Origin of the sequence: Actinomadura sp. NTSP31, assembly GCF_041951385.1 — a bacterium.
Classification (GTDB): Bacteria; Actinomycetota; Actinomycetes; order Streptosporangiales; family Streptosporangiaceae; genus Spirillospora; species Spirillospora napierensis.
On record NZ_JBGNUT010000021.1, the window covers coordinates 1 to 55,401 of the forward strand.

The 55,401-nt window shown below is 70.5% G+C and carries 57 protein-coding genes and 1 pseudogene; 21 read left to right on the top strand and 37 right to left on the bottom strand.

Annotated features, from left to right (window positions below; all coding sequences use genetic code 11):
- Positions 1–65 precede the first annotated feature (65 nt).
- Together ACA514_RS30510 and ACA514_RS30515 are read right to left on the bottom strand one after the other, a co-directional pair.
- Complete coding sequence (locus ACA514_RS30510; protein ID WP_375044717.1) at positions 66–542, bottom strand: carboxymuconolactone decarboxylase family protein; 477 nt, start codon at positions 540–542, stop codon at positions 66–68.
- Positions 543–700: 158 nt separating this feature from the next.
- Positions 701–1,543 (bottom strand): NmrA/HSCARG family protein, encoded by an 843-nt coding sequence (locus ACA514_RS30515; protein ID WP_375044718.1) that lies wholly within the window; start codon positions 1,541–1,543, stop codon positions 701–703.
- Between the two features lie 150 nt (positions 1,544–1,693).
- On the opposite strand from ACA514_RS30515, the gene ACA514_RS30520 reads away from it, so the two are divergent.
- Positions 1,694–2,278, top strand: coding sequence for a TetR/AcrR family transcriptional regulator (locus ACA514_RS30520; protein ID WP_375044719.1), 585 nt, complete (start codon positions 1,694–1,696; stop codon positions 2,276–2,278).
- Between the two features lie 253 nt (positions 2,279–2,531).
- Here the strand turns inward: ACA514_RS30520 and ACA514_RS30525 are convergent, their stop codons facing one another.
- Positions 2,532–3,140, bottom strand: a complete 609-nt coding sequence (locus ACA514_RS30525) for a TetR/AcrR family transcriptional regulator (protein ID WP_375044720.1) — start codon at positions 3,138–3,140, stop codon at positions 2,532–2,534.
- Between the two features lie 144 nt (positions 3,141–3,284).
- Between ACA514_RS30525 and ACA514_RS30530 the strand changes: the two genes are divergently transcribed.
- Both ACA514_RS30530 and ACA514_RS30535 read left to right on the top strand, forming a co-directional pair.
- Positions 3,285–3,590 carry a hypothetical protein gene (locus tag ACA514_RS30530; protein WP_375044721.1) on the top strand — a complete coding sequence of 102 codons (306 nt, stop codon included), beginning with the start codon at positions 3,285–3,287 and terminating at the stop codon, positions 3,588–3,590.
- Positions 3,591–3,607: 17 nt separating this feature from the next.
- Complete coding sequence (locus ACA514_RS30535; RefSeq protein WP_375044722.1) at positions 3,608–4,021, top strand: hypothetical protein; 414 nt, start codon at positions 3,608–3,610, stop codon at positions 4,019–4,021.
- Positions 4,022–4,041: 20 nt separating this feature from the next.
- On the opposite strand, the gene ACA514_RS30540 is transcribed toward ACA514_RS30535, so the two are convergent.
- Genes ACA514_RS30540 through ACA514_RS30550 form a run of 3 tightly spaced genes read right to left on the bottom strand, consistent with a single transcriptional unit; the run spans position 4,042 to position 5,508 of the window.
- The gene (locus ACA514_RS30540; protein ID WP_375044723.1) at positions 4,042–4,623 is read right to left on the bottom strand and encodes a dihydrofolate reductase family protein; all 582 of its coding nucleotides are present in this window, start codon (positions 4,621–4,623) and stop codon (positions 4,042–4,044) included.
- A 33-nt stretch (positions 4,624–4,656) separates the two neighbouring features.
- Positions 4,657–5,163, bottom strand: coding sequence for an SRPBCC family protein (locus ACA514_RS30545; protein WP_375044724.1), 507 nt, complete (start codon positions 5,161–5,163; stop codon positions 4,657–4,659).
- Between the two features lie 3 nt (positions 5,164–5,166).
- Positions 5,167–5,508 (bottom strand): ArsR/SmtB family transcription factor, encoded by a 342-nt coding sequence (locus ACA514_RS30550; RefSeq protein WP_375044725.1) that lies wholly within the window; start codon positions 5,506–5,508, stop codon positions 5,167–5,169.
- Between the two features lie 176 nt (positions 5,509–5,684).
- Between ACA514_RS30550 and ACA514_RS30555 the strand changes: the two genes are divergently transcribed.
- The gene (locus ACA514_RS30555; RefSeq protein WP_375044726.1) at positions 5,685–6,470 is read left to right on the top strand and encodes an IclR family transcriptional regulator; all 786 of its coding nucleotides are present in this window, start codon (positions 5,685–5,687) and stop codon (positions 6,468–6,470) included.
- A gap of 2 nt (positions 6,471–6,472) precedes the next feature.
- On the opposite strand, the gene ACA514_RS30560 is transcribed toward ACA514_RS30555, so the two are convergent.
- From ACA514_RS30560 to ACA514_RS30615, 12 genes are all read right to left on the bottom strand, one after another.
- The gene (locus ACA514_RS30560) at positions 6,473–7,201 is read right to left on the bottom strand and encodes an SDR family oxidoreductase (RefSeq protein WP_375044874.1); all 729 of its coding nucleotides are present in this window, start codon (positions 7,199–7,201) and stop codon (positions 6,473–6,475) included.
- A 7-nt stretch (positions 7,202–7,208) separates the two neighbouring features.
- Entirely contained in the window at positions 7,209–8,936 is a 1,728-nt protein-coding gene (locus ACA514_RS30565) for an IlvD/Edd family dehydratase (RefSeq protein WP_375044727.1), read from the bottom strand.
- On the bottom strand, positions 8,926–9,852 hold the full coding sequence (locus ACA514_RS30570) for a 3-keto-5-aminohexanoate cleavage protein (RefSeq protein ID WP_375044728.1): 927 nt from the start codon (positions 9,850–9,852) through the stop codon (positions 8,926–8,928). Before ACA514_RS30570 ends, ACA514_RS30565 begins: the two co-directional genes overlap by 11 nt.
- The gene (locus ACA514_RS30575) at positions 9,849–10,490 is read right to left on the bottom strand and encodes a DAK2 domain-containing protein (protein WP_375044729.1); all 642 of its coding nucleotides are present in this window, start codon (positions 10,488–10,490) and stop codon (positions 9,849–9,851) included. Before ACA514_RS30575 ends, ACA514_RS30570 begins: the two co-directional genes overlap by 4 nt.
- Positions 10,491–10,496: 6 nt before the next feature.
- Positions 10,497–11,492, bottom strand: a complete 996-nt coding sequence (locus ACA514_RS30580; protein WP_375044730.1) for a dihydroxyacetone kinase subunit DhaK — start codon at positions 11,490–11,492, stop codon at positions 10,497–10,499.
- A complete protein-coding gene (locus ACA514_RS30585; protein ID WP_375044731.1) occupies positions 11,489–11,920 on the bottom strand; it encodes a hypothetical protein in 432 nt (143 codons plus the stop codon). The genes ACA514_RS30580 and ACA514_RS30585 overlap by 4 nt, the downstream gene beginning before the upstream one ends.
- Positions 11,921–11,922: 2 nt before the next feature.
- On the bottom strand, positions 11,923–12,351 hold the full coding sequence (locus ACA514_RS30590; RefSeq protein ID WP_375044732.1) for a hypothetical protein: 429 nt from the start codon (positions 12,349–12,351) through the stop codon (positions 11,923–11,925).
- Complete coding sequence (locus tag ACA514_RS30595) at positions 12,338–13,228, bottom strand: 3-keto-5-aminohexanoate cleavage protein (protein WP_375044733.1); 891 nt, start codon at positions 13,226–13,228, stop codon at positions 12,338–12,340. The genes ACA514_RS30590 and ACA514_RS30595 overlap by 14 nt, the downstream gene beginning before the upstream one ends.
- On the bottom strand, positions 13,225–13,983 hold the full coding sequence (locus ACA514_RS30600) for an SDR family NAD(P)-dependent oxidoreductase (protein ID WP_375044734.1): 759 nt from the start codon (positions 13,981–13,983) through the stop codon (positions 13,225–13,227). Before ACA514_RS30600 ends, ACA514_RS30595 begins: the two co-directional genes overlap by 4 nt.
- Positions 13,980–14,531 carry a VOC family protein gene (locus tag ACA514_RS30605; RefSeq protein ID WP_375044735.1) on the bottom strand — a complete coding sequence of 184 codons (552 nt, stop codon included), beginning with the start codon at positions 14,529–14,531 and terminating at the stop codon, positions 13,980–13,982. The genes ACA514_RS30600 and ACA514_RS30605 overlap by 4 nt, the downstream gene beginning before the upstream one ends.
- Before the next feature lie 175 nt (positions 14,532–14,706).
- Positions 14,707–16,065 carry an MFS transporter gene (locus tag ACA514_RS30610; RefSeq protein ID WP_375044736.1) on the bottom strand — a complete coding sequence of 453 codons (1,359 nt, stop codon included), beginning with the start codon at positions 16,063–16,065 and terminating at the stop codon, positions 14,707–14,709.
- 112 nt (positions 16,066–16,177) lie between these two features.
- Positions 16,178–16,984 (bottom strand): IclR family transcriptional regulator, encoded by an 807-nt coding sequence (locus ACA514_RS30615; RefSeq protein WP_375044737.1) that lies wholly within the window; start codon positions 16,982–16,984, stop codon positions 16,178–16,180.
- Between the two features lie 160 nt (positions 16,985–17,144).
- Between ACA514_RS30615 and ACA514_RS30620 the strand changes: the two genes are divergently transcribed.
- The 3 genes and pseudogenes from ACA514_RS30620 to ACA514_RS30630 all read left to right on the top strand — a co-directional run bounded on the left by ACA514_RS30620 (position 17,145) and on the right by ACA514_RS30630 (position 18,870).
- Entirely contained in the window at positions 17,145–18,029 is an 885-nt protein-coding gene (locus ACA514_RS30620; RefSeq protein WP_375044738.1) for an acetaldehyde dehydrogenase (acetylating), read from the top strand.
- A gap of 53 nt (positions 18,030–18,082) precedes the next feature.
- Positions 18,083–18,325: pseudogene (locus ACA514_RS30625) on the top strand (4-hydroxy-2-oxovalerate aldolase); the annotation flags it as partial.
- A gap of 113 nt (positions 18,326–18,438) precedes the next feature.
- Entirely contained in the window at positions 18,439–18,870 is a 432-nt protein-coding gene (locus ACA514_RS30630) for a hypothetical protein (RefSeq protein ID WP_375044739.1), read from the top strand.
- 92 nt (positions 18,871–18,962) lie between these two features.
- Here the strand turns inward: ACA514_RS30630 and ACA514_RS30635 are convergent, their stop codons facing one another.
- Both ACA514_RS30635 and ACA514_RS30640 read right to left on the bottom strand, forming a co-directional pair.
- Positions 18,963–19,880 (bottom strand): MBL fold metallo-hydrolase, encoded by a 918-nt coding sequence (locus tag ACA514_RS30635; protein ID WP_375044740.1) that lies wholly within the window; start codon positions 19,878–19,880, stop codon positions 18,963–18,965.
- A 176-nt stretch (positions 19,881–20,056) separates the two neighbouring features.
- The gene (locus ACA514_RS30640) at positions 20,057–21,253 is read right to left on the bottom strand and encodes an MFS transporter (RefSeq protein ID WP_375044741.1); all 1,197 of its coding nucleotides are present in this window, start codon (positions 21,251–21,253) and stop codon (positions 20,057–20,059) included.
- A 102-nt stretch (positions 21,254–21,355) separates the two neighbouring features.
- Between ACA514_RS30640 and ACA514_RS30645 the strand changes: the two genes are divergently transcribed.
- Both ACA514_RS30645 and ACA514_RS30650 read left to right on the top strand, forming a co-directional pair.
- Entirely contained in the window at positions 21,356–21,973 is a 618-nt protein-coding gene (locus ACA514_RS30645) for a TetR/AcrR family transcriptional regulator (protein WP_375044742.1), read from the top strand.
- A 323-nt stretch (positions 21,974–22,296) separates the two neighbouring features.
- Positions 22,297–23,085: a VOC family protein gene (locus ACA514_RS30650; protein WP_375044743.1), complete on the top strand. Its 789-nt coding sequence runs from the start codon at positions 22,297–22,299 to the stop codon at positions 23,083–23,085.
- A 287-nt stretch (positions 23,086–23,372) separates the two neighbouring features.
- Here ACA514_RS30650 and ACA514_RS30655 read toward each other — a convergent pair whose 3' ends face one another.
- Genes ACA514_RS30655 through ACA514_RS30695 form a run of 9 tightly spaced genes read right to left on the bottom strand, consistent with a single transcriptional unit; the run spans position 23,373 to position 33,064 of the window.
- Positions 23,373–24,116: an SDR family NAD(P)-dependent oxidoreductase gene (locus ACA514_RS30655; RefSeq protein ID WP_375044744.1), complete on the bottom strand. Its 744-nt coding sequence runs from the start codon at positions 24,114–24,116 to the stop codon at positions 23,373–23,375.
- Positions 24,113–25,090: an amidohydrolase family protein gene (locus tag ACA514_RS30660; RefSeq protein WP_375044745.1), complete on the bottom strand. Its 978-nt coding sequence runs from the start codon at positions 25,088–25,090 to the stop codon at positions 24,113–24,115. The genes ACA514_RS30655 and ACA514_RS30660 overlap by 4 nt, the downstream gene beginning before the upstream one ends.
- Positions 25,091–25,114: 24 nt before the next feature.
- Positions 25,115–26,131, bottom strand: coding sequence for an ABC transporter permease (locus ACA514_RS30665; RefSeq protein WP_375044746.1), 1,017 nt, complete (start codon positions 26,129–26,131; stop codon positions 25,115–25,117).
- 2 nt (positions 26,132–26,133) lie between these two features.
- Positions 26,134–27,684 carry a sugar ABC transporter ATP-binding protein gene (locus tag ACA514_RS30670; protein WP_375044747.1) on the bottom strand — a complete coding sequence of 517 codons (1,551 nt, stop codon included), beginning with the start codon at positions 27,682–27,684 and terminating at the stop codon, positions 26,134–26,136.
- Positions 27,681–28,859, bottom strand: coding sequence for a sugar ABC transporter substrate-binding protein (locus tag ACA514_RS30675; protein WP_375044748.1), 1,179 nt, complete (start codon positions 28,857–28,859; stop codon positions 27,681–27,683). Before ACA514_RS30675 ends, ACA514_RS30670 begins: the two co-directional genes overlap by 4 nt.
- On the bottom strand, positions 28,856–29,713 hold the full coding sequence (locus ACA514_RS30680) for an SMP-30/gluconolactonase/LRE family protein (RefSeq protein WP_375044875.1): 858 nt from the start codon (positions 29,711–29,713) through the stop codon (positions 28,856–28,858). Before ACA514_RS30680 ends, ACA514_RS30675 begins: the two co-directional genes overlap by 4 nt.
- Positions 29,714–29,739: 26 nt before the next feature.
- Positions 29,740–31,389, bottom strand: a complete 1,650-nt coding sequence (locus tag ACA514_RS30685; RefSeq protein ID WP_375044749.1) for a bifunctional 3-(3-hydroxy-phenyl)propionate/3-hydroxycinnamic acid hydroxylase — start codon at positions 31,387–31,389, stop codon at positions 29,740–29,742.
- The gene (locus tag ACA514_RS30690; RefSeq protein WP_375044750.1) at positions 31,281–32,204 is read right to left on the bottom strand and encodes a VOC family protein; all 924 of its coding nucleotides are present in this window, start codon (positions 32,202–32,204) and stop codon (positions 31,281–31,283) included. Before ACA514_RS30690 ends, ACA514_RS30685 begins: the two co-directional genes overlap by 109 nt.
- Positions 32,204–33,064 carry a fumarylacetoacetate hydrolase family protein gene (locus ACA514_RS30695; RefSeq protein ID WP_375044751.1) on the bottom strand — a complete coding sequence of 287 codons (861 nt, stop codon included), beginning with the start codon at positions 33,062–33,064 and terminating at the stop codon, positions 32,204–32,206. The genes ACA514_RS30690 and ACA514_RS30695 overlap by 1 nt, the downstream gene beginning before the upstream one ends.
- 118 nt (positions 33,065–33,182) lie before the next feature.
- Here ACA514_RS30695 and ACA514_RS30700 point away from each other — a divergent pair, with 118 nt between their 5' ends.
- Positions 33,183–33,875, top strand: a complete 693-nt coding sequence (locus ACA514_RS30700) for an FCD domain-containing protein (RefSeq protein ID WP_375044752.1) — start codon at positions 33,183–33,185, stop codon at positions 33,873–33,875.
- Positions 33,872–35,851 (top strand): acetoacetate--CoA ligase, encoded by a 1,980-nt coding sequence (locus tag ACA514_RS30705; protein ID WP_375044753.1) that lies wholly within the window; start codon positions 33,872–33,874, stop codon positions 35,849–35,851. Before ACA514_RS30700 ends, ACA514_RS30705 begins: the two co-directional genes overlap by 4 nt.
- A gap of 87 nt (positions 35,852–35,938) precedes the next feature.
- On the opposite strand, the gene ACA514_RS30710 is transcribed toward ACA514_RS30705, so the two are convergent.
- Entirely contained in the window at positions 35,939–36,658 is a 720-nt protein-coding gene (locus ACA514_RS30710) for a TetR/AcrR family transcriptional regulator (protein WP_375044754.1), read from the bottom strand.
- A gap of 129 nt (positions 36,659–36,787) precedes the next feature.
- Here ACA514_RS30710 and ACA514_RS30715 point away from each other — a divergent pair, with 129 nt between their 5' ends.
- The gene (locus ACA514_RS30715) at positions 36,788–37,408 is read left to right on the top strand and encodes an NAD(P)-dependent oxidoreductase (protein WP_375044755.1); all 621 of its coding nucleotides are present in this window, start codon (positions 36,788–36,790) and stop codon (positions 37,406–37,408) included.
- 597 nt (positions 37,409–38,005) lie between these two features.
- Here the strand turns inward: ACA514_RS30715 and ACA514_RS30720 are convergent.
- The 5 genes from ACA514_RS30720 to ACA514_RS30740 all read right to left on the bottom strand — a co-directional run bounded on the left by ACA514_RS30720 (position 38,006) and on the right by ACA514_RS30740 (position 42,465).
- Positions 38,006–38,497: an AAA family ATPase gene (locus ACA514_RS30720; RefSeq protein ID WP_375044756.1), complete on the bottom strand. Its 492-nt coding sequence runs from the start codon at positions 38,495–38,497 to the stop codon at positions 38,006–38,008.
- A gap of 77 nt (positions 38,498–38,574) precedes the next feature.
- Positions 38,575–39,480: an alpha/beta hydrolase gene (locus tag ACA514_RS30725; RefSeq protein ID WP_375044757.1), complete on the bottom strand. Its 906-nt coding sequence runs from the start codon at positions 39,478–39,480 to the stop codon at positions 38,575–38,577.
- A gap of 380 nt (positions 39,481–39,860) precedes the next feature.
- Positions 39,861–40,439: an MFS transporter gene (locus ACA514_RS30730; RefSeq protein ID WP_375044758.1), complete on the bottom strand. Its 579-nt coding sequence runs from the start codon at positions 40,437–40,439 to the stop codon at positions 39,861–39,863.
- A 153-nt stretch (positions 40,440–40,592) separates the two neighbouring features.
- Positions 40,593–41,843, bottom strand: coding sequence for an MFS transporter (locus tag ACA514_RS30735; RefSeq protein WP_375044759.1), 1,251 nt, complete (start codon positions 41,841–41,843; stop codon positions 40,593–40,595).
- Between the two features lie 43 nt (positions 41,844–41,886).
- The gene (locus ACA514_RS30740) at positions 41,887–42,465 is read right to left on the bottom strand and encodes an NADPH-dependent FMN reductase (protein ID WP_375044760.1); all 579 of its coding nucleotides are present in this window, start codon (positions 42,463–42,465) and stop codon (positions 41,887–41,889) included.
- Between the two features lie 113 nt (positions 42,466–42,578).
- On the opposite strand from ACA514_RS30740, the gene ACA514_RS30745 reads away from it, so the two are divergent.
- The 7 genes from ACA514_RS30745 (at position 42,579) to ACA514_RS30775 (ending at position 51,060) form a co-directional block, all read left to right on the top strand.
- Positions 42,579–43,082 carry a MarR family winged helix-turn-helix transcriptional regulator gene (locus ACA514_RS30745; RefSeq protein WP_375044761.1) on the top strand — a complete coding sequence of 168 codons (504 nt, stop codon included), beginning with the start codon at positions 42,579–42,581 and terminating at the stop codon, positions 43,080–43,082.
- Positions 43,083–43,507: 425 nt separating this feature from the next.
- Complete coding sequence (locus ACA514_RS30750) at positions 43,508–44,200, top strand: PadR family transcriptional regulator (protein ID WP_375044876.1); 693 nt, start codon at positions 43,508–43,510, stop codon at positions 44,198–44,200.
- 312 nt (positions 44,201–44,512) lie between these two features.
- Positions 44,513–45,961, top strand: coding sequence for a DHA2 family efflux MFS transporter permease subunit (locus ACA514_RS30755; RefSeq protein ID WP_375044762.1), 1,449 nt, complete (start codon positions 44,513–44,515; stop codon positions 45,959–45,961).
- 117 nt (positions 45,962–46,078) lie between these two features.
- Entirely contained in the window at positions 46,079–46,552 is a 474-nt protein-coding gene (locus ACA514_RS30760; RefSeq protein WP_375044763.1) for a hypothetical protein, read from the top strand.
- Between the two features lie 333 nt (positions 46,553–46,885).
- Entirely contained in the window at positions 46,886–47,425 is a 540-nt protein-coding gene (locus ACA514_RS30765) for a nitroreductase family protein (RefSeq protein WP_375044764.1), read from the top strand.
- A gap of 403 nt (positions 47,426–47,828) precedes the next feature.
- Positions 47,829–48,620: an ABC transporter ATP-binding protein gene (locus ACA514_RS30770; RefSeq protein ID WP_375044765.1), complete on the top strand. Its 792-nt coding sequence runs from the start codon at positions 47,829–47,831 to the stop codon at positions 48,618–48,620.
- A complete protein-coding gene (locus ACA514_RS30775) occupies positions 48,607–51,060 on the top strand; it encodes an FtsX-like permease family protein (RefSeq protein ID WP_375044766.1) in 2,454 nt (817 codons plus the stop codon). The genes ACA514_RS30770 and ACA514_RS30775 overlap by 14 nt, the downstream gene beginning before the upstream one ends.
- A 56-nt stretch (positions 51,061–51,116) precedes the next feature.
- Here ACA514_RS30775 and ACA514_RS30780 read toward each other — a convergent pair whose 3' ends face one another.
- A complete protein-coding gene (locus tag ACA514_RS30780) occupies positions 51,117–51,284 on the bottom strand; it encodes a hypothetical protein (RefSeq protein ID WP_375044767.1) in 168 nt (55 codons plus the stop codon).
- Between the two features lie 149 nt (positions 51,285–51,433).
- Positions 51,434–52,555, bottom strand: coding sequence for a helix-turn-helix domain-containing protein (locus ACA514_RS30785; RefSeq protein WP_375044877.1), 1,122 nt, complete (start codon positions 52,553–52,555; stop codon positions 51,434–51,436).
- A 157-nt stretch (positions 52,556–52,712) separates the two neighbouring features.
- On the opposite strand from ACA514_RS30785, the gene ACA514_RS30790 reads away from it, so the two are divergent.
- Positions 52,713–52,892, top strand: a complete 180-nt coding sequence (locus tag ACA514_RS30790) for a hypothetical protein (RefSeq protein ID WP_375044768.1) — start codon at positions 52,713–52,715, stop codon at positions 52,890–52,892.
- A gap of 1,427 nt (positions 52,893–54,319) precedes the next feature.
- On the top strand, positions 54,320–55,339 hold the full coding sequence (locus tag ACA514_RS30795) for a hypothetical protein (protein WP_375044769.1): 1,020 nt from the start codon (positions 54,320–54,322) through the stop codon (positions 55,337–55,339).
- Positions 55,340–55,401 lie beyond the last annotated feature (62 nt).

Here is a 55,401-nt window from a genome sequence, read left to right on the forward strand (position 1 = left end):
CGACTACACGCCCGGCCCGCACCCCGCGGCATCGTGGTACGAGTTCACGCGGTCCGGCGGTCGGCTCAGCCGAACTGGCCGGGCGTGTAGTCGCCCCCCTGCACGGCGGCGATGACACCGAGCCGGTTACTGGCGTTGATCAGCGCGATCAGGCAGGTCAGCGCGACCATCTGCTCCTCGTTGTAGTACTTGGCGGCGTTCGCCCACACCTCGTCCGGCACGCCACCGGCGGCGTCGGCGATCCGGGTGCCCTGCTCGGCCAGTTCGAGGGCGGCCCGCTCCTCATCAGAGAAGACCGTGGTCTCGCGCCAGACCGCGACCAGATTCACCCGGGCGGCGCCCTCCCCGGCGTGCGCCAGGTCCTTGCTGTGGATGTCGGTGCAGTAACCGCAGCCGTTGATCTGGCTCGCGCGCAGCAGCACCAGGTCGATCGTGGTCTTGGGCAGCAGCCCGCTGTTGATCACGGCCATGCTCGCCGTGTTGATGCCCTTCATGGCCTTGCCGGCGAGCTGGTCGCCCATGAGGTTCACACGCGCAGACATAAGAGACTCCTCGTAGTGTGGTGATCGCTGTGATGCGCGTCGCCGCGCGGAATGGTGGTGGATCGGCGGACCGGGCGGACCCGGCGTTCAGGCTGACCTCGCTTTCTGATCCGGGGGTCGGTGTCGGGGTGCGGCCGGTGCGGTCGCCGGCCGCACGGTCAGCGGGGGGAGCCGGCGGGGACGAGCGCGTCGCGCAGAAAGGCCTCGAAGCGCTGGAGCCAGGGGAAGTCGTCGCGCAGGGCGGGGATGTCGGCCTGGTAGCCGTCCTCGGCGAACCACTCGAACATCCGCTCGTCGATCGGCTTGGGCGCCAGCCGCGTGGGCACGCCCGTCACCCGCTGGTAGGTCGCGGCCACCTCCTCGAAAGTGGGGGCGTCCGCGGCGATCGCGAGCCGGGCGCCGAGGTAGTCGCCGGGCTCGGCGAACGCGGCGGCGGCGATCCGGCCGATGTCCGAGGTCGCGATCATCTGCATCGGCCGGTCGGGGATCACCGGCAGGTCCAGGACGCGTTCGCCGGTGGCGTCGGCGTACCACAGCAGGTTGTCCATGAAGAACACCGGCCGCAGGATCGTCGCCGACGGGAAGACGGCGGCGATGTGCTCCTCGATGCGGGCCTTGGACTCGAAGTGGTCGATGCCGGTGGCGCGTTCGGCGCCGTCGACGGAGCTGTAGACGAGGTGCGCGACCCCCGCGGCCCGGGCGGCGTCCGCCAGGGCCGTCCCGCGGCGGACCTCCGTGGCCAGTTCCTCCTCGGTGACGGCCAGTGGCTGGACGCTGAAAACGCCGTGGGCGCCGGCGGCCGCCTGGGCGAGCGACCCGGCGTCATCGAGGTCGCCGTGCACCAGGGTCGCACCGGCGCGGGCCAGGGCTCGGGCGGGAGCCGCGTCCGTGTCGCGCACCAGGGCCCGCACGTCCCAGCCATCGGCGAGCAGCGCTCGGGCGGCACCGCCGCCCTGCTTTCCGGTCGCCCCGGCGACGAGCACGGTCTTGTTCGAGCGCATCGGGTTCTCATCTCCTCCTACTGCGAAGCGATCTGCTCCGCACACCGCGGCGGACCGCGTTGGACGATACGTACCGTATCGCTTATGAGCATGGCGGTACGCCCCGGCTTTTGTCAATACGGTACGTTCCGTATCCCTTAGGATGCGCAGATGGTCAAGGCATCGAACGCGCCACGTCGCAACGAGCGCAGCCGGGTGGCGGTCCTCACCGCCACCCGGGAACTCTGCGAGGAGAACGGCTACGGCCGGCTGACCATCGAGGCCATCGCCGCCCGCGCCAAAGTCAGCAAAATGACCATCTACCGGTGGTGGCCCTCCAAAGGCGCCATCGTCCTGGACCTCATCGACGAGGCCGCCGCCATCACCGCCGACCCGCCCGACACCGGCGACCTGGCCGCCGACCTGCACACCCAACTCACCGAAGTCATCACCCTGCTCACCCCCCAACCCACCTCACCGGTCACCGGAGTCATCACCGAAGCCCAATACGACCCCGACCTCGCCCGCGACCTACGCCAACGCCTGATCGAACCCCGCATCACCAAATTCAACAACCGACTACGCCAAGCACAACAACAAGGACAACTACCCCCCGACACCGACTTCGACGTCGCCCTCGACCTCACCTTCGGCCCCATCTACCACCGCCTCGCCCTCCACCTCGGCATGCCCGACCCCCACTACCTCCACAAACTCATCGACCACGTCCTCCGCGCACTGCGCCCACCCGAGTGACGGCCCGGTCCGCCGGCATGGTGACGGAACCTCCTCCGCGCCAGATCCGCAGGCGTCCCCTGGGCACAGGCCGCACGGCGAGCCCTGGGATCCGACGTCCCCGCGTCACAGAAGACCGGCCTCTGTAACAGCACAGAGGCCTGGCGGGGTGCCAGGTTCGGCTTCCCGTCAGGAGCACCGCGTACGCCGACGGCAGCCGCCCAGGCGTAGTCGAGAGTGGACGCGGCGAACCGCCCCTGCGGACCCGGCCAGGTCAGGGGGTGAGCGCGTCCTCCAGTGCCGCCCGCGCGCCGCGCAGAGCGAGGCGGAGCTGGTCCGGTGCACGGCGGACCTGGGCGAGCAGGAGGCCGCCCTGGATCGCCGCCATGGTGAGGTCGGCCAGCTCGGTCACGTCCACGTCCGGGCACAGCTCGCCCGCCTCCTGCATCCGGCGCAGGCCCGAGATGAGGGGGGCCTCCCAGCGCGCGAAGGCGTCCACGAACGCCTGCCGGGTGAGGTCGTCGTGGTCGCTGAGCTGGCTCGCCAGCGAACCGATCGCACAGCCGCCGACCGCGTCCTGCCGCGTCCCGTTGGCCACGATCGCGTCGAACCAGCGGTCGATGCCGGCGAGCGAGTCGACCTGCAGGAGGAGCGGTTCCTGTGCGGCCAGCACCTTGTCCACGGTGTGGTGCACCACAGAGCGGACGAGGTCTTCACGGTCGTCGAAGTAGTGGTAGAGCTGGCTGCGGCCGACCCCCGCGGCGCCTTCCACGTCCTCCAGCGTCACCGCCGCGACGCCGCGCCGCTCGATGAGGTCCGCCGCCGCATCGAGGATGCGCTTTCGGGTCGCGCGACCCCGCGGGGTGGTCGGTGTGCGCCCCATGGACCGCCTCCGTGTTCTGTACTCCGCAGTACAGCGTCTCTGTATTGCCTGATACAGTCTGCCGCAGAACTTCTGTACTGAGCGATACAGTCGAGCGGGCGCCATCGGCGCCCTTCCGCGTCCCGCACGACAGAAAGGAAAGCCATGTCCCCCGACCGACTCGCCCGGTTGCGGCGGCGCGCCGCCGCGCTCGGTCTCGCCGGCCTGTTCGGCGCCTTCGCCGCGGCCCCGGCGGCCCTCGCCGCCCCGGTCCCGGCCACCGTCCCGACGGATCCCGATCCAGCGGCCGGCACCCGCCTGGCCGACGTGCGCGTCCTCGCCCACTTCGACCGGGCCGCAGGCCAGGTCGCCGAGAGCATCGCCCTGGAGCCCGGCGGCAGCGCGGTCATCGGCATGATTCCCGCCCGCCAGGTGGTGCGGGTCGCGGGCGCATCTGGCAGGCTCCGCTGAGCGGCGGCGAGGCCTCCGTGTGGTCGGCCGACCCCGCCCTGGCGCCCGCCGGCTTCTTCGGCGCCAACGGCATGAAGATCCACGATGGCGCCGTGTGGGCGGCCAACTCCGACCACGGCACCATCGTCCGCATCCCGGTGACCGAGGACGGCGGCTCCGGCCGCGCCGAGGTCCGGGCCACCGGACTGGAGGGCATCGACGACTTCGACTTCACCGGTCGGGGCGACGAGATCCTCGCCGCGATCAACCAGAGCAGCAAGCTCGTGCGCGTGGGCGCGGACGGCGAACACGAGACCCTGCTGGACGCCGATGACGGGATGCAGGGGACCACGGCCGTCATCGTTCGTGGAAACCGGGTCTATGTGACGAACGGTGCGAACCTCGCTGGAAACGACCCGACCTTGATGCTCGCAAGGCTGCAGCGGCGCTGACGCACCCGCGCGGGAGAGGGTCAGCTCTTACGGCGGTAGCGGATGTGGGTGGTCAGCGGGGAGTGGAGCACCTCGGCGGGCTCGAAGTCGAAGTCGACCCCGTCGAAGATCCGCTCGCCCGAACCGAGCAGAACGGGCGCGATGTCGAGGGTGAGTTCGTCGATCACCCCGGCCGCCAGTGCCTGCCGGACGGTCGACGCACCGCCGGCGATGTCCACGCCCTTGCCGCCTGCGGCCTGGCACGCCGCGGAGTATGCCGCGTCGAAGCCGTCGGTGACGAAGTGGAACGTCGTCCCCCCGTCCATCGGGATCGGATCATGGGGGTGGTGGGTCAGGACGAACACCGGCGCGTGATAGGGCGGTTCGGGGCCCCACCAGCCCGACCAGTCCTCCTCCCAGTCCCCGCGGATCGGGCCGAACATGTTGCGGCCCATGACGTATGCGCCCCTCGGGCGCATCAGCCACTCGTTCGCGATCTTGTCCGCGTCGTTGGCCCGCGGGTCGCCGATGTGCCAGCCGTGCAACTCCCGCCCCCGCTTTCCCAGGGGGGCCTCACGGCTCTGGTCCGGTCCGGCGACGAAACCGTCCAGTGAGATCGACATATGGCAGGTGGTATTCGACACCATGACCTCCATCTAGCCCTTCGCTCCCTTTCGGACGATCTCGGTGACGTAGGCGGCCAGGTTGCTCAGGGTCTGCCGTCCGCCCTCGATCGCGTGGTACTTCTCGACCGCCTCGTCGCGCAGTTCCTTGGTGGGGAAGACCGTGCGCATCTCGATCCGGGTCGCCGTGCCGTCGGGCGCGAACGTCAGGACCGATTCGAAGGCGTTCGGGTCACCGCGGGACTCACCGTGCAGCAGCGCGATCCGCTCCGGCGGGGCGATCTCCTGCCATGTGATCCACTCCTGGTAATCCGTCCCGTCCGGTCCGTGCATCACGAAGTCCCACTCCCCGCCGACGCGGAACTCGAACGCGCGCGTGGTGGTGGTGAACCCCGCCGGTCCCCACCACCGCGACAGGTGCCGGACTTCGGTGAACGCCTCGAACACCAGCTCTCGCGGGGCCTCGATGACCCGGGAGATCACAACCTCGCGGTCGGCCGTCGCGGACCGCGCGGGCGCTCCTCGTCCCATCTCGCTCATCGGCTATTCCCCCTGCCCTGTTTGCTTCAGGTCCTGCACGTACGCGTCCAGCCGGTCGAAGCTCTCGTTCCAGAACCGCTCGAACCCGCCGGTCCACTCGTGGACCGGCCGCAGCCCGCGGGCGTCCAGGCCGTACAGGCGCTGCTTGCCCGCCTTGCGGTCCCGCACCAGCCCGACCTCCCGGAGCACGCGCAGGTGTTTGGACGCCCCCGGCTGGGTCATCCCCAGTTTCCGGGCGACCTCGGTCACCGGCCGCTCACCCGTCCGCAGGAGCACCAGGATCTCCCGGCGCTGCGGCTCGGCGATCGCGTTGAAGACGTCCGACGTCGTCGCTGCTCGTGCCATGGCCGCCATCGTATGCCCATATCGGCATGCGTCAAGCGAGGGAATCACGCGGGTCCGTCTCGTGTCGGTCGGTGGTCGGGTGCCCGTGCCGGCGCGGGGCCGGCAGCCGGTTGCCGAGGCGGTGGTGCGGGGTCTGTGACGTGGACATTTGTGGGGTTCGCGGGGAGAATTTCGGGGTGAGTCCCGCCCATCGGGCCACCGGGGAGGTCACCTCGGTCGGCCGTGTCGCCGAGATCTTGAAGCAGTTCGCGCGGAGCCGGGGCGCGTTGAGCGCCGCGGCGCTGGCGCAGCGGACGGGGCTGCCGAAGACGACGGTGTACCGGACGGTGCGGGAGCTGGTCCGGGTCGGTCTGCTGGAGCGGGACGGGCGGGACTACCGTCCCGGCCTGCTGCTCTTCGAGATCGGGGAGAAGCTGCCGCAGCAGCGGGACCTGCGCGAGGCGTCGAAGAGGCATCTGATGACCCTGCACGAGGCGACCCGGCAGAATGTCGGGCTCGCGGTGCTGGACGGCTTCGACGTCGTGCACCTGGACGTCTTCCGCAGTGTCGAGGGGCCGCGGCTGCCGCAGCATTCGGGTGGGCGGTCCCCCGCGCACGCGAGCGCGTCCGGCAAGGCGATCCTGGCGTTCATGCCTCCGGAGAGCGTGGTCATCCCCGGCGACCTGCCGCGTTTCACGCCGTACACGTCGGTGGAGAGCGGGGAGCTGCGGGCCGAACTGCGGCGCGTGCGGCGGCGGGGTGCGGCGTTCGACCGGCAGGAGGCGATCGAGGGGATCGTCGGCGTCGCCGCTCCGGTCATCGGCCCGGACGAGGAGGTCCTCGCGGCCGTGTCGATGTCCGGTGTCGTCGGACGGATCGACACGGCCCGGATGGAGACCGCCGTGCGGACGACGGCCATGACGATCTCGCGCGACCTGGAGCGGGCGCGCTCGATCGTCCGGCCGGTCCTGCGGCGGCGCTGACGTCAGCCGCGGCCCGCGTAGGGCATCGTCCGGGCCATCACCGTGATGGACGGGACGTTCACTTCCAGCGGCAGCGACACGATGTGGACGACCGAACGCGCGATATGCGAGGGGTCGATCACGGCTTCGGCGCGGCTGGTGCCGTCGGGCTGGAGCGCCCGCACGCCGACGCCGGCGGTCATCGCCGTCGCGGCGTTGCCGACGTCCAGTTGCGTGCAGGCGATCCCTTGGTCGCGCAGGTCGAGGTTCATCGACGCGGTGAGGCCGCTGATCGCGTGCTTGCTCACGGTGTAGGCGACGCTGCGGGGCCGGGGGACGTGCGCCGACAGCGACCCGTTGTTGATGATCCGGCCGCCCGAGGGCCGCTGGCGCTTCATGACGCGCACGGCCTCGCGGGCGCAGAGGAACGAGCCGGTGACATTGGCGGCGAGCACGTCGTGCCACGTCTCGTCCTCGACCTCGTCGACGGCGCCCTGCCCTCCGAAGATCCCCGCGTTGTTGATCAGGACGTCGACGCGGCCCCGCGGTTCGCGCGCCGACGAGAACAGCGCGCGGACCGACGCCGGGGAGGTCACGTCGGCGACGACGACGTGGGCGCGCGGGTGGTCCGCGGCCGTCTCGTGCAGGGACGCCCGCGTCCGGCCCGCCAGGACGACGGTGTGGCCGGCGTCGAGCAGCGCGTGGGCGATGGCTCTGCCGAGCCCGCTTCCGGCGCCGGTCACGACGGCCACTTTGGGGTCAGTGGTTGTCACCGTGCACCTCCGCTCCCCGGCGGCCGACCAGGAAGTCGAAGTCGGCGCCCCGGTCGGCCTGCAGGACGTGCTCGACGTAGAGTCGCGCGTACCCGGTCGGCGGAGGGGGCGGCAGGACGCTCGCGGCGAGCCGCCGCCGGATGTCGTCGGCGTCGACGAGCAGGTTCAGCGTGCCGGCGGCGACGTCGAGTTCGACCATGTCGCCGTCGCGTACGGCACCGAGCGGGCCGCCGGCGGCGGACTCCGGCGCGACGTGCAGCACGACCGTGCCGAACGCCGTGCCGCTCATGCGGGCGTCGGAGATCCGGACCATGTCGGTGACGCCCGCCTCCAGCAGCTTCTTCGGGAGCGGCAGGTTGCCGACCTCGGGCATCCCCGGATATCCGCGGGGCCCCGCGTGGCGCAGGACCAGGACGGTGTTCTCGTCGGCCGGGAGGTCCGGGTCGTCGATGCGGGCCCTGAGGTCGTCCATGCCGTCGAACACCAGCGCCGGGCCGGTGTGGCGGAGCAGGTGGGGCGAGGCCGCCGCCGGTTTGACGACGGCGCCCGACGGCGCGAGGTTGCCGCGCAGGACGGTGATGCGGGCATCGGGCAGCAGCGGTTCACCGATCGGGCGGATGACCTCGCGGTCCCAGGCGGTGGCGTCCGCCGCGTTCTCGCCGAGGGTGCGGCCGTCGACCGTCGGCGCGTCGGTGTGCAGGAGGTCGCCCAGTTCCTTGAGCACGACGCCGAGGCCGCCGGCCGCGTGGAAGTCCTCCATCAGGAACCGGCCGGCCGGCATCAGGTCGACCAGCAGCGGGACACCCTCGGCGACGCGGTCGAAGTCGTCGAGTTCCAGTTCGACCTCCAGCCGTCCGGCGAGGGCCAGCAGGTGCAGCACCGCGTTGGTCGACCCGCCGATCGCCGCGTTGACCTTGATGGCGTTCTCGAAGGACGCGCGGGTGACGATCCGCGACATCCGCAGGTCCTCGCGCACCATCGCGACCGCGCGGGCGCCCGAGTCGCGGGCGAGCAGGCGCCGCCGCGCGTCGACCGCGGGGATCGCGGCGTTCCCGGGAAGGGCGAGGCCGAGCGCCTCGACCATCGACGCCATCGTGGAGGCGGTGCCCATGGTGTTGCAGGAGCCGGCCGAGCGCGCCATGGCGCCCTCGGCGGTGCGGAACTCGCACTCGGTGAGGCGGCCCGCGCGCAACTCGTCGACCATCTCGAAGAGGGACGTGCCGCTCCCGACCGCCCTGCCCTTCCACCGCCCGCTCAGCATCGGGCCGCCGGACACCACGATGGTGGGCAGGTCGCAGCTCGCGGCGCCCATCAGCAGCGAGGGCGTCGTCTTGTCGCAGCCGCACAGCAGGACGACGCCGTCGACGGGGTTGGCGCGGATGGACTCCTCGACCTCCATCGACACCAGGTTGCGGTAGAGCATGGTCGTCGGCCGGACGATGGTCTCGCCCAGCGACATCGCGGGGAACTCGACGGGGAACCCGCCGGCTTCCAGCACGCCCCGCTTGACGTGCTCGGCGAGCTCGCGGAAGTGCCCGTTGCAGGGGGTGAGGTCGGAGAAGGTGTTGCAGATCCCGATGACGGGGCGGCCGTCGAACATCCGGTCGGGGACGCCCTGGTTCTTCATCCACGAGCGGTGGATGAACCCGTTGATGTCGGACCCGCCGAACCATTCCCGCGAGCGGAGCGGTGCGCGGTCCTGTTCAGAGCTCACGGGCGGGTTCCTTTCGTGCGGGGAGGCCGAGGATCGCGCGGGCCTCGTCCGGGGTGGCGGGTTCGAGGCCGATGCTCTGGACCAGCGCGACGGCGCGCTCGACGAGGCGGGCGTTCTCCGCCGGCTCGCCGGGGACGAGGCACGGGTTGTCCTCGATGCCGACCCGGATGTGCGCGCCGAGCGCCAGTGCGTGCGCGAGGCCCCGGAACTGCTGCGGGCCGTTGATCGTGACCGTGCACAGCGAACCGTCCGGCAGCGCGTCCACCATGTGGTGCAGGTTGGACGGTGTGTAGGGCAGCGCGTTCTGGAAGTTCTCGTGGAGGCCGAGCACCACGTTCACGTGGTACGGCTCTGTGTCGAAGCCGAGGGACGTCAGGCGGGCGACCTCGCGGACCAGGTGGGACGGGTTGAACGCCTCCCATTCGGGCTTGATCCCGCGCTCGGACATCGCCGCCGCCAGTTCGGTGGCGCGTTCCATCGGGGTGTCCATGAGGATCTCGTGCCCGCCGGGCGCGCTGACGTAGGCGGTGATGGCGTCCAGCGTGCAGGTGTCGGCGCCGCCTTCGAGGCCCTCCATCCGGGCGTCCCAGTCGACGACGCGGGAGCCGTCGGGGCGGATCCGCAGCAGGTCGCCGTCGGCTCCCCCGCCGGTCGAGTTGTTGATCACGACGTCGCACGCCGCGCGGACCCGGGCGTTGATGTCGCGGTAGACCGCGCCGGAGCACGTGGCCTGGTCGTCCGGGCGCCGCGCGTGCAGCGCCGCCATGCTGGCGCCCGCGGCGGCGCAGCGCGCGACGTCGGCGGCGATCTCCGCCGGCTGGGTCGGGACGTACGGGTGCTCGGCGCGGGTGAGGAACCCGCCGGTCGGCGCGACGGTGACGATGACCTTGCCGGTGTGGCCGGCCGCGGGCGTCATGCCGGAGCCCGGTCGTGCGCCGCGGCCTGGAAGAACCAGGCGACGGCCAGCGCGCCGGGGTCGACCACGCCGCGCGCGTGCTCGCCGACGTAGCTGGCCCGCCCTCGGCGGGCGAGCATGTCCCGGGTCGACTCGGCGCCCTCGGCGGCGGCGCGGGCCGCGTCGGCGGCCGCGGCGCGCCAGGACGCGCGCGGGGAGGCGGCCTCCAGCGCCTCGGCGGCGGGGACCATCGCGTCCACCATCGTCTTCTGCCCGACGCCGGCGCCGCCCAGCCGGCGGACGGCGTCCACCGCGCTCCGGACGGCCCCGGCCAGGTCCTGTGCCGTCCACGGGGCGGCCGGTCCCTGCGCGAGCGTTCCGAACCACAGTCCGAACAGCGGGCTGCTCGTCCCGCCCGCGCCGAGGTGGGCGTCCGAGGCGGCCCGGAAGGCGTCCGGCGGGTCGTGCGCGTCGGGCGGCGCCGATCGGACGCGCTCGAGCGCGGCGGCGGTGTTCCAGCCGAAGTCGCCGTCTCCGGCCCTGCGGTCCAGGTCGGTCAGCTCGGCGGCGTCCCGCAGCACCCGGTCCGCGTACGCCAGGAGCCAGGCGCGCGCGTCCGCGCCGGTCAGCCGGATGTCCTCGACGGTCATCTCGTTCATCCCCTCCTACCAGGTCAGGGCCGGTGTGCGGACCGGTGCGTCCCACAGCTCGGCGAGTTCCGCGGTCAGCGCCGTCAGGGTGACCGAGAAGCCCCGCATGTCCAGCGAGGTCACGTACGAGCCGGCGAGGGCGCGGGCGACGACGACACCGTCCCCGGCCAGGGACCGGCGCACCTCGCGCAGCGCGACCCCGAGTTCCAGCGGATGGGTCGCGCCGAACCCGTTCACGATCGCCAGGACCTCGTCTCCGCGCGCCAGGCCGAGGTGCTCCACCAGCGGACGGACCAGGGCCTCGGCCAGTTCGGCGGCGGTTCCGGCGGCGCGGGTGCCGGTGCCGCGCTCGCCGTGGATGCCCACCCCGAACTCGATCTCGTCCCGCTCCAGCTCGAACGAGCGCACCCCGGTCATCGGGTTGGTGCACGCCTCCAGGGCGAGTCCGAGGGTCGCCGACCGGGACACCACCTCGCGTCCGAGGTCGCGCACCCGGACGGCCGGGGCGCCCGCCTCGGCCGCCGCGCCGCAGACCTTCTCCACGGCCAGGACGGCGGCGGTGCCACGCCGGCCCGGACCGTCCTCGTCTCCGGTCGCCGTCGCGAGGTCGTCGTCGACGACGACCATGTGGACGTCGTTCCGGTCGCCGAGCAGTTCGGCGGCGATCCGGAAGTTCAGGACGTCGCCGGTGTAGTTCTTCACGAGCAGGACGACGCCCGCGCCGGTGTCGACCGTCCGCGCGGCCTCCCGCACCTGCAGCGCCGTCGGGCTGGTGAAGACCGCGCCGGGGACGGCGGCGTCCAGCATGCCCGTGCCGACCAGACCGGTGTGCAGCGGCTCGTGTCCGGAGCCGCCGCCGGACACCAGCGCCACCTTGCCCCGCGCGGGCGTCCGGCGGGTCACGAACAGCGGGTCGTCGTGCACCCGGACGAGGTCCGGGTGGGCCGCTTCCAGCCCCTCCACCGCCTGCCTGACGAACGTGTCCCGCTCGTTGCGGATGTACCTGCTCACGCGTCCTCCTCGGCCGTCCGGGTCCGCGCGGCGAGGTCCCGCGCGAAGGCGATCAGGGACGCGGCGGCCGGGGCGCCCGCCGCGAGACCGGCCGCTTCGGCGGCCGTGTTGACGTGGGAGAGGACGCCGTTCTCCCACATGTCGGGGCCGTTGGATATCTCGGCGGAGTCGTGGCCGACCGCCGCCGCGGGGACGCCGGCCGCGTCGAGGATGGCGAGCCCGGCGACGCCCGCCCGGTCCTTGCCGACGCCGGCGTCGTTGAGCAGGACGAACGCGCAGCGCACCGCGGCGCCGATGTTCCCCGACTCCCGGCCTCCGTTGGACGCCGCGACGACGACCGCGCCCGCGTCACCGTCCTCGACCTGGGACATGCTGTCCATCACGACGATGCGCACGCCGTCCCGCGACCAGACCGTCGCTCGGTACACGGCTAGAACCCTCCTCGGTCGACGAGCGCCACGATCTGCTCCCGCAGTGGCAGTCCGGGGCGGAGTCCGAGCGCGCGGGCGCGCTCGTTGACGAAGCTGACCACGCCGTTCTCCCAGGTGTCGGGGCCGTCGCCGATCCGCGCCGACGTGTGGCCCACCCCCGCCGCGGCGATGCCGGCCTCGTCCAGGGCGCGCAGCCCGGCGACGCCGGCGGCGTTCTTGCCCATGCCCGCGTCGTTGCAGGCGACCACGGCGACGCGGTACGACGCGGCGTACTCGCCGGCGCTGTGCCCGCCGTGGGAGCCGGTGACGATGACGTCGCCGGCCAGCGCCGGCGACCCGAACGCGATGGAGCCCATCACCCAGACCGTCCGGCCCGCGGACCGGTGCACCGGGACCGGCTCGGTTCCGTGGCTGTCAACGATCCGCATGCGCGGGCACCCCCAGCATCCGCCGGGTCTCGTCCGGCGTGGCGGGACGGCGGCCGTGCCTGCGGCCGAGGTCGGCGGCGCGCGCGACCAGTTCGGCGGTCGTCGGCCGTCCCAGCGCGGTGTGCGGGTGGTCCCCGACGCCGACGGCCAGATGGCCGCCCGCCGCGATGACCTCCTCGGCGACCTCGAACACGTCGCCGCGGTGGCTGGAGACCAGCCATTCGATCTCCAGGTCCGCGGGCAGCGCGTCGAGGTGCACGCGCACTCCCGCCGGCGTCGTCGGATGGGCGGCGACGAACTCCTCGCCGCCCAGCACGAATGCCGCGATCACCGGCCCGGGAAGCCGTCCGGCGCGCGCGTGCGCGACGATCGCCCGCGTCCAGCTCACGTTGAACGACGCCGCGTAGGGGCGCAGGCCGAGCCGCGGCGCCCGTTCCAGGAACGCCTTCTGGGTGCGGACGTCGTTGACGAAGACCCGGTCGTCGGTGGCGTAGTCGCCGGCGTCCGGGTCGAACAGGTCCATGTTGGCGCAGCCCATGTCGACCGGGAGCAGGTCCGCCGCGGTATCGGGGTCGCCCTGGTTGGGTGCGATGTTGGACAGCCGCTGCTCGACGTCGTGGCCGGCGACGTTGGCCATCGACGGCGCGAGCAGCAGCGAGCTGACCCGGTGCGTCTCGCGCGCGATCTCGGCGTACGCGGCGGCGGTGTGGTCGGCTCCGCCGTCCGCGGTCCGCGCGTGGTAATGCATGAGCGAGGCCCCGGCGCGCTCGCAGTCCCGGGCGACCTCCGCGATCTCGGCGGGCGTGTACGGCACGTGCGGGTTGGCGTCCCGGCCGGTGCCCTCGTTGGGGTTGATCCCGATGATCAGGGGCTTCACCGGGCGGCCTCCGGGTGCTTCCAGCCGGCGTCGGCGAGCTGCCCCCCGTCGACGCCCCACACCTGCCCGGTGACGAACGCCGCGCCGTCCCCGGCGAGGAAGGCGATGACCTCGGCGATCTCCCGCGGTTCGGCGTAGCGCCCGAGCGGGATGGCGTCGAGGATCGCCCGCCGGGTCCGTTCGTCCCCCTGCGCGCTCGCGACCAGCGGCGTCAGGGTCGAGCCCGGTGCGACGCAGTTGACGCGGACCGGTTCGGCGGCGAGTTCGACGGCGAGCTGGCGGGTCAGGGCGACGACCCCGCCCTTGGACGCCGCGTACGCCGCGCGGTCGGGGCTGCCGCGCAGGCCGGAGACCGAGGACACGGTGACGATCGACCCGCGGGCGGCGGCGAGGTCGTCGACGAACAGGCGGCACAGCGCGAACGTGCCGACCAGGTTGAGCGCCAGCGTGCGGGAGAAGCGGGCGGGCGTGACCTCGCGGACGGGCGCGTTGTCCGCGGTTCCGGCGCACGTCACGACCGCGTCGACGCGGCCGAAGCGGTCGCGCGTCCGCCGGGCCAGCCGGTCCAGGTCCGCCTCGTCGGTGACGTCCGCCCGCACCGGCAGCCGCACGGCCCCGGACGGCTCGCGCGTCTCGGCGCCGGCGTCCCGGAGGTCGGCGGTCACCACGTTCCAGCCGCGGTCCAGCAGCAGCGCCGCCGTCGCCGCGCCGATGCCCGAGGCGCCGCCCGAGACGACGGCGGTCCGCCCGGTCACCGGGTCACCAGCGTGGTCATGTCGCGCACCGGGTCGGTGCCGTCCCAGCCGGCGGCAGCGGCGGCGACGGCGTCGAACAGGGCCGCTTTGCGGCCGGCCACCTCGGAGAACTCCACGACGGTGCCGGTGTGCCCGCCCGCGGTGAAGTAGCCGAACCGCTCGTCCGGCCTCCCGCTGCCGGAACGGCCGCTCTGAAGCTCGGTGTAGCCGAGTTCCCCCGCCCGGCCGACGAGGGCGTCGAAGGCGTCCGTCCAGTACGCGACGTGCTGGAGTCCCTCGTGTCCCGCGTCGGTGAACTCGCGGAACGCCGACGGGACGTCGTTGCGCTGCTGGATGAGCTCCACCTGGACGGGCCCGGCCTGGGCCAGGGCGACGCTGATCTGCGGCGGGGCGCTCGGCGCGCCGCGGAAGACGAAGTGGTTCACGGGCTGGCGCTCGATGTAGAAGAACGGCCCGACCTGCAGCCGCTCCACCCAGTGGGTGATGGCGGAGGTGATGTCGGGGACCACGTAGCCCAGTTGTCGGATCACGCCGAAGACGCGGCTCATGTTTCCTCCTCGGTTGCGGACGCGGGGTTCGCTGCGGGTGCCGATCGTGTCGCGGAGCCGGTTCACCGGCACATGCCTCAGTGCCGTTCATCGGGAATTCCCGCGGCCGGAGCGCCGCCGTCGTCCGCGGCCAGGGCGCAGCGAAAAGGGATGGAAGGGGTGGGAAGGCGGAGGTTCAGGAAACGGCGGCCTTGTCGGCGCCTGCCGCCGGGGCGGGGGAGGCGGTGCCGCGGCGCGTGGCGGCCTCGAGGACGAGGACGATGCCCGCGCCGAGGGCCATGACGACGCCGTACACGCCGATGGCGGCGGTGAAGCCGTGGGTCGTGTCCCTCAGCCAGCCGGTGACCTGCGGCCCCCAGTAGCCTCCGAGGTTGCCGAAGCCGTTGATGACCCCGAACCCGGCCGCCAGCGCCGCTCCGGTCAGGAAGGACGACGGGATGGTGACGAAGACGGCCATCGCGCCGTACAGGCCGACGCCGGCCACGCAGAAACCGGCGATCGCGACGGCGGGGACGGAGAAGAACAGGGCCGCGATCCCGAAGCCGGCCGCCGCGACGGCGGCGGCCGCGGCGAAGTGGACGCCGCGCTCCTCCCGCCGGTCCGAGTGCCGCATCCACCACAGCACGGGCCCGATCGCGAGGAGTCCGGGGAGCGTGGCCACCCAGCCCACCTGGACCCTCGACAGGCCGAACTGCGCGAGGATCTGCGGTATCCAGACCTGGAAGCCGTTGAGGCTGAAGGTGACGCAGAGGAACACCGACACCAGGACCAGCACGCGCGGATGCACCAGTGCCCGCGCGAAGCCGAGCCCGCCGTGCGCGTCCGTCGTCTCGCGCTCCTCCGCCTCCAGCTCGGCGATGAGCCACTCCCGCTCGGCGGGGGCGAGGAAGTCCGCGTCCCGGGGGTCGTCCCGCAGGACCGCGACGACGACGCACCCCAGCGCGACCGCCGGGATTCCGGTGATGACGAACACCCAGCGCCAGCCGGACAGGCCGAGCAGGCCGTCCAGGTCGAGGATGTAGGTCATCACGGGCGTGCCGACCGACGACAGGCAGATGAACGCGACGATCCACGCCATCGCCCGCCCCCGGTCCCGCCGCGGGAACCAGCGCGAGACGAAGTACATCATCCCGGGCGAGAAGCCGGCCTCCGCGACGCCCAGCAGGATGCGGGCGCAGGCGAGGCCGGTCGTGCCCTGGACGGCCGCGGTGCCGATGGTGACCAGGCCCCAGGTCACCATGATCCGGCCGATCCACCGCCGGGCGCCGATCCTGGTGAGGATGTAGTTGCTCGGAGGCTCCAGGACCGTGTAGCTCCAGAAGTAGATGCCGGCCGTGAACCCGAAGGCCGACGCCGAGATCCCCAGTTCGTCGTTCATGGTGAGTGCCGCGACGCCGATGTTCAGGCGGTCGAGGTAGACCACGATGTAGCAGAGTCCGATCAGCGGCAGGAACCGCGCCGTCACCTTGCGGACGGCGCGGTTCCCCACTTCCGGCCGTTCTCGCACCTCGGTCCGTTCTGGCACCTCAGGCATGCCGCCTCCTTGTTCCTCCTGGTCAGCGCCATGTGACGCCGGCCACACAGGATGCGGCGGCGATGAGACCTGCACCACAGCCGGGTGCCGTTCATCGGGAAATCACTGCGAACTACTTGGCGGAGGGCCGCCGGGGCGGCGGATCGTCTCGGTTCACGGGGCGGTGGACGGGAGCGCTGTCGACGACCGCCCGCGACACCTCCGCCGCCGCAGCCCTGATCGCCCGCGTGTACCGATCGCGGTTCTTGGTGAAACGGTTGACCGGCGCGCTGAGGCTGACCGCCGCGACGACGTGGCCGAGCTCGTCCCGGACCGGAGCCGCGACGCAGAAGACGTCCTCGACCGCCTCGCCGAGATCGAAACCCGCTCCCCGCGACCGGATCTCCGCCAGCTCCGCGCGGAAGGCGCGCTCGTCGGTGACCGTCGCCGGCGTGTGCCGCCGCAGGGGCACCGCCCCGAGGTAGCGGGCGAGGTCGCCGGCATGGGCCAGCAGGACCTTGCCGACCCCGGTGCAGTGCAGGTCGAGCCGCGCCCCCACCGGGGCGCCCTGTGCCGTGATGTTGTGGTTGCCGAGCAGCTTGTCGACGTACAGCACCTGGTCCCGGTCGCGCACCCCGAGATGGCACGTCTCGCCGTACGTCCGCACCAGCCGTTCCAGGACCGGCGCGGCCGCGGCGCGGATGTCGATGGTGCCCCGGCGCACCTCCGCCAACTCCAGGACGCGCCACCCCACCCGGTACCGGCCGCCGTCGCGCCACTGCAGGATGCCGACGTCGGCGAGGCTGGAGAGCAGGGCGTGGGCGCTCGACCTCGGCACCCCGAGTTCTCCGGCGACCTCGCTGACCCCCCACTCGGCGCGTTCGGGGCGGAACAGGTCCAGCACCCGGCCGGCCTTGGCCAGCGTGTTGAGCGTCGCCATGCCACCGCCTCTCCCACGGTCCGTTCGGCATAGCCGAACCGAGCCGGCGGCCGGCGCCCGTCGCGGCCCGGTTCGCCGAACGACCCGCCGGGGCCGGGACCGGGATGCCTAGCGTGCCGCTCGCAGCCGGACGACGTCCGGCAGACGGAAGGGAAGAACCATGACCCTGCGAGCCGCCATCGTCGGTTCGGGCAACATCGGAACGGACCTGTTGTTCAAGCTCCTGCGGTCCGAGTATGTCGAACCCGTCGCCATGGTCGGGATCGACCCCGCCAGCGAGGGGCTCGCCCGAGCCGCGGAACTCGGCCTGGAGACGTCGGCGGAGGGCATCGACTGGCTGCTCGCCCGTCCCGACCTTCCGGACCTGGTCTTCGAGGCCACCTCGGCGCGGGTCCACGCGGCCGCCGCGCCCCGCTACCGCGAGGCCGGCATCACCGCCATCGACCTGACCCCCGCCTCCGTCGGCCCGTACGTCGTCCCCGCGGTCAACCTCACCCAGCACATCGGGGCGCCCAACCTCAACATGGTGAGCTGCGCCGGCCAGGCGACGATCCCGATCCTCTGGGCCATCGACCAGGCCGCCGACGTCTCCTACGGCGAGATCGTCGCCGCCATCGCGGCCAAGAGCGCCGGGCCCGGCACCCGCATGAACCTCAGCGAGTTCAGCGAGAAGACCTCCCGCGCCCTCGCGCTGGTCTCGGGGGCCGACCAGGCGAAGGCCATCTCCATCATCAACCCGGCGGAACCCCCGATGAACATGCGCGACACGATCTACGCACGCGTCCGCCGCCCGGACGCCGCGGCGATCGAGCGCGCCGTGATCGAGATGGTGTCCACCGTGCAGGGCTACGTGCCCGGTTACTCGCTGCGCCTGGTCACCGTGGAAGGCGACCTCGTCACCGTCATGGTCGAGGTGGTCGGGGCCGGGGACTACCTGCCGCCCTATGCGGGCAACCTCGACATCATCACCGCGGCCGCCGCGCGTGTGGCGGCCGCGATGGCCGAAGAGAACGGCGCCGACCTCACGAAGGAGACCGTGGCGTGAGCGAGAACGTGAAGGGCCGCGTCACCATCGTCGACACCACCCTCCGCGACGGGATGTCGAGCGTGTCGCACCAGTTCACCGCCCAGAACGTCGCGGACATCGCCCGCGGCCTGGACCGGGGCGGCATACCGACGATCGAGGTGGCCCACGGCATCGGCCTGGGAGCGTCGTCCGTCCAGTACGGGTTCGCCGCGGCGTCCGACGGCGACTACGTGCGCGCGGCGGTGGACTCCGTGGAGAACGCGGACATCGCGGTGCTCTACGTCCCGGGCATCGCGACCCTGCCCGAGTTGCAGGCCGCGGCCGACGCCGGGGCCGCGACCGTGCGCGTCGCCGTCCACTGCACGGAGGCCGACTGCGCGCGGCACTCGACGTCCCGGTCGGCTTCCACTCCCACAACAACCTGGGCGTGGCGATCGGGAACGCGCTCGCCGCGGCCGAGCAGGGCGCCACCTACATCGACGGATCCCTGCGCGGACTCGGCGCGAGCGCCGGCAACGCCCAGACCGAGGTGCTCGTCGCGGCGTTCGAACGGGCCGGCTGGGACACCGGTACCGATCTCTGGCCGCTGGCCGACACCGCGGAGCGGGTCCTCGCCCCGCTGATGAGGGAGCCGCAGATCATCGACGAGACCGCGCTGGTCCTCGGCTATGCGGGCGTCTACTCGACGTTCTTCCACCCGACCAAGCGGGCCGCCGCCAAGTTCGGCCTCGCCGGCCGCGACATCCTGCTGGAGCTCGGCCGGCGAGGGATCATCGGCGGCCAGGAGGACATGATCATCGACGTGGCCGCCGAGATGGCCGGGGTCTCCTTCTCCTCCGGCGGCGCCCCTCAGCCGTGACCCGTCCCCGGCAGCGCCGCCCGTCGAAGTGCCGCCGGGCGGCGCACGCCGGACGCACCCGACCGGTGAGGATGCCGCCCCCCCGCGCGGCGTCAGGAGCGCGCTCCGGCGGCCGGTGACAGCCGGAAGGCGTCGCCGTCGCGGTCCACGGTGAACGCATGGTCGGCGGGGAAGTGCGAGGGGAGCATGAGCAGTCCCTCGCGGGCGCAGCGCTCCAGCAGGGCGTCGCGCGTCCGTCGCGCCAGCGCCGGATCGGCGTCCCCGGACTGGCTCAGCTCCGGGTTCAGCAGTTGGACCGGATGGTGGACGACGTCGCCGGAGAGCACCGCGCCGCCGTCCGGCGACTGGATCTCGACCACGACGTGCCCGCCGGTGTGGCCGGGAGCCGCCCGCACCACGAGCCTGGTGTCCCCGTGCTCGGCCAGCTGGTGGCCGTCGTCGGCCACCTCCCACCGGCTGCTCTCCAGCACCGGGCGGACGCTGTCGTCGTACGTGCGCACGAGATCCGCGACGGCTCCCTCGGCCGGAGCCGACGCGGCCAGCGCCTGCGTGCTCTCCAGCTCCGCGCGTCCGAACACGTACGTCGCCTCGGTGAACGTCGGCCGCCAGCGGTCTCCGTCGAGCCGGGTGTTCCAGCCGCAGTGATCGGGGTGCAGGTGCGTGCTGACGACGACGTCGACATCCTCGACGGAGGTACCGGTCAGCGCGAAGCGGTCCAGGAAGTCGGTGTCGAACCGGTGGTGCGGAAGCAGGTTGGGCCGCTCCTTGTGGTTGCCGTTGCCCGCGTCCACGACGACCGTCGTGCCGCCGAGCCGCACGAGATAGGTGTGGATGGCCAGCACGAGATCGCCCGTGGCCGCGTCCACGGACCCCGGCCCGAACTCCGCCGCCGTCCGGGCGACGTCCTCGTCGGTGACGGCGGGGAACAAGTCCCGCGGGGGAAAGGGCCAGCGCGCCACCTCGGTGATCTGTGTGATGGTCGCCCCGCCCACTGTGATCGTGAAAGTCATCGGCCCGTCCTCGGTAGTCGCCGCATCGTCGGCCCAACAGGATGAGGCGGTCCCGCGCCGACCGCCACAGCCCAGTGCCGTTCATCGGTACTTCGTCAGCCGCGCAGGCGCGGTCCCGACCTGGTGCTCGACGACGCTGAACCGGTCTGTGTCGCCGTCTTCAGCGCCACCAGCAGTTACCGCAGGTCGGCGTTGCCTCGTGCGGTCCACACCGCCAGTGCCGCGACCAGAGCGGCGGCGCCGCCGATCCACAGCACACCCGACATGCCCAGCGAGTCGAGGACGACGCCGCCGACCAGCGCGCCCAGGCCGATCGACAGGTTGAACACCGCCACCCACAGCGCGGAGGCCGCCTCCACCGCGCCCGGTGCGGCCTTGATCATCCAGGTCTGCAGTGCGACCGACACCCCGCCGTAGGCCAGGCCCCACCCGATCAGCAGCGCGATGCCGCCGATCATGCCCCGGCCCAGCAGCAGGAACAGCGGCATCGCGACGGCCAGGGTCAGGGTGATCACCTGCACGGTGCGGTGCGTCCGGCGGGCCAGTGCCGCACCGGCGGCGAAGTTGCCGGCCATGCCCGCGATGCCGAACCCGAACAGCAGCGGCCCGACCAGCCGCGCGTCGATCCCCGACAGCCGCTGCAGGGCCGGGCTGACGAAGGTGTAGGCCACGAAATGACCGGTCACCAGAAGGAAGGTGGCCAGGATGCCGACCCGGACGCCGGGGTTGCGCAGCTGCCGGGCCAGCAGGCGCGGGCTCATCACCTGGGAGGCGGCCAGCGGGGGCAGCACGGTCAGCAGTGCGGCCAGCACGACCAGCGCCAGCGCGCTGAGCGTCGTGAACGCGATCCGCCACCCGGTCAGGCCGCCGATCACCGTGCCGATCGGCACGCCGAACACGTTCGCCGCGCCGACCCCACCGAAGATGATCGCGGTGGCGCGCGGCACGTGCGCCTGGTTCACCAGCCGGACCGCCAGCCCGCCGGCGACCGCCCAGAACCCGCCGATCGCCACCCCGACCAGCACCCGGGACGACACCAGCACGGCGAAGTTCGGCGCCAGTGCGGACGCCAGGTTGGCGAGCGTCATCAATCCCATCAGGCCGAGGAGCAGCAGCCGCCGGTCCAGCCCGCCGACCAGTGCCGGGACCACCGGCGCCGCGATCGCCGCGACGAGGCTGGGCACGGTCACCATCAGTCCGGCGGTGCCTTCGGACACCCGCAGCGCCGAGCCCACGTCGGTGAGCAGTCCGATGGGCAGTTGTTCGGCGGTGACCAGCAGGAACGTGCCCAGCGCCACGGCCGCCACGGCCGCCCAGCGGCTTGGTTCCGGCTCCTGCCGGACGGCCCGGGCGGTCTGCTCGGTGGTCGTCACGTCTACCTCCATCGGGAAATCGATTTGGGAGCGATCGATCCCATACGATGACCGGACCCTAGTATGGGAGCGATCGCTCCACAAGTCGGTTAAGGTAGGCGCATGGCACGACCTCGGCAGTTCGACGAGCGGGAGGCGGTCGCCCAGGCGACCGACCTGTTCTGGCGTCGCGGCTACAACGCCACCTCGGTCCGCGACCTGGGCGCCGAACTCCACCTCACGCCCAGCAGCCTGTACCGGACGTTCGAGGACAAGCACACGCTGTTCCTGCGCGCCCTCGACCACTACCGCGCCACCGAGTCCGCCCAGGCCAGGGAGCGGCTGGCGACCGCCGGCCGGCCGGTCCGCGACGCGCTACGGGACTGGCTGCTGTGGCTGGTGGGCTGCACCGCCGACGCCGAGCCCGGCCCAGGCTGCCTGGTGGTGAACACCGCCACCGAACTGGGCACCACCGACACCGAGGTCAGCGCGCGGACCGAGGCGGCCTTCGAGGTCACCCGGTCGGCACTGCGGTCACTGCTGGATCAGGGACGCCGCAACGGCGAACTACCGACCGACCTCGACCTCGACGCCGCCGTGGAACTGCTGTTCACCACGGTGCTCGGACTGCGGGTCCGGGAACGCGCCGGACATGACCCGCAGCGGCTGGCCACCGCGATCGACTTCGCCATCCGCGCCCTGGACCCCGCACCAACGGAACCGGCCCGCCCAGAACGTTGAGCGTGCCAGAAGCGCACACGAAGGCATCGAGCATGGCGGCAACCGCCGCGCCCGCGGCATAGCCGCCCAAACCCTCCTGCTGACCCTTCCCCCGGGCACGTCACCCCACCCGAAGCCTGACCCCCAGCGGCCACAACACCCCTTGGCCGTCCGCTGCGCGATCGATCGTGGGGCACCGCCGCCGCGTCGGCAGGACTCCTCGTCGACGCGGACTTCACTGCCTGGCCATGACTAGAGCCTCGGGGAAGACTTGAAGCGATATTGACGTGCTCGGTTACCGGTGCGGCCGCAGAGCTTGCACGGCCGCTTCTAGCGTGGGTGACATGCCGGAAGTGAAGGAGTACGCCCCGGGGATGCCGACTTGGGCGGAGCTGGCCACACCCGACCTGGCGGCGTCCACGAGGTTCTACCGCGCCCTGTTCGGCTGGTCGTCCTACACGGTGACCGTGGACACGCTGGGCGACTACGAGATGTTCACCCTGGACGGGCCGCAAGGCCCGCAGGTCGCGGGCATGCAGGCGATGACCGACGACGCCCTGCCACCGTCCTGGACGTGTTTCTTCCGCACCGCCGAAGCCGCCGGGACCGCCGCCGCCGTCCGCGCCGGCGGCGGCCGGGAACTGACCGGCCCGGTGCAGGTCGCCCAGTTCGGCCGGATGGCGCTGTTCATGGACCCCGAGGGCGCGTCCTTCGCCGTCTGGGAACCGTACGAGCACCAAGGCGCCGAGGTGGCCGGCGAACCCTCGACGCTGTGCTGGGTGGAGCTGGCCTGCCGCGACATCGAACGGGCCCGCGCCTTCTACGGGGCGGTGTTCGGCTGGCGTGCCGTCGAACGCGAGTACTACGGCCCCACCTACACCACTTTCACGATCGACGGTCGGGCTGCGGCCGGCATGGTGCACATGGACGAGCAGTGGCCGTCCCACGTCCGGCCGCACTGGATTCCCTACTTCCAGGTCACCGATTGCGACGCCGCCACCGCGCTGGCCGCCGACCTCGGCGCGCGAGTCCGCGTCCCGCCGACCGACGTGCCACCCGGCCGTTTCGCGGTCATGACCGACCCCACCGGCGCGCGCCTGGGCATCATCACCCCGGCCCGCCGCAACGCTTGACCGCTCATTCGCTCTGTGCATCGCCTTCACCGCCCGGCCATGCCCGGCCGCTACCCCTACATCTGCACCATCCACCCGTTCATGCAGGCGACGCTGACCGTCAGATGACGGCACCAGCCTGCCCGGCCACCGCCGGACGCGTCCGATGCCTTCACCAAGGCGGACATCCAAGCCATTGAGCCAATGGACGCCGTAGGGCTACATCGACGATCCGCCCTGACCGATAGCAGTCCCCCGCACAACGACCGACCGTGAGGATGCGGGACCGGTACGGACGGGTTCCCGGGTCAGGCGCGCCGCCCGCCGTCGATCGACATCGCGATCCCGGTGACATAGGTCGCGCCGTCCGAACAGAGCCAGACCGCCGCGGCCGCCACCTCCTCGGGGTCGGCCAGCCGTCCGAGCGGGGTGACCGCCGCCTGCCGCGCGATGATGTCGGTCCCGGCGGCCCATTTCTCGAATCCGGGAGTCAGGGTCGGGCCGGGGCAGACGGCGTTGACCCGGATGCCGTCGGGCGCGTAGTCGACCGCGGCGACCTTGGTGAGCCCGACGATGCCGTGCTTGGCGGCGACGTACGCGGGGGCGTTGGGGATCGCGGCGAGGCCTCCGTTGGAGGCGATGTTCACGATCGCGCCGCCGCCTTTGAGCAGGGGCAGTTCGTACTTCATGCACAGGAAGGTGCCCGACAGGTTGACACGGACGACCCGCTCGAACTCGTCCAGGGTCATCTGGTCGAGCAGCCGGCGGGATGACATTCCGGCGTTGTTGACGGCGAAGTCGAGGTGGCCGTAGGCCGTGACGGTGCGTTCGACGGCCGCCCGCACGGAGCGTTCGTCGGCGATGTCGATGGTGGCGGCCGTGGCCTTCCCGCCGGCCTTCTCGATCATCTCGGCGGTCTCGGCGGCCGTGGTCTCGTCGATGTCGAGTACGGCGACCGCGGCGCCGTTCTCGGCGAGCGCGAGTGCCGTGGCGCGGCCGATGCCGCTGCCCGCGCCGGTGACCAGCCCCGCCTTTCCGGAGAAGTCGATCATGCCGCTGCCCCGTCCAGTCCCAGGACGCGACGGGCGTTCAGGTGGGCGATCTTCTCTTTGACGGCGGTGGGCAGGTCGGCCTTCTGCACGGAGGCGACCGCGGCGGCCGTGTCCTCGAAGGGGTAGTCGATCGAGAACATCACGGCGTCCTCGCCGGCCGTGAGGACTGCCGCCTGGACCGCTTCCGGTGCGAGGACACCGCTCGTCGTCAGGAGGATGTTGCTCCCGATATAGGCCGAGGGCATCCGTTCCAGCGGTTTCTCCACGCTCAGGGTGGCGTAGCGGCTGTCGAGGCGCGATTTCTGGAACGGCAGGAACTCGCCGAGGTGACCGAGGATCAGTGTCGCCTCCGGGTGCCGGTCGAAGACGCCGGCGTACACCAGCCGCATGGCGTGGCCACCGGTCTCGGCCTGCCAGCTCCAGCTGGCGCCGTACATCTCCGGTCGGCCGGCCATGACCCGCCAGTCGTCGAGCGGTACCGAGCCGGGGTGCAGGTAGAGCGGCACCCCGAGTTCCTCGAAGGCGCTCCACAGCTCGTCGTAGGCGGGGTCGTCCAGGTAGCGGCCGTGGGTGTGGTCATTGACCAGCGCGCCGCGGAACCCGAGCTCGCGGACCGCGCGGGCCAGCTCGGCTACGGCCGCGTCGGGATCCTGGGTCGGCAGTGCGGCGAATCCCTGGAATCGGGTCGGGTGGGCGGCCACCACCTCCGCGAGGAAGTCGTTGGCGAACCGGGCGTTGTCCCGCGCCGCGGTGGGATCGGTGTCGGCCTGGATGCCGGGGACGGTCAGCGACAGCACCTGGACGTCGATGCCGTGGGCGTCCATGTCGGGGAGCCGGTGCTGCTCGAAGTCGACGAGTGTGCGGCCGCACATCTGGGCGTATTCGCTCGTCACCCGGATGCGCATTTCGGCGGCGGGCTGCCGGGTGGCCAGGTCGGGAATCGCGAACGCCTCTTCGAGCGCGATATAGGTCATTGGTGATGCTCCTTTCGGTGGAGGTCAGTTGGAGGCGGTACGGCGGCGGACGATGGTGGCCAGCGAGACCGCGACGACCAGGGCGGTGCCGTAGAAGACGTTCTCGATCCAGCCGCTGTAGCCGAGCAGCTGGAGGCCGAGGATGCCGGTGGCGAGGAAGTAGATGGCCACGAGGGTGCCGATCGGGTTGAACCGGCCCGGACGGACCGCCGCCGTGCCGAGGAACACCGCGGCGAAGGCCGGCAGCAGGTAGGTGCCGGAGGATGTGGAGTCGAAGCCGCCGATCGAGGCGACCAGCACGACGCCGCCGAGGCCGGCGAGGGTGCTGCCGGTGACGAAGGAGCCGATCCGGATGGCGTCGACGGGGACGCCGGCCAGCCTGGCCACCTCGCGGTTGGCGCCGACGAAGGTCATGTGGCGGCCCAGCGGTGTGAAGGTGAGGACGTACCCGATCACGAGCGCGAGCGCGACGCCGTAGTAGAAGCCGACCGGCAGGCCGAAGATCTCGTAGAGCGCGAGGTCGCTGAACCCCACCGAGAGACCGGAGACGGTGGTCTGGGAGGAGGCGAGTGAGGCCAGGCCGAGCAGCAGGGTGGAGCTGCCGAGCGTCACGATCAGTGCCTGGACGCCGACCTTGACGATCAGCAGGCCGTTGACCAGGCCGGAGAGCGAGGCGCACAGGACGGCCACCACGCAGGCGAGGGGGAGGTTCCAGTGGTGCAGCACGGCCAGCACGGGCACGAGGGTCGCGGAGAGGCCCATCGTGGAGGCGATGGACAGGTCCAGCTCGCCCACGACGAACGTCATCATCGCGGCGAGTGCCAGGAAGACCAGCGCCTGCTGGGAGGCGAAGATGCTGTGGAAGGTGCTCGCCTGCAGGAACTTGCCAGGCATCAGGACGGCGTACAGGGCGCACATCGAAGCCCAGAAGCCGACGATGGCGTATCTGCTGGTGAAACGCCGCCAGTCGAAGGCCTCGCGGGTGAGGACCAGAACGGATTCCGCGCGGGGTCTGCGGACCCGGACGTTGGTCTGCGGCATGGTCACGCCTTTCTGGGCGGCGGGGCGGTGGCGAGGCGGCCGGCGTAGACGGCCTCGACGATCGCGTCCTCGTCGGGCCTGAGCAGCTCGGCGGCGACGCGGCCGGCGGCGAACACCAGGACCCGGTCGCAGACCGCCGCGAGGTCGGCCGGCTGGATGGAGGCGAGGAGGACGGCGACCCCGTCCTCGGCCGTGGCGGAGATGGCGTGGAGGATGTCCTCGCGCGCCCCGACGTCGACGGCCTGCGTCGGCTCGTGCAGCACCAGCAGGCGCGGCCGGCCGGCGAGCCACTTGCCGAGCATGACCTTCTGCTGGTTGCCGCCGCTGAGCTGCCCGACCGGCTTGGCACGGTCCGGGGGGCGCACCCCCAGCCGCTCGATGACCCGGTCGGCTTCGCCGCGTTGCCAGGTCAGGCCGCTCCACCAGGGGCGGCCGTTCCGCTTCACCCTCGGCAGGGTGATGTTCTCGGTCACCGAGAGCGCGAGGGCGAGCCCGTCGTCGATCCGGTGTTCGGGAACGAACGCGATTCCGGCATCGATGCAGCGCCCGCTGGTCGCGCCGCGCAGGTCCAGCCGCCGTGCTCCCAGCCGGAGGGATCCGGTGGCGCGGCCGCGGGCACCGGTGATCAGGTAGGGCAGCTCGTCCCACCCGGATCCCGCGACGCCCGTCACCCCGAGCACCTCGCCGGGGCGGACGTCGAGGTCGAGTTCGCGCACCACCTTGCCGCTCACTCCGCTGATCCGCACGGCCGCTGGTCCATCCGTGATCGCGGCGCGGGTGTGCAGCCTCCGCTCGACGTCGCGGCCCAGCATCCTGCGGGCGAGCTCGCGCTCGGTGGTGGACGCCGTCTCCACGGCGCCGTCCACCACGGCGCCGTCGCGCAGCACCGTCACCCGGTCGGAGAGCAGCATCACCTCCTCGAGGTTGTGCGAGATCAGCAGCGCCGATCCTCCGGCGGCGACCACGCCGCGCAGCGTGCGGTAGAAGTCCTCCAGCGCGTCCTTCGGCAACGCCCTGGTGGCCTCGTCCAGGACGATCACGCCGCCGCCCTCGCGCTGGTTGCGCAGAGCCCGGGCGATCGCCACGATCGAGCGGTCGGCCGGGCCGAGGCCGCCGACCATCGCCGAGGGCCTGATGGAACGGGCTTCGAGCCGTTCCAGGATCTCGGCCGCGATGCGCTCTTCGCGCCGCCAGTCGATCAGCCGTGCCCAGCCGCGGGTCCGGAAGCCGCCCACCGCGATGTTCTCGGCCACCGACTTGCCGGGCACCAGGCCGAGGTCCTGGTGCACGATCGTGATCCCGGCCTCGCGCAGGTCGCGCAGCCGCGTCGGCGAGCTGAGCCGCCTGCCTTCCACGACGATCCGGCTGCCGCGATCGGGGGTGTGGAGACCCGCCAGGATCTTCACGAGCGTCGACTTGCCCGAGCCGTTCTGGCCGACGACGCCGTGGATCTCGCCTCGCCGTACCGTCAGGTCGACCCGGTGCAGGGCTTTGACGGTGCCGAAGGACTTGCTGAGCGAACGCAGTTCGAGCGGCGCGGCCACCGCGGTCACTTCGTGCTCCACAGGTTCGCGAAGGCCTGCTTGTAGCCGGTGGAGCCGAACCACTGGCCGCCGGCTTCGGCCGCTGTGGTCAGGTCGAGGCTGTCGACGTTCTGCTTGGTGAACACGCGGTTGAGGACCGGGTACGTCTGGGGCGGCGCCTGTCCGGCCACCATGCGGAACACCGAGTCGGCCATTGTCCAGGCCAGGTACGGCGGGTTGGTGCCCGCCATCGCGAGCAGTTGCGGGTTCGATTTCACCTGCTGCACCGAAGCCAGCACGTCTCCGCTGCTGGAGATCTTGATCGAACGGGTCTTGCCGGCGGCCTGGACACCGGAGACCGCCGCCGCGAGGTAGGTGTCGGTCTGGGGGACCACATAGCCGATGCCGGGGTCCCGGACCAGGACGCTGCTCACGAGCGACGGGATGTTGCTCATGATGCCGAGATTGACGCCTTTCACTGTGAGGACGCAGTGCGGGCAGGCCCGCTTGAAATAGTCGATGGCGTGCTGCCCCTGCGCCTCGATCGCAGTCGATGCGTTCAGCTGCAGGAAAAGTACGTGCGCCTTTCCGTCGGAGTCGGCGATCACGGCGTCCGCTTCGCCCTCCACCGCGTTGAAGCCGTAGTTCTCGGGGTCGCCGAACGCGAAAGCCTTGGACGTCGCGACTCCCCGCGGTTGCTTGGCGCCCGCGATGAAGACCGGGACGCCGGCCGAGCGCAGCTTCTCGAAGGCCGTCGATGCCAGCTCGTAGGGGATGTAGTCGGTGATGACGGCCGCCGGCCTCTGCTGCACCGCCTGGTCCAGGCAGGCACCGAACCCGCTCGGATTGCCCTGGCCATCGCAGGTGTGGAGGTTGGCGCCGACCTTGGCCAATGCCTCCTGGAGGTTCTTCTGCACGAAGGGGAAGTGGCCGGCCTTGAGCGCGATCGGCACGTAGAAGACGGTCTTGCCGGCGACCTTGGAGGTGTCGACGGGATCGCCGAGGTCCGGCGCTCCCGGAACGGGCTGCGACAGCTTCTCCAGATGAGCCTTGGCGGCCTTGGCCACGCCGGAGGAGGCGGTGCCCGAGGCATCCGATGCCGCCCCGGAGGCACCGCAGGCGCTGACAGCGAGCCCGGCCGCCAGGCCGAGCCCGGCGGCGACGCTCCGGACCGACCGGCGCTGCCCGGCGAAGGACGTGTTCATGTGGGTTCTTCCTGTTCCTCGATCCGGTGGACATGCGGCCGGGGAGCTGCTCGGAGCGGGGCGAGCACGACGCGGGTGCGCACCTTTCTGGCGGCGATCGCCTCCAGGAGCGGGCGCCCGCCGGTGTCGGCGAGCGTGATCAGCAGGTCGCCGGCGTCGTCGAGGCAGCAGGCGATGGGCAGTTCCGGCGAGGTGTCGATGGACTCCACCGATTCGCCGGCCCGGACGTGGACGACGCGGCACCCCGACGTGGTCGCCACCCACACACCGCCATCGGCGGCAGGCCAGATACCGTCCGGACGGGCGTCCGGCCCTACCAGGGCCGCGATGTCGGCGTATGGCCGCGGAACCCCGAGCGAGCCGTCCTCCTCCACCGCGAAGGCGATGAGCCGCTGCATCAGCGTCTCGACGACCACGAGGGTCCGGCCGCCGTCGACCAACGCCATGCCGTTGGGGAACACGACCTGCTCCGCGGCCACCGATGCCGATCCGTCCGGACGGACCAGGATGATCCGCCCCGGACGCGGCGCTTCTCCCCCCGCGGCGTCGAAGCCGACGTCGTCCACGTACAGATTGCCGGCGTCATCGCCCACGACGTCACCCAGCGGCCCCACGCCGAGATGCCCGAGGTCGGCGTACGTCGACCATTCCGAACCGGTCCACACGCCGAGTCGGCCCGCGGACATGAGCGCACCGACGAGGCGGCCGTCAGGCAGGAACCAGAGCCCGTTCGACACCGGAGAGGTCTCCGTAGGCGTCCAGGAGCCACTCGCGTCGGTCCACAGACGCGACCCTTGGGTGTCGGAGAGCCAGAGGGCACCATCGTGCCAGCGCGGCCCTTCGCCCCACTGCATACCGGCGGCGTACTCCCGCAGGCGACTCACGCCGTGACCCCCGCACCCAGCACCCGGCCGGCCAGCGCGCGAGTGACCGCCTCCAGATCGGAGGCATCGGACGCCAGCGCATAGACATAGCGATCAGGACGGACCAACGCGACGGTCGCGCCGTGCGAAGCCAGCCAGGACTCGTAGTCATGTCCACCGCCTGGCAGCGCGACCACGTCCAGGCGCTGCCACAGCGCCCGCGCGGCGTCATCGACACCGGCGATCACGTCGTTCGCGCCGACGACGGCGAAACGGTAGCCCGTGACGTCGTCGAGGCGGCCGCCATCGCCGTCGCGGGGCTGCGGTGAGAGCTGGCCTATGGCCCCGGCCGGCTCGTCCACCAGTCCCGGGCCGAGCAGCGGTCGATGGCGCTCGAGCACCTGGGGCGCGCCCGCCGGCGGCGGCACGTGGCCGTGGCCGAAGTCCTCGATCATGTTCGCCTGGCGCGCGGACTCCACGATGTACGGAGTCACATGCGGCGCGCGCTCGGTCTCATAGGTGTCCAACAGGGACTCGGGCGCCTGACCGCGTACCACCATCGCGAGCTTCCACGCCAGGTTCATCGCGTCGCGCAGACCCGAGCACATGCCCTGGCCGAGCATCGGCGGCATCGTGTGGGCGGCGTCGCCGGCCACGAGCACGCGCCCCTTCCGCCATCCGTGGACCAGATGGGCGTGCCACTGATACGCGTCGGTACGAGTGATCCGGTAGCTTCCCGGCGCGAGCCAGGGCGAGAGCAGTTCGTAGACCGAGTCGGGCCGCTCCATCTCATGGACGTCGTGGTGATCGGCGAGCATGAACTCGAACCGCAGCAGCGGCGGGAAGAGCGGGCAGTAGGTGACGGGCAGGTCCTTCGCGCACCGGATGAAGCCCGTCGTCCTCGGCAGGCCGTCGGGGTGCTCGAACGGATGGACGTCGACGATGAGCGAGGTCTGCGTGCCGTGCAGGTCCTCGATCTCCATCTCCATGGCGTGCTGCACGAACGAGCCCGCGCCGTCGGCCCCGACGGCATAGGAACAGCGGATCTCCTGGACACGGCCCGTGTCCCGCTCCTGGAGCCGCAGTGTCACCTCGTGGTCGTCCTGGTCGACGCCGGTCGCCTCCCAGCCGAACCACAGCGCCGTGCCCTCACCGGCGGCGAGCAGACCGCGGAGGCGAGACTCGATGTCGGGCTGATGCGACTGGTAGTCCGTCGCCCAACCCTGGTCGGACTCCGTGTCCGGGTGGGAGAACTCGAGGAAGGGAACGCCGTCGGCGTCCTCGAGGATCCACCCGCTCTGACGCAGGTAGTTCTTCTCGAAGTCGGCCGCACCGAGCGTCTGCAACGTCCGCATGGTCTCGTCGTCCAGGTGGGTGGCACGCGGGTGCTGGCACACGATGCGCTGCGGGTCGACCACCGCGACGGTGACGCCGCGCATGGCGAGGAGGCGGGCGGCGGCCAGGCCGACAGGGCCCGCTCCCACGACGACGACGTCGTAGGAGTCGGGACGCGTTGCTGCTACGAACACGGATGGTCTCCTGATCTGGGCGGGCCGGGTCAGCGGGGCGAGTGGGCGCCGGACATCAGGGCGGCGAGGTCGTCCGGCGCCACGAAGGACGGAGGAGGTGGCGGCCCCCAGCTGAAGAGGCTCTTCGCCCCGTCCCATACCTCCGGCTTCCAGAGGGCGTCGTCGACGACGCAGTCCATGTCGGAGTAGTACTCGGAGAAATTGCCGGCGGGGTCCTTGAGGTACCAGAAGAAGTTGGAGCCGACGTGGTGCCGGCCGAGGCCCCACACGTGCCGCTCCGGGTGCTCCCGGAGCATCGCCGTCGCCCCGCGGCCGATCTCGTCGACATCGTCGACCTGCCAGGAGGTGTGGTGGACGAAGTTGACCGGCGCGCTCGACACCAGCACGTTGTGGTGATCGGTCGAGCAGCGCATGAACGAGGCCGTACCGGGCACCTCATCGCTGATCTTCAGGCCGATGCCCTCGGAGAAGAACCGCCGGCCGGCCTCCTGGTCGACCGATCCGATGACGACGTGGCCGAGTCTGCGCGGACGCACCCGTCCCTCACGGAGGATCCCGGGCGCGCGGCCCGTGCCGCGGTCGGTGCGGCCCGGCCCGTTGTAGGGCGTCGCCGCGACTTCGGGCTGAGCGATGCGGGGCGTCACGGCGACCTCGACGTGCACGCCGGTGACCGGCTCGATCGCGGCGACGCGGGCGTCCGTGCCCTCCACGGCGAGGCCCATCCCGTGGAGCCTGGACTCGATCGAGCGGACATCGTCGGGATCGTCGGCGCCGATCGACAGCCCCACCAGCCGCCGGGTCGGCGTCGGGACCAGACGGAGCTGGCGGCCGCCGTCGACGGTGGAGAGCCAGCCGTCCCCTTCCCGGTCGAGGCCGAACTCCTCGTAGTAGGCGGCCGTGGCATCGACATCGGGAACACCGATGGTGACCGAGGCCAGACGATGCAGTGCCATCAGGATTCCTCCTTGCTCGCGTGGGCGACAAAGCGCTGGCGCAGCTCGCCGATCCCCTCGACGTAGGAGATGAGCTCGTCGCCCGGCGCCAGGAAGCGCGGCGGGGTGCGCGCGGCGCCTACCCCTGAGGGCGTGCCGGTGAAGATCACGTCGCCGGGGTAGAGGGTCGTCACCGCGGAGAGCCGCTCCACCAGGGCTTCGACGCCGAAGACCAGCTGCGACGTGCGGCCCTTCTGGACCTCCTCGCCGTTGAGAGTGCAGCCGAGCCGGAGGTCCCGGGGATCGGCGACCTCGTCCGGGGTGACGAGGAACGGGCCGGTCGGGCTGAAGCCGGGGTACGACTTGGCCAGGCTGAACTGGGCGGGCGTGGCGACGTGCTGGAGGCGGCGCTCGGAGAGGTCCTGGCCGACGGTGAGCCCGGCGACGTACCGCCAGGCGTCGGCGGCGCGGACGCGGGCCGCTTCGCGGCCCATGACGACGACCAGTTCGACCTCCCAGTCGACGGTCGTGGCGGGCAGGGCGACCTCGGTGACGGGACCGGTGAAGGACGAGACGAACTTGGTGAAGACCGCCGGCTCCTCCGGCGCCGCCAGGCCGGCCTCGGCGGCGTGGTCGCCGTAGTTGAGGCCGATCGCGAAGACCTGTTTGGGGGCGGGTGACGGCGCCGCGAGTTCGGCGGCGGCGAACCGGACCGCCGGGCCCTGCGGCGCCCCGGCCGCCCAGGCCGAGAACTCCGGCCAGTCCTCGTAGAGGCTGGTGATCGACGGGCCGAACCGTCCCCCACTGGCCTGCGCGATGTCGATGCCGGTCCCGTCCCCGGTGACGAGGACGGTTCGGTCCCGGACATGGGCGATGCGCATGGACGCTCCTTGTGGTCGACGGCGAGTGGCGTCCAACACACGATGATCTGCCAAATATTCGTATGTCAAGAGAGATTCGAAAGTTGTCCGGAACATCGAAATCTTCTAAGGTGGTGTCATGATCAGGCCCAGCAAGCCACGGCAGACGAGGACGGCCGAGGTCTACGAGCGCATCCGCGCCGACATCTTCGCCGCGCGCCTGAAGCCGGGTCAGCGCCTCAAGTTCCCCGACCTCTGCGCCACCTACGAGACCAGCGTGGGCGTCGCCCGCGAAGCCCTGGTGCGCCTCGCCGCCGACCGGCTCGTGAGCGTCCAGGCGCACCAGGGCTACACCGTGGCCGAACTGTCCATCGAGCAGCTCACGGACCTCACCGCCGCGCGGGTCGAGCTGGAACCCCTGACCTTCCGCAAGGCGATACTCGAAGGCGACGAGCACTGGGAGTCGGGCATCGTCGCGACCCATCACCTGCTGGCGCTGCGCGAGCAGGCCGCCCGTTCATCGAAGGAACGTGACGCCTCGTGGTACGCGGCGCACGAGGACTTCCACGCCGCCCTGCTCGCCGGCTGCCGCAGCCGCCGGCTGCGCGAGGTGACGCAGATGCTGCGGGCGGAAGCCGAGCTCTACCGGCACTGGGCCGCCCCCTTGGGAGCCGATGTCAAGCGCGACCTGGCGGGCGAGCACCGCGCGCTGGCCGATGCCGCCCTGGCACGCGACGCGGAGCTCGGTCCCGAGCTGCTGCACCGGCACATCGCCTGTACCACCGAGATCCTGGCCCGCGGGATCAGCGAAGGAACCGAGGTCCAAGCGTGAACGGCACACCGACCCCGGCGCCGGCCTGGACACCCTCGCCGGACGATTTCGCGAAGAGCCGGTTGGCCGACTTCGCGCGCTTCGCCTCGGCGCGCACGGGACGCCGCCTCACCGACTACCAGGCGCTGTGGGAGTGGTCGACCGGCGACCTGAGCGGCTTCTGGTCGGCGGTCTGGGACTTCTTCGGCCTGCCCCCGAGGCCGGACGGCTCCGACGTGCTCACCGACGAGGCCATGCCGGGCGCCCGCTGGTTCCCGGGAACCGAGCCCAACCTCGTCGACCAGGTCTTCAAGGGCCGCGATCCGAACGGCGTCGCCCTGGTCGCCGCGACCGAGGACGGCCGCGAGGTCGACCTGACCTGGTCCGCGCTCTCGACCAAGGTGGCGGCGGCAGCCGAGGGCCTGCGGCGGCTGGGCGTCGGCCGCGGCGACCGGGTGGCGGGCTACCTGAGCAACGGGCCGGAGGCGGTCGTGGCCTTCCTCGCGACGGCCGGCATCGGCGCGATCTGGGCGGTCTGCGGGCTCGACTACGCGCCCGCGGCGGCCCAGAGCCGGCTCGGCCAGCTCAAGCCGCGGGTGCTCGTCGCGGGCACCGGCTACCGGTACGCGGGCAAGGAAGTCGACAGCGGGGACGCGGTACGGGAGCTGGCCCGTTCACTGCCCGACCTGGCGGCGGTGGTGATCGTCGGGGACCCCGACGCCGTGCCCGGCGCGATCGGATGGGACGACCTGACCGCCGACGCGTCGGTCCCGCTGGAACCGGTCCCCGTGCCCTTCGACCACCCGCTCTGGGTGCTGTTCTCCTCGGGCACGACCGGACGCCCCAAGGGCATCGTCCACGGACACGGCGGCGTGCTGCTGGAACAGCTGAAGTGCAACGGGCTCCACTTCGACCTGCGCGAGGGCGACCGGATGCTCTGGTACACCACGCCCAGCTGGATGATGTGGAACGCGCTGGTCTGCAGCCTGCTCGTCGGCACCACGATCGTCTGTTTCGACGGCAGTCCGGGATTCTCCGCCCCGGACGCGCTGTGGGCGCACGCCGCGCGGCTGCGCGTCACGCTCCTCGGCACCAGCCCCGCCTACATCGGCGCCTGCCGGAAGGCCGGCGCCGACCTTTCCCGGCACGACCTTTCGGCCCTGCGCACCGTGGGGATCACCGGCTCCACGTTCGCCGCCGACGGCTTCCAGTGGCTGAGCGGGCAGCTGCCGAGCGGCGTACGGATCGTCTCCAGCAGCGGAGGAACCGACGTGGTGACGGCGTTCGTCGGCGGCGCACCGAACGTGCCGATCTGGGCCGGCGAACTGTCCGCACCACTGCTCGGCGTCGCCCTCGACGCCTTCGACGGCCGAGGCCGGCCGGTCCGCGACGAGGTCGGCGAGCTCGTCGTGACCAAGCCCATGCCGTCGATGCCGGTCTCCTTCTGGGACGATCCCGACGGCAGCCGTTACCGCGCCGCGTACTTCGACACCTACCCCGGAGTGTGGCGCCACGGGGACTGGATCACCATCACCGACCGCGGTTCGGTGGTCATCCACGGTCGCTCCGACGCCACCCTGAATCGCCGAGGAGTCCGCATCGGAAGCAGCGACATCTATGCCGTCGCCGAGTCGATCCCACAGGTCACCGAATGCCTGGTCGTCGGCCTCGAACAGGATGACGGCGGTTACTGGATGCCGCTGTTCGTGACGCTCGCCGACGGGGCCGAACTCGACGATGCCCTCCGCGCGACCATCAGCGGCGAGATCGCCGCGCGGGCGTCCCGGCGCCACGTACCGGACGACATCATCGCCGCGCCGGGCGTCCCGCACACGCGCACCGGCAAGAAGCTCGAAGTCCCGGTGAAGCGGGTCCTCCTGGGCCATCCGGTGGCGGACGTCGTCGATCCGACGAGCGTCGACCGGCCTGAACTGCTGGACTGGTACGCCGAGGTCGGCGCGCACCGTCGCGCGCGACGCCACGCTGCGGGCCTTTGAGTACGCGCACGGCAGCGTCGTACTCGCTCCAGTCTCCCTGACTCGAACGTCCTGGTCGGGCGCCGGCACTCCGCGCCGGAGCCCTCGCTACTCGGCCGCCGGCGACACGTCGGAGCCATCGCCGGGTTGCGCTCGCGCATCACCCTGTCGCCTTGCGTTCTGGGCCAGGAGGGCCCCGATCTCGGTGGCCGGGCGTGCGGTGTGCAGGCCGATCAGCTCTGCGAGCAAGCCGTCCAATGACGGCCAGGGGATGTTCCCGTGGTCGTTGTAGAGGCTGATCAGACCATGCATGGCGGTCCAGAGCATCAAGCCGGCCTGCCACTGCTCCTCGGCCGTCCGCGTCCGGTCCGGGTCGGTGACGGCCGCCAGGGAGACGACGACGGAGTCGAGCAGGTCGGCGCCGGCGCTGTGGGCTGATCCGGGGACGAGGTCGGCGGGCATACGGCTCCCGAAGAGAGTCCGGTAGTGACCGGGTTGTTCGACTCCCCAGTGCACGTAGGCCGCACACCGTGCCACGAGGCCGGCCAGCGGATCCGGGGCCGATCGAGCGGCCTCGCCCATCACCCGGGCCAACTCGTCGTAGCGCAACCGCAGCACATGCTGGATCAGCGCACTGAGGTCGGGGAAATGACCGTAGATGCTGGCCGGCGCCACCCCGACTTCGCGCGCGACCTGCCGCAGCGTCAACGTCTCGGGCTGGTCGAGAGTGGCCAGCAGCCTCGCCGCGGCCTCCACGAGCTGGGCGCGGAGCACCTGCCCCTGGCCTCGCGGATTGCGCCTGCGGGTGGCGGCCCGCTGCTCGGGCACTCTCCCCTCCCCGGCCGGTGCGAACGATCGACAACAGTTGTTCACCTTACCTGGGCACCGCCTTGACATCCCTAACCAACGGTTGTTCACTTAGTAACCAACACTTGTTCAGTAAAGGGATGGTTCATCATGCGTACCGCGGTACTCGGCGCGTCCGGCAAGGTCGGCCGCCTCCTCGTGGACCAGGCACTCGAGCGGGGCCAGCAGGTGGTGGCCCTCGTCCGCGCTCCGGACCGGTACCAGGCCCCCGCGTCCGCCAAGGCGGGGCAGCTCGAGGTCCGCCAGGCGGACGTCCTCCAGCCGACGACCTTCCCGGACCTGGGCGACGTCGACGCGGTCGTCTCGGCGATCGGCGTCAGCAAGGGCGACGGCCCGGGCACGCTGGTCGCCGGGGCGAAGGTGCTCGCCGACACCGGTGTCCGCACCGTGTGGCTGGGCGCCCTGGGATCGGGCGTGTCGACCAATGCGGGCGGGCGGATCTACCAGGCGATCATGCGCCTGGCGGTAGGCAGGGAACTCGCCGAGAAGGCGGAGGCCGACGAGATCGCCCTGAAGGCGGGCGCCACGGTCTTTCACGCCCCGGACCTGTGGGTCGGGCCCATCAGCCCCACTCGCCGCATCGTGCCGCTCGCGGATCTGAAGCGTCCCCTGCTGCCACCTCGGATCTCCCGAGCTTCACTGGCCTCCCTCATGCTGGACGAGGCGGAGACGGGATACCGCACCGGAGAAATCGTCGTACCGCTCCGATGAGGTGCCGCCGGCGCTCACGACGCCGGCACACCCACCACAAACCGGCCCCAAGGGCCGAGGCGCCTTCCTGCGCGCCTGCCCCATCGGTCCCTGCGGTCACAGAAGACTGGCTCCGGAACGACGAAGACCCCGAAGCTTGCTAGCTTCGGGGTCTTTTCGTCAGTGTGGGGGCGGGACTTTCGTCGGTACCCCCGAGTGGGGTACCGACGAAACGCCCTGACCAGCAGCGACTCCGGGCCCTCTCCACTCCGGATTCCACGCTAAGCAAGATTTTCTTCCACTCCTGCGAGCATGACCAAATGTCAGGTGGACGCAGGTTCGATGGCCCACGCTCGCCACCTGCCTTACCAGGTATAGCGACCGGTGTCCTGGCCGAGGCGCTGCCAGCGTGAGCCGGCTCCAAGAAGTTCGGGTCATGGTCGTCGAACCTGGTGACCGAGTGCCACGCCGGTGGTATGGCGCCACGGCGGCGGATCTGTATCGGAGGGGTAGCCGGCGTGTCGGCTCAGAGGACCGGAGTAGTCGTGCGAGGCGCCGTGTCAGGGCAGGCGGAAGGAGCCGGCGGTGACGCGATCGAGGATCGCCGTGGCGGTCTCGTCAGGTATGAGCCGACCCGAATCGGAAGGTGTACGGCTCGTACTCTCCGAGGCGGGTGAACTGCTCGTACATTTGTCGTACCGGTCCTGGCTCGGTGAGCGCTTCGGGTCCGCGACCGGTCGCTCTGGTCATGACGACGTCGAGTTCCGGTCGGAGGATGACGTAGCTGAGCGGGATCGCGGCCTGCTCGACGGCCGTGCGGAATTTCTGGACGGACCACGGTCCGACCACGCCGTCGAGTACCACATGGTAGCCGCCGGCGGCGTAGCCGAAAGCACATCCGCTCAGCACTCCGAGGACCACCTCGTTCTGGCGGTGCGATTCGGGCAGATACGGCGGGATGAAGCCTTGCCGGATGCAGGTGTAGAAGTCGTCGGTGTGCAGATGGACACTCGGCTTCAGGCGATCGGTGATGAGCCGGGCGACCGTGCTCTTTCCGGCACCACAGGGCCCGGTCAGCACGATCACCGAACCGGGGCCGTCCTGCGTCATCGGCGCATCCTTCCGCTCCATGACGGCCTGGTGTCCGGGCGTGGAACGCTCGGACACCAGGCCGTTCTGATCCGTCGTTATCTCGTCAGTTTGTCGAGGATGGCGGCCACCTCTGCGGCTTTGAAGATGAACCCCACATGTGAGGTGTCCAGGGTGTGGACGTCGTAGGGGTTGCCCGGCGTCAGGGCGTCGGCTTCGGCGATCAGCCGGTCCTGCATGGCCACCGGAAGCGTCCGGTCATCGGCGAGCCGGATGTAAGTGCGGGCGATGGTGCCCCAGGTGTCGGCCTGGACGCGGGCGTCGGCGGTCATCACCGGGATGGACTCATCCGGTTGCATGATGTTGAGGAAGGCCCGGAACTGCTCGTCGGTGATGTCGGCCATCGCCGCCGCCTTGAGAGCGGCCAGCAGGGCCGGGTCGGCGGTGCGGTAGTTGGCCCGGCCGGCACCGAGCTCGGCCGGATCTCCGACGTTGAAGGCGTACAGCGGCGCCATCAGGTTGTCGGCGAACTCGGGCTCCTGCATGTACTCCATCGGGCCGGGCAGTTGCACGCATGACCACGCGGAGATGTACACCAGCCGGCTCACCAGCTCGGGGATCGCGTTGCCCACCCCCGTGATGGTCGTTCCGCCGAGGCTGACGCCGACCAGGACCACCGGCCCGTGCTCGGCGATGCGTTCGACGACGTCGACGACGGTGTCGATGTTGTCCTGCAGGGTGACCCCGCCCAGCGTCGAGGGCTCGTTCGCCCACGCCTCCAGGTCCTGCGGGGCCTGGTAGGCGACCGGGTACTGCGCGTCCAGACCGTGGCCCGGCAGGTCGACGGCGTAGCTGCGGTGGCCGAGCAACGCCAGTTCGCGTTGGATCGGTGCCCACATGAACGAGCTGGTGCCGGAGCCATGGACCAGCACGAAGGTAGGAGCGCCGGGAGCGTCAGCGGGCCCGCGTTCAGGACGGGACGGGCTGCTGGGAACAGATGACATACAGATCGATCCGATCGGATTGGGCACGGCGGCCACACCCCGGCCTCGGGCATGAGGATGCAGCAGCCGCTGAAGGAAGTGGTGAGCGCGCACAGCAGTGGGCTCGGTGATGGCACAGGCGCATCGAGGGCGATGGCCGTCGAGCCGTGCGTCAGCCCATCAGGGCAGAACGCGGCCGAGCACATCAACCGATGGCCGTGCGAAGGCGACGGGTCGGATCGAGCGGAGCCCGCGCGGCAGCATCACGCACTGCCGGGGCTTGCTCAACCGTCGCGGGTCACCAGGTGACCGGCGGGGAGCAGACCCGTCTCAGGCGGTCCGAGAACGGACGAACATGTAGACCATGACTGCACTGTACCAGCACCAATAGGCCGAGTTGATCACTCCGGCCCCTGGCGGACCACCCGCATCACCACACCCCGCCAAGGACGGACCCCGCTCGAAAGCCGATCCAGCGGGTGATGCGGTCCAGGTGCAGGCGTCCGGCGGGGAGACGTTGACGTCTTGTACCCGCTCCCGCGACACCAGGCGCCGCCGGCGCCGACCACCGCGGCGCCGCACGTGATATGGGTGCTGAGGGGCCCGGATGCCGACCTGCCGCCGCGCGGAGCACCGCCCGCCGCACACAGCAACGACGACACCATAAACAGCACGGTCCCCATGATGAACACCCGGCGCCGCCCGAGCAGGTCCGCCAGCCGGCCGCCGAACAGCAGCAGACCACCGAAAGCCAGCATGTAGACGCTGAGCACCCACTGGCCGGCCCCGGCCGAAGTGCCGAGATCTCGTTCGGTCGACGGCAACGCCAAGATCACGATGTGGGAGTCGAGGACCACCTCGAAACCCGTCATGCACAGCAGAGTCAACGCCTTCCACTGGCGCAGCTTCCGCGTCAGCTCGGAAGTGACCCGGGCCGCAGAGCAATCGGTGAAAGCCGGCGGTGCCAGCGGGCGCGACATCGTCCAGCGTCCGCCCCAGTTCCGCCTCGGCCAGGCCCACTCGTCCCCTGATGGTCCTCGCCAGTCGGCGCCAGGCCACGGAGCCGGCTTTCCAGATGCCGCGGTCGGCGGCCGCGAAGTGGAGGTTCCACATCGTCGTGGACGGCTGATCATTCACTGCTGCGCTGCCTGCTTTGACATGGTCGCGCCCGGGCCCGATGCGGGTCCTGTGACCATCGTGGTGCGGGCCTGCCGCCCGGCTGCCCGAGAGGCGATGGCGATCAGGCCCATTCCGGCCGCCAGCAGAACAGCGACCCCCACGGCCACACCGTTCAGATCGCCCACTGCGAGCGGGAATTGTGCGCCCGCGCCTGAACCGAGGTTGAGCAGGAAACCGTAGACGGCCATCGCGGTGGCGCCGGCGGCCCCGGCGGATACGCCGATTGCCTGCACGATGGCGGGTCCCACGGTGGAGATGGCCAGGACGAAGACGAACAGCGCCGCCCCGAGCGCCATGCTGTTGTCCCCGGCCAGTGCGGCGGCGAGCAGTGCGATCGCCGCCAGGGCGAGTGAGGCGGCGGCCCGTCGTAGCGGGGGGATGCGCCCGAGCCGGGGAGCGGCGAGCACGGCGAGGAGCATCGCCGGCAGGGCGCTGGCGCGCAGGCTCAACATGGCGCCGGCGTCGCCCACCAGTTCGGGGGGCCCGTACAACTGCACACTGGTGTAAAGGGCTGTGAGGCTGCCGAGTGTCGGCACGGCGACCAGGAGCAGCGGCAGCAGCCGGGCCGACGCGAGGATCCTCAGCCCGTGGCCCGCCACCACGTCGCTCGCGGCGGCTGGCGCATGGCGGGCCGGGTCGGGCAGCAGCACACGCCAGACACTCAGGGCTGCGGCGGCGAGCAGTGGCGCCGAGGCTAGGAACACCGTCCGCCACCCGAACGCCGACGCGATCAACTGCCCCTCCATCTGGCTGATCACCGCGCTCGCGCCACCGGCGGCGCCGACGGTGGTGAGCGCCAGCGGAAGCCGCCGCGCCGGCACCCGTTCGGCCAGGTAGGCGTACGACATGGGGACGAAGGAGCCGGCCGTGACGCCTTGCAGCGCCCGTACCGCCAACCCCCAGGTGAGGTCGGTGGCGATCGGCACCAGCGCGGTCGCCACCGCCAGCGCGGCCACCGCGCCGGTCAGGATGGTGCGCCGGCCGTACCGGTTGGAAAGCGGGCCGCCGGCCAGGGAGCCGAAGGCGTAAGCGACGGCGAAGACCGTCGTGGCCCACGCCGCCGACTCCGGCGACACGCTCCAGGTGCGGCCGAGGCTCGGCATGAGCGGGATGGTGATGAACGACTGCCCGATGACGAGCATCGCGGCGATGGACAGCACGGCCACCGTGGCGGCGAAGGGCGCTTGACTGCGCTGTGCGGACATGCGGATCGTTCCGCCTTTCGCGTTGTGGGGGAATGCGCACGGATCACGCCGATGCGACTCGACCCGCCGCGATGCGAGCGGCCAGGGCGTCGGTGAGATCGGTCAGCAACGACAGCGTCGTGGGGTCGGTGACGTTGCCGCCTTCGTCGAGCCGTTCGTGGCAGCGGAAGACGGCCACCTCGGGCTTGGCCAGGACGTCGGCGCCGATGCTGGTGAGGATCTGCCGCAGCGCCAGTTGCCCCCGTGCGGAGCCGAACGGCCCCGGGGATGCACCGGCGATCGCCGTGGGCTTGCCCGGCAGGATGCCGCCGGCCGGCGGGGTGCTGATCCAGTCGATCGAGTTCTTCAACGCGGCCGGGATGGAGGCGTTGTGCTCGGGCGTGACGATGAGCAGGCCGTCTGCCGCGGCCACACGCCGCCGAAGCTCGGCGACCTCCCGCGGCGCATCCTCGTTGTCGAGGTCCTGGTCGAACATGGGTAGTCGGCCGAGGCGGTCGTAGATGTCGAAGTCGGTCGCACCCCCCGTGTGCTTGACCGCTGCGTGCAGCAGGGCCGTGTTGTACGACGCGGCCCGCAGGCTGCCGGAGAGGGCGAGAACGGTGCTGCGGCTGCTCGGCTTCATGGTCGGGCTCCACTTCTGTCGTCGGCGTGGTCGGGCATCCGCCATAGAACACTGCTAGTATCTGAGTGTCAAGTCACTGACCATTCAGATAATGACCGAGCAGAGGAGTCGTCATGTCCGACGCCGTCGACGCCATCAGAGATCTCTGGCACGCCGAGCGACCCGACCTCGACACCTGGCCATCGGGCGTCGTGGGCCGGGTGCAGCGCCTGAGCCGGGTCATGGAGCACGAGCTGCGGCAGTTCGACACCCGGCACGGGCTGGAGGCGGGCGAGTTCGACGTCCTCACCACCCTGCGGCGCTCGAGCCCGCCGTACCGGATGACGGCCGGCGCCTTCCTCAAGGCGTCCATGATCACCTCAGGAGCCGTCACCCGGCGCATCGACCGGATGGAGTCCCGCGGCCTGGTCGAGCGCGTACGGCCGAAGGGAGGCGACCGCCGCTCGGTGCAGATCCAGCTCACCGAGAAGGGGAAGAAGATCTGCGACGAACTCTTCCCGCAGCATCTGGAGAACGAGGTCCGGATGCTCTCGGCCCTCACCCGGAACGAGTGCGACGAGCTCGCGCGGCTGCTGCGCAAGCTCTTGGAGTCATACGGGGACACGTCGCTGACCTGACCCGCACGCTGCGCCGGTCCATCTTCGGCGACGACCGCACACTCGGGCGGCGAGGTAGCGCCCTGCGGCTGTACCGCACCCTGCGTCTGGGCGATGTCGTCCTGGGTTTCCAGGACGACACGCAGGCCGTCGCGGACGATGACCTCTGGATTTGTGACTGGAGCATGGGCAGGCATCAGGGTCGCGGCGCTGCGCCGTCAGGTCGTTCGGCCTGATCTGAACGACGGGGACCGCCGACGCCCGGCTCCCCTCTACCCAGGCGGACTTCGGTGGGCGTGCTGCGGTCGGTCCCACGAGAACCCGACGTAGGGCTACTTGCGGATCAGCGGTGAACTCGCCGGAGTCGGCGTGCCGGTGACCGCTCCTCACCGTACGCGATATCCTAGTACCCGAGATCGGGTACTCTAAGTAGAGTAAGGAGCGTGATGGTGAGATCGAGGTCCAACCCTTTGGCGCTGGCGGTGTTGTCTTCCCTGCGGGAGCGGCCGATGCATCCGTACCAGATTTCAGCGACGCTGAAGCAGCGCCAGAAGGAGACCAGCGTCCGGTTGAATTACGGTTCGCTGTACTCGGTTGTTAGGAGTCTGCTCAAACAGGGTTTCATCGAAGAGCAAGGAGTGTCCCAGGAGGGCAATCTTCCCCAGCGAACGGTCTACAGGATCACTCCTGAAGGCGAAAGTGAGCTGGTCGACTGGATGCGCGGCCTTGTTCGGGTGCCGGTCAAGGAGTATCCGGCGATCGAGGCCGGACTGGCGTTCTTGCGGCCGGTTCTCGCGCCGGACGAGGCGGCCGAATTGCTCCGCCAGCGGCTGGACCGATTGTCAGGATCGATCGAGACGGAAGAGTCCAGGCTCTCACAGATGGAAGAGACAGGCCTTCCCCGCATATTCGGGATCGAGACCGAGTTCGCCCTTGCACTGTTGCGCGCCGAACGGGACTTCCTGACGGAGTTGCTGGCATCCATAGACGACAAAAGCATAGGAGGCTACTCGCTCTGGGCTCGCATGCACGAACTACGACGGCAGGGCGTGAGCCATGCAGAGATAGCCGAGAACCCTGAAGCCTTCCTTGGGAAGACCGGAGCCATGTGGATGACGCTTGGTGAGACTTCCGCATGACACCTCGAAAGACGAGGTGAGCTGCGAGGGAACCCTCAGAAGGTCACTCTGGCGAGTGTCCAGATAAACGCATGGCCCGGGTGCGATAACACCCGGACCATGCCAAACCTCGAGTCGGCCCGCACATCAGACCGCTGCCGGACGGCACCTCAAGGCGCACCTCCAGTGTACCGTCCGGCAGGCCGTCGTGCGGCTGACTCCGATCGCGCATGCACCGTGCGACATCAAGGAGTTGTTTTGCCCCGAGAAACCGGAACGACGACCACGAGGTTTCCTTCCGCCCCTTCCAGACCGTGGCTGGCGATGTGGGCGATGACACTCGGATTCTTCATGATCCTGGTGGACTCGACCATCGTCTCGGTCGCCACCCCGGCGATCATGAATTCACTGGACGCGAACGTCAATTCCGTGGTCTGGGTGACCAGCGCATACCTGTTGGCCTACGCCGCCCCGTTGTTGATCACTGGCCGACTGGGCGACCGCCTCGGGCCGAAACAGGTGTATCTGGCCGGGCTCATCGTTTTCACCGCGTCCTCGTTGTGGTGCGGGCTGTCCACCGGCATCGAGATGTTGATCGTCGCACGGGTCTTCCAAGGGCTCGGCGCAGCACTGATGACACCGCAGACGATGGCGGTGATCATCCGCGTGTTCCCGCCAGAGAATCGCGGACGGGTGATGGCGCTATGGGGTGCGGTCGCCGGAATCGCATCTCTCGTCGGCCCGATCGCAGGCGGCCTGCTGATCGACGGGCCAGGCTGGGAGTGGATCTTCTTCGTCAACGTTCCCATCGGCGTGCTCGCACTCGTGCTGGCACTACGGTTCGTGCCGAAACCGAAGACGCACAGCCACCGATTCGACGCGCTCGGCGTGATCCTCAGCGGCGCAGGGATCTTCCTCATCGTCTTCGGCATCCAGCAAGGCGAGAGCCACCACTGGGCAAGCTGGATCTGGCTGCTGATCGCCGCCGGAATCGCGGTGATGATCGGATTCGTCATCTGGCAGCGCGTCACCAGCGCCGAACCGTTGCTTCCGCTCGAGCTCTTCCGTGACCGTAACTTCTCTCTCTCCAACATCGCGATCACGATGGTCGGATTCATGATCATCGCGCTCTCACTGCCATTCATGATCTATGCGCAGACCGTACGCGGCCTGTCGCCGACCGAAGCCGCCCTGCTCATGGTGCCGATGGCTCTGATCAGCATGGCCCTGGCACCGTGGGTCGGTCGTCTGATCGATCGTCATCACCCCCGCTACCTGGCCGGCTTCGGCCTGCTCGCGTGTTCGGTCTCACTGCTGTGGATGAGCCGCGTGATGCAACCGGACATCCCGATCTGGCAGCTGCTGCTTGCCACGGGCCTGCTCGGGATCGGCACGGCATTCACATTCGGGCCGCTGGGCGTCTCCGCGACCCGTAACCTGCCGATGTCGGTCGCCGGCGCGGGGTCCGGCGTGTACAACGCCACCCGGCAGATCGGATCGGTTCTCGGAAGCGCCGCGATCGCAGCGATGATGCAATCCCGGCTGAGCGCCAATCTGCCAGCCACCTCCGGCATCGCCGCTCCGACCGATGCAGGACTCGCCGACCTGCCGCCCCGACTGCTCGACGGCTTCAGTACCGCGATGGCGCAATCCTTGCTGCTGCCCGCGATCCTGATCGGGATCGGGTTCCCGGTCGTCATCTTCCTCAAACGACCCAAGCACCTGGCCCGTCCGTTGCCAGGCCGAAAGGCGTCCCACATGCAGCCCGGCAGCCCTCGATAGCCCGATGGGGGCGGGAGCCACAAGACAGCGCCCCAATGTCCTGCTTCGATCCCGTCGTGGCTCGGAGCAGGACAATACGCGCTACCACCACGGCTGTTCGCCAGTCCGCTGTTCACGATGACCAACACCGTCAACGTCGTCGTCGGCATGGACGTGTTCGGCGGGCTCAGCGTCCTGCCGCTCTACCAGCAGTTCGTCAAGGGCCTGTCCCCGACGGCGGCCGGGCTGATGCTGCTGCCGCAGGCCCTGGGCATCGTCGCGTCGGGCCGGCTCTGCGGCTCCTTCGCGACCCGCACGGGCCGCTACAAAGGCCTGTTGCTGCTCGGCTTGGCCATCATGACCGCGTGCGCCTTCGCCCGGTCGTCGATCCTCTTCTCGCTGGCCGAGGAACGCATCGTCGCCGCCCTTCACCGGGCGCAGCGCAGGCCGCGCCGCCCTCCAGACCGCGCTGCACGACCCCGCGGTGGCTGGGGACCCCGAAGCGCGGCGTCTGCTGGGCAGCCTGGACGGCATGGCCGACGCAATGGGCACCGTGTTCATGGTGGTCGGCTGCGTCATGTTGCGCGGTCTGGTCCTCGCCCCTCTTCCTGAAGGAGCAGACCTGTGACTGTGGTGGAGATCCGGTCAGACGTCATGTGCCCGTGGTGCCTCGCCGCGCGCGTCGGCTTTCCCGCCGAGGCAGTCCGCTCCGCCCTGGGCACCGGCGCCTACGCGCCGACGTCTGAGCTGACGAGGAGCGTGCGATCAAGTTCAGAGTCCGCCAGGTGCCGACCCTCGTCGTCGACGGCGCATCCGCCATCTCCGGAGCCCCTGACGTCACCGGACTACGCACCCTCCTGGCCGGCAAGGTGGCCGATGACCCGCCGCAGCCAAGGTGTCATCCGGCATCCGGCTCGTGTGCCCTTCGGTCCTAAGATCGGGCAGATGGGCGGGGAGCAGCTGGGTGAGCCGTTGCACGCGCAGGTGTCCTCGCTGCGGGCCACCCGTTGGTTCGCCGACCGGCCGGTGCCCGCGAGCGAGATCGTGCGGGTGCTGGAGGCGGCCCGCTGGACCGGATCAGCGCGCAACCGACAACCGTGGAGGTTCCTCGTCATCGGAGACCGCGGTCTGCTGCGGCGGTTGAGCCTGCTCGGCGGATACGCCGCTCATCTGGCCGCCGCTCCCATCGCCGTGGTGCTCGCCGTGGACCACGCGGTGGGAGGCGAGGACGCCGAGTTCGACGCGGGACGGGCCGCCCAGAGCCTCATGCTCGCCGCCCACGGCCTCGGCCTGGGAAGCTGCCCGGCCTCCTTCTTCCCCTCCTCCAATGCCGACCAAGCCGGACGACTGTGCAAGGTCCAGACCCCCTGGAAGGTCCGTACCGCCATCTCGCTCGGCTATCCGGCACCCGCTCCCCCCGGCAGGTCCGCCATCCCCACAGGCCGCTTGCCACTGGACCGCATCACCCGCTGGATCGGCTGCTGAGCGGAGCCCGGCCCGACCTCTGGCTGCAGGATGTTGAGGACGGCCCGGAACTGCTCGTCGGTGCCGTCCGCCATCATCGCCGTCTTGAGAGCGGTCAGTAGCCACAGCACCGAAGACGGCTTGACATCCATGGGGGCATCGATCCCTCGTGACGGCCCCCGCTTCCCGCTGTTGCGGGCCAACCCTTAGAAGGACGCCCGGGAAGATCGGGGATCGTTCGGGGTGCTCCCCAATGGCGTGGCGTGTCGCCGACCTCAAGACTCGAGACATGAGCTGCGCGAGCTCGCTGACACCTCGAGTTCGATGAGTGGCACCTACCACGCGGGAGAGATGAGTTGCAGTGCGCCTTGTAGGAAGACGCCGGAATCGCGGCGGCCTGGCCCCGGCGGCGGCCCTCCCAGTAGTGGTGCGGCTGGACAACGTGGTCCGCCGTTACGGGACAGGTCAGGCCGAGGTGGCTGCCCTGGACGGCGTATCGCTCGACTTCGGACCTGGGACGTTCACCGCGATCATGGGACCGTCGGGCTCCGGCAAGTCGACGTTGCTGCACTGTGCCGCCGGGTTGGACCGTGTGGACGAGGGCCAGGTGTGGTTGGCCGGCCGGGATCCGTCGCGTCTGCCGCGGCGGACCTTGACCGAGTTGCGGCGTGACCACACCGGGTTCGTCTTCCAAGCGTTCAACCTCATCCCGACGTTGACGGCGAAGCAGAATGTCGAGCTGCCGGTACGGCTGGCAGGCCGTGTACCCGACCCGGACCAGGTGGCACGCTCGCTGGACCGTGTGGGACTCGCCGACCGCGCCGACCACCTGCCGACACAGCTTTCAGGCGGTCAGCAGCAGCGGGTGGCGATCGCGCGTGCGCTGGTCGCCCGCCCTCGGGTGCTGTTCGCGGACGAGCCCACCGGGGCTCTGGACATCCGTTCGTCACGGGAGGTCCTCGGCCTGCTGCGCGACACCGCGGCGCAGAGCGGAACGGCCGTGATCATGGTGACGCACGACCCCGTGGCCGCGGCACACGCCCAGCGGGTGGCGTTCCTCGCCGACGGACGCCTCGTCGGCGAGCTGGCCGGTGCGAGCGCGGAGAAGATCGCCGCGCGCATGACGCTGCTGGAGTCCGGTCCATGGGCTGACGGTCAGGCCGGCCACGAGCCGACCCGTTCCGACGAGGAAGGAACCATCGGTGCGCGGGCTTGACCGGCTGACCTGGGAGCTGGGACTGGCCAGCGTGCGGCAGCGCTGGTCGAGCTTCGTGGGAGCGTTCGTGGCCCTTGCGGTGGGGACGCTGATCACGGCCGCCAGCATTCATGTCCTGGCGGCGACCACGAGTACACCCTCACCAGGGCCACAGCGTTTCGCGGCGGCTCAGAGCGTCGTCGTCCCGGTCGACGGCCTCGGGACGCCGTTGCCGGCACCGGCGGGCCTGCCCCGAGCGACCGTGGATCGGGCACAGCGCGTCGGCCCGGCCGTGGTGGATCGCAGCTTCGCGGTTCAGAGCCCGACCGGGGTCGGGATCGAGGCCGTGGGGCACGGATGGTCCTCGTCGCCCCTTGCCTCCTACAAGCTGCTTTCCGGGCATCGGCCGGTCAATGACCACCAGATCGTCGTGGCGGCCGACGACACCGACTCCACTCCCCTGGGCGAAAAGATCAGGGTGGTGACACCGCTGGGAACGGCGTGGTACACCGTCGTCGGCGCGGCTGGGCGTAAGTCATTCGAGGACGCGGTCTTCTTCACTGACGCGGAGGCCGCTCGCCTGTCCCCGGCCGTGAATGCGGTGGCAGTCCAGGCGCCGGCCTCCGCGGTTCGCGCCCGTGTGTCCAGCGAGAGTGCCGCAGTGCTCGCCGGCGACCTGCGGCGGTTGGCAGACCCGGCCGCCGTCGGCGGTATCGGCAGAGCCCGGTCCGTAGTGCAGATGACCACCGGGCTGTCGGTCCTGGTCGTGGTGTTCGTCCTGATCGCGACATTCGCCTTCGTCGTCGAGCAGCGGGCGCGCGAACTGGCGCTGCTGAGTCTGGTGGGCGCCTCGCCCGCGCGGATCCGAAGGATGGTCCGTGCGGAGACCGTGGTGGTCGGCGCCGCCGCGGCACTGCTGGGGTGCCTGCTCGGAATCCCCGCCAGCCTGCTGCTGCGGTCCTGGATGGTGGCCAACCGACTGGCTCCAGAGTGGTTCCACGTCGGTTTCCACCCCGGGGCCTTGGTGATCGCGTTCCTGGTCGGCATCGCAGCGGCGGTGCTCGGCTCCGCCGCCGCCTCATGGCGCGCGTCTCGCGCCCAGCCACTCGACGCCCTGCGGGAGACGATGGCCTCGCCCCGCGTGATGTCACCGGTGCGGTGGATACTCGGTGGCCTGATCCTGGCCGTCGCCGCCACAATCGCCCTCGTGTTCGCCGTGATCAGCCCCTCAAGCGCCGCGAATCCCGGAACCTACTTCGAGGTACCGATCCTTTGTGCGGCGGGCCTCGCGATTTTTTCGCCAGTGCTGGTCCGCCCTGTGGCACGGGTGGTGACCTGGCCGCTGATGCGCTTCGGCGCGCTCGCGCTGGTGCTGCGCCAGAGCACCCTCAACAGCGGACGCAGGGTAGCTGCCATCGTGACGCCAGTCGTCCTCGCCGTCGGCATGTTCGGCGGGATGATAGGCATGCAGAACGCCGGCCGTGACGCGGCCGCCCGCCAGCGCACTGCCGCGGTCCAGGCCGACTTCGTCGCCACTCCGAACTTCGGCAGTACCTTCAACCTCCCAGCCGTCTCCGCCCTGCGCCACACCGGCGGCATCCGGAGCGTCGAAGTGACCGACGAGGTCGTCACCCTGGCCACGAAGGGCGGCATAGTCCTCGACACGGTCGACGCGCGAGGCGTCGACCTCAGCGCCCTCGGCGACGTGGTGACGCCACATGTACGGCAAGGGTCGCTCGACGCGCTACCCGCCAATGCCATCGTGGTCGGCCACGACCTGGCCGCCTCGGCCGACCTGCGGATCGGCCAGCCCCTCGTGGCGTGGGCCGGCAACGGTGATCGCGTCACCGTAGACGTCGCCGCCGTTGTCGACTCAGTGCTCGGAGGTGGCGCGGCCTACGTGCCCAACGATCTCCCGGGAAGCATGACGCCCGGCACGGCGTTCCTGCGTACCCTCCCCGGCAAGAGCGCGACACCCCAATTGAAGGAACTGCGCGATGCCGGCGTGCGAATCGAGCCTGTCTCGACGTACGTGGCCCAAGCGAGCCAGGCCGAGAAGCAGGACTCACATCTCGCGAACGTCGTCATCCTGGGCATCGTGGTGGCTTACGCCCTCCTGGCCCTCGTCAACACCCTCGTGACGAGCGTCTCTGCGCGACGGCGAGAGATAGGTGTCCTCAGCCTCACCGGCGCCACCCACCGGCAGATCGTCTGCATCGTCGTCAGCGAGGCAGTGCTGGCTGTGGCCGTCGGCACCCTGGTCTCGGTCCTCTCCGCGGGAGCGGTGCTCGGACTGCAGCACCTCACACTGAGCCGCATCATCGACCATCCACCTCTGGCATTGCCCTGGACCAGTCTCTGCCAGATCGTCACACTATGCACCGCGACAGCCGCACTCGCTGCCACCGTCGCCGCCTGGCGCACCCTCGCACGCTTCGAGACCACACCCATAAGCGAGTAACGCGCCGGTGACCAGCAAGGCGGACCGTACGGTGGGCCTTCCCGCTTGGCCAGGACCTACAAGCAGGTCGCCGAGGACCTGGGGATCAACCGGGCGACGCTGCTCGGCGGAAACTTGGCGAGGACCTGGCCGTGCAGCGGAAGGTACACCTCGGTGATCGGCCCCACGCCGGGCGCCTTCATGATTTGGCCGTTAACGATGCGGACCACAGATACCTCGTCCATCCGCTCATTATTCTGTTTTCACGCGACACCGACCAACCGGTCGGGCGCAAGTGGCCGGGTTCTCAGGCGGCCGGGCCGGGCTGATCGGGTGGAAGGTCGGCGAACGCGATTCGCGCGGTGGTCTGCCACAGCATTGACAGCAGGTGGCGCTACGGGGTGTCCGTGCGTGGGTAGGGCAGCACGAGATGGCCGATGGCCAGGCCGCGGATCAATGAGCCGGTGAGCTTCTCGGTGAGGGCCGCCGGCGCCAGCAGATCGGAGGTCTCGCAGATGGCGATGCGCTCGTAGCCGGAGTCCTTGTAGGGCAGGACCATGCCCTGATCCCCTTGCCGGACGACTTCGTAGGCCCAGGCGCCGTTCAACCCGGTCACACGCAGGCCGACCAGCCAATCGCCCTCGTAGCCGCTGTGCGTGCGGGCCAGGGTTCCGGCGAGCGCGAGCGCTCCGTAGGCCAGGCCAAGGACCAGCCAGGGACTCACCGCGCGATACTGCGGCTGCTCGTCATAGAGGTCGGCGGATGCACTTCGCCATCCCGAGGCCACCTGGATGCACCCGACCCCGCACACAAGGGTGACCGATCCGTCCTCGTGGACGGAGGTCTCCAGGAAGCGGCTCTCGTGGATCGCGCCGGTCTCTCGGTCGACGCCGCTGACCAGGGCGTAGCCGGTGCTGCGCCGTTCCCACGCGCCACGATCCAGATCCGGCGCGAACTCCGCATGGCCGCGGTCACGCACAATGCGGCGGATGATCGGGGCGAGTTCGTACTCGGGACGTTGGGTGAGCAAGTCGACCAGCGCGTCCTCGGCCCCGGCGGCGGGATGGACGACCAGGTACAGGTGGCCGTTCTGGGGGTCGGCGATGGGGTCCTGGACGGCGAACTGCTCCAGCTTCTGCCGGGCGTGGGACTTGAGGATCTGCTCAGGCGTACCCCCGTTCAGGTGCAGCGCCGCCTCGGCACGCCGGACCTGCGCTTTGGCCTCTGCCAACTGCTCCTGCAGGTCTGCGACGGAGGGTTTAGCGGACTCGCGGTTCTTCACCGCCCGGTCGCGAGCTCGCAACCACGGCCCCGTGGGCTGCTGGCAGGCGGCAACGAACGCCTCCAACGTCCTTGCCTGGGGAACACCCGGCCCATTGATCATCTTCTGAACTGTGGCCGTGCTCAGACCCGAGGCCTTGGCCAGGCGGTGCATGCTCCAGCCGCCCTCGCCGAACAGCGCGCTCAGCTGCTCGGCCAGGTCTTGGCCAGACTGGATCCGGTCCGGGTCGATCACGGTCAACGAGGCCCCCGCCGTTCAGTCTTGTTCAGTTCGACACGGACGGTACTCCCTCACACCAGGGCGAATGCACGAGAACTCAGAATGCGTCGAAGGTGAACACCTAGGCCTCGCATTCTGCTCGTCGATGACCCGCATCGACGAAAGGACCACCGTGAGCAGGATCCCGCGCCCCACCGAACCGAACATGGCCGTCGCCGCCGTGCAGATGATCGGCACCCTGGTGTCCACAGCGATGACCAGCTGGCCGACCCTGCTGCGCTTCCTGGTCGCCTGCGTCGCGATCTCTCTGCCTACCGCGAGCACCTTCGCCCTCTACCTGCTCATCCGATAACGCGGCGTCGAGGGCGGGCCGGCCCCGCCCGCCCCACCCGCAGCGACCTTGCCCCGGTGGACACGCGGACGGACACGAGACGACCGTGTCCTCCTCGCTGTCGATCCCCGAGGCCGTGTTCACCCGGGTTCGCAGAGCACCCTCGCTGTGGTCTTCGCGGCGGTGGGATCGTTCAAGCTGCTGCGCCCGAAAGCCGAAGTGGTCATCACGCTGGGTGACTGACCGGATCCCTCCTGCTGCTGGCGTTCAAGGTGTTCGGGCTCGCTTGGCAGGGGCTACCGGCCGGTGCACTGGCGGCTCCGGCCGGGGCGGGGACGCGGGCCTGACCACCTGCTCTTGCCCAAAGACGCTAGCCAGAAGGTCTTCTTCTGCCTGTTGGAGAGGTGGCCGGACACACTGATCGAGAACGTTGGGCTGTGCCTTCGGCATGCCGCTTCGCTCAGTGACCCGGCCCGCCACCACCGCAGGTACGCCGATTTCGGTTGGGACGTCCTGCTCGCGTAGCAGCGAATGGACCAGGCGATGCGGATCAGTCGCCGCACGCGGCAGGGGGTCTCCGTTCGAGGAGCGGATCGGACCGTTTCACGCTCGAGCAGACCAAAGAGCCCTTGACCCCGCTGCAGCGCGAGGTCGTCGAACGGCTGGCTGGCGAACGACCAGCCGCGGCGCGATACCGCAGACGAGCTCGGCGTCAGCGAGGGCACCCTGTCCAAGCCGACGACCAGGCTCTCGCCAAGCTCCGCAAGGTACTGGCCGAGTTCATGATGCGGCAGTCGCCAGCATCATGTAGCTCATACAGGCAGACCGGATTTTCGGATCATGGTGGCGTCGATGTCCGATGCCCTTGAGGCGGTAGAGCGCCTCCAGCCCCAGCTTCCCTGCCCTACACCGGGCGCGGTGGCGGGTGGGTGCCGACGGAGATGTCGGCGGTGCTGAAACTCAGCAGTTCGGGACGAGCACGGAGTGGTAGCGCGGGAAGTCCGGCACCCCTGCTCCGGTAGCGACCCGGCCCAGTTCGCACGGTGAGGGCCGATGTCCGCACACCGCGCGCTGGCCGGCCTCGCCTACCTGCTCTCGCTGACGGTCGTGGGCTGGGGGACTGACCGGGCCACCGTGTCCTGGGGACAGTTCTGCTCCTCACCGGACCCTGTTCGCCGGGCGGACAGGTGTTGACGGGCGACGCCGATCAGAGGAATCGGTCGCCTACCGGACCCTGGTGCACGTGCTGCACGGCGGCCGCAGGTGCGCCCACAAAAAGTGGTTATAGCTGTTCTGTCTTGCCGACTCGTCTGCTTTATGGCGGATTATTTGGCCGGGCGTCGGCGGTGCTTCTGCAGCGACTTCCGGACCCTGCGACCGGACCTTCGTGCGTGCACCCCAGCGTGTCTGGCCTTCCGTGCCCCCCAGCCGGGCTAGTGTTCCCTGTCATGGAGGATTCGAGGCGGGCAGCAGAACTGCTGCCGCTCTACATCCGACGGGATGAAGATCTGAAGGAACAGGAGTCCGCCCTGCTCGCTCGGCTTGACTTTGTCCGCCAGTGCTCTGAGATCAATAGCCGCATAGTGCAGGCGATGCAGGAAATGGTCGATCTGGGGCAAGCACCTGCGGGAGACGAAGAGACTTTCGCAGAGACGAAGTTTTCCTTCACCGAGAATAGGGAAGAACGCCACGCTCCCGGGGCGGGCGCGGACACAGGCGAGTTCAATCACCAGGCCGCCGATGCCCCTTCCTCCTCTGTCCTAAATGTGCTCGCCGATCATCCGGCACTGTCCACGACTCGGTCGCCGCGCAAGCACCAGATCATGCAGCTTCTCGGTCTCAACCCCGACCGCTGGTGGCGGGCGGGGGAACTGGCGGCCGCGCTCCACCATGACAAGGTTCGCAGCGTGCGCAACACGCTGCTGGAGATGGTGCGGGCCGGTCTCATTGAGCGCGACGGCAACGGCCGGTACCGCTATCGCCGCCCCGGCACCCAGCCCACCGGCCAGCCCACCGGCCAGCCCACCGGCCAGAACCGCTCACAGTCGGGTCCTTCGCGCGCGGGATTCTCGCCCGATGGGCCCGAGCCGACCGAAGCCCGGGTCCCGGCCGGGCCGGGCGCGCCACGGCTGACCGCGGTGCGCACTGTGGTTCAGGACCGCCCCGGCGGTCAGGAGGGCCAGGGCGCGGGGGCCGGCGGGCGCTCGGCGGCCAGTTCCCGGTTCGGGCATCTGACCGCTCGAAACGCCGAGGTGCTGGCGGTGCTGGAGGCCGTACCGGACAGGTGGCTCACCACGCGTGAGCTGGCCGAGGCGCTGCAGCAGACCGCGGAGGAGGAGATGCACCGGCTGCGCAGCAGGCTCGGGGTGCTGGTCGGCAAGGGCCTGATCGACAAGCAGCTGGTGAGCAATCCCCGCTGCTGCCGCTACCGCCTGGCGATAGGCGAGATGAAGGAGGCCGCCGGCTGACATCCAGCCGCTGCCGTACCCGCCGTCACCGGCGCGGCCCGGCGCGGCGGTTTTGAGGCGCG

What these genes read in the sequence shown, in the direction of transcription:
- ACA514_RS30510 (WP_375044717.1), bottom strand. Translation starts at nt 542, where the DNA reads ATGTCTGCGCGTGTGAACCTCATGGGCGACCAGCTCGCCGGCAAGGCC.
- ACA514_RS30515 (WP_375044718.1), bottom strand. Translation starts at nt 1,543, where the DNA reads ATGCGCTCGAACAAGACCGTGCTCGTCGCCGGGGCGACCGGAAAGCAG.
- ACA514_RS30520 (WP_375044719.1), top strand. Translation starts at nt 1,694, where the DNA reads ATGGTCAAGGCATCGAACGCGCCACGTCGCAACGAGCGCAGCCGGGTG.
- ACA514_RS30525 (WP_375044720.1), bottom strand. Translation starts at nt 3,140, where the DNA reads ATGGGGCGCACACCGACCACCCCGCGGGGTCGCGCGACCCGAAAGCGC.
- ACA514_RS30530 (WP_375044721.1), top strand. Translation starts at nt 3,285, where the DNA reads ATGTCCCCCGACCGACTCGCCCGGTTGCGGCGGCGCGCCGCCGCGCTC.
- ACA514_RS30540 (WP_375044723.1), bottom strand. Translation starts at nt 4,623, where the DNA reads ATGTCGATCTCACTGGACGGTTTCGTCGCCGGACCGGACCAGAGCCGT.
- ACA514_RS30545 (WP_375044724.1), bottom strand. Translation starts at nt 5,163, where the DNA reads ATGAGCGAGATGGGACGAGGAGCGCCCGCGCGGTCCGCGACGGCCGAC.
- ACA514_RS30550 (WP_375044725.1), bottom strand. Translation starts at nt 5,508, where the DNA reads ATGGCACGAGCAGCGACGACGTCGGACGTCTTCAACGCGATCGCCGAG.
- ACA514_RS30570 (WP_375044728.1), bottom strand. Translation starts at nt 9,852, where the DNA reads ATGACGCCCGCGGCCGGCCACACCGGCAAGGTCATCGTCACCGTCGCG.
- ACA514_RS30575 (WP_375044729.1), bottom strand. Translation starts at nt 10,490, where the DNA reads ATGAACGAGATGACCGTCGAGGACATCCGGCTGACCGGCGCGGACGCG.
- ACA514_RS30590 (WP_375044732.1), bottom strand. Translation starts at nt 12,351, where the DNA reads ATGCGGATCGTTGACAGCCACGGAACCGAGCCGGTCCCGGTGCACCGG.
- ACA514_RS30605 (WP_375044735.1), bottom strand. Translation starts at nt 14,531, where the DNA reads ATGAGCCGCGTCTTCGGCGTGATCCGACAACTGGGCTACGTGGTCCCC.
- ACA514_RS30610 (WP_375044736.1), bottom strand. Translation starts at nt 16,065, where the DNA reads ATGCCTGAGGTGCCAGAACGGACCGAGGTGCGAGAACGGCCGGAAGTG.
- ACA514_RS30615 (WP_375044737.1), bottom strand. Translation starts at nt 16,984, where the DNA reads ATGGCGACGCTCAACACGCTGGCCAAGGCCGGCCGGGTGCTGGACCTG.
- ACA514_RS30620 (WP_375044738.1), top strand. Translation starts at nt 17,145, where the DNA reads ATGACCCTGCGAGCCGCCATCGTCGGTTCGGGCAACATCGGAACGGAC.
- ACA514_RS30635 (WP_375044740.1), bottom strand. Translation starts at nt 19,880, where the DNA reads ATGACTTTCACGATCACAGTGGGCGGGGCGACCATCACACAGATCACC.
- ACA514_RS30645 (WP_375044742.1), top strand. Translation starts at nt 21,356, where the DNA reads ATGGCACGACCTCGGCAGTTCGACGAGCGGGAGGCGGTCGCCCAGGCG.
- ACA514_RS30650 (WP_375044743.1), top strand. Translation starts at nt 22,297, where the DNA reads ATGCCGGAAGTGAAGGAGTACGCCCCGGGGATGCCGACTTGGGCGGAG.
- ACA514_RS30655 (WP_375044744.1), bottom strand. Translation starts at nt 24,116, where the DNA reads ATGATCGACTTCTCCGGAAAGGCGGGGCTGGTCACCGGCGCGGGCAGC.
- ACA514_RS30660 (WP_375044745.1), bottom strand. Translation starts at nt 25,090, where the DNA reads ATGACCTATATCGCGCTCGAAGAGGCGTTCGCGATTCCCGACCTGGCC.
- ACA514_RS30665 (WP_375044746.1), bottom strand. Translation starts at nt 26,131, where the DNA reads ATGCCGCAGACCAACGTCCGGGTCCGCAGACCCCGCGCGGAATCCGTT.
- ACA514_RS30675 (WP_375044748.1), bottom strand. Translation starts at nt 28,859, where the DNA reads ATGAACACGTCCTTCGCCGGGCAGCGCCGGTCGGTCCGGAGCGTCGCC.
- ACA514_RS30680 (WP_375044875.1), bottom strand. Translation starts at nt 29,713, where the DNA reads ATGCAGTGGGGCGAAGGGCCGCGCTGGCACGATGGTGCCCTCTGGCTC.
- ACA514_RS30685 (WP_375044749.1), bottom strand. Translation starts at nt 31,389, where the DNA reads ATGGGACGGGGCGAAGAGCCTCTTCAGCTGGGGGCCGCCACCTCCTCC.
- ACA514_RS30690 (WP_375044750.1), bottom strand. Translation starts at nt 32,204, where the DNA reads ATGGCACTGCATCGTCTGGCCTCGGTCACCATCGGTGTTCCCGATGTC.
- ACA514_RS30695 (WP_375044751.1), bottom strand. Translation starts at nt 33,064, where the DNA reads ATGCGCATCGCCCATGTCCGGGACCGAACCGTCCTCGTCACCGGGGAC.
- ACA514_RS30700 (WP_375044752.1), top strand. Translation starts at nt 33,183, where the DNA reads ATGATCAGGCCCAGCAAGCCACGGCAGACGAGGACGGCCGAGGTCTAC.
- ACA514_RS30715 (WP_375044755.1), top strand. Translation starts at nt 36,788, where the DNA reads ATGCGTACCGCGGTACTCGGCGCGTCCGGCAAGGTCGGCCGCCTCCTC.
- ACA514_RS30720 (WP_375044756.1), bottom strand. Translation starts at nt 38,497, where the DNA reads ATGACGCAGGACGGCCCCGGTTCGGTGATCGTGCTGACCGGGCCCTGT.
- ACA514_RS30725 (WP_375044757.1), bottom strand. Translation starts at nt 39,480, where the DNA reads ATGTCATCTGTTCCCAGCAGCCCGTCCCGTCCTGAACGCGGGCCCGCT.
- ACA514_RS30730 (WP_375044758.1), bottom strand. Translation starts at nt 40,439, where the DNA reads ATGTCGCGCCCGCTGGCACCGCCGGCTTTCACCGATTGCTCTGCGGCC.
- ACA514_RS30735 (WP_375044759.1), bottom strand. Translation starts at nt 41,843, where the DNA reads ATGTCCGCACAGCGCAGTCAAGCGCCCTTCGCCGCCACGGTGGCCGTG.
- ACA514_RS30740 (WP_375044760.1), bottom strand. Translation starts at nt 42,465, where the DNA reads ATGAAGCCGAGCAGCCGCAGCACCGTTCTCGCCCTCTCCGGCAGCCTG.
- ACA514_RS30745 (WP_375044761.1), top strand. Translation starts at nt 42,579, where the DNA reads ATGTCCGACGCCGTCGACGCCATCAGAGATCTCTGGCACGCCGAGCGA.
- ACA514_RS30750 (WP_375044876.1), top strand. Translation starts at nt 43,508, where the DNA reads ATGGTGAGATCGAGGTCCAACCCTTTGGCGCTGGCGGTGTTGTCTTCC.
- ACA514_RS30755 (WP_375044762.1), top strand. Translation starts at nt 44,513, where the DNA reads ATGACACTCGGATTCTTCATGATCCTGGTGGACTCGACCATCGTCTCG.
- ACA514_RS30760 (WP_375044763.1), top strand. Translation starts at nt 46,079, where the DNA reads ATGACCAACACCGTCAACGTCGTCGTCGGCATGGACGTGTTCGGCGGG.
- ACA514_RS30765 (WP_375044764.1), top strand. Translation starts at nt 46,886, where the DNA reads ATGGGCGGGGAGCAGCTGGGTGAGCCGTTGCACGCGCAGGTGTCCTCG.
- ACA514_RS30780 (WP_375044767.1), bottom strand. Translation starts at nt 51,284, where the DNA reads ATGGACGAGGTATCTGTGGTCCGCATCGTTAACGGCCAAATCATGAAG.
- ACA514_RS30795 (WP_375044769.1), top strand. Translation starts at nt 54,320, where the DNA reads ATGGAGGATTCGAGGCGGGCAGCAGAACTGCTGCCGCTCTACATCCGA.